This window comes from Pararobbsia alpina (assembly GCF_965118125.1).
GTDB classification, from domain to species: domain Bacteria; phylum Pseudomonadota; class Gammaproteobacteria; order Burkholderiales; family Burkholderiaceae; genus Pararobbsia; species Pararobbsia alpina_A.
Genome location: NZ_OZ221289.1, coordinates 343855 through 400102 on the forward strand (window position 1 = coordinate 343855; position 56248 = coordinate 400102).

Annotated in this window: 54 protein-coding genes and 6 pseudogenes (2 of these 60 running past the window's edge); 25 read left to right on the forward strand and 35 right to left on the reverse strand. The window is 58.9% G+C overall.

Annotated elements, in window-relative coordinates:
- Nucleotides 1–374, forward strand: the 3' portion of a protein-coding gene (locus tag ACMFWR_RS32375) for a winged helix-turn-helix transcriptional regulator (protein ID WP_413197775.1). 61 nt of this gene lie to the left of the window's left edge; only the last 374 of its 435 coding nucleotides appear in the window; its start codon lies off the left edge, out of view; the stop codon is at nt 372–374.
- A gap of 426 nt (nt 375–800) precedes the next feature.
- Here the strand turns inward: ACMFWR_RS32375 and ACMFWR_RS32380 are convergent, their stop codons facing one another.
- On the reverse strand, nt 801–1172 hold the full coding sequence (locus ACMFWR_RS32380) for a VOC family protein (RefSeq protein WP_413197486.1): 372 nt from the start codon (nt 1170–1172) through the stop codon (nt 801–803).
- Between the two features lie 901 nt (nt 1173–2073).
- Here ACMFWR_RS32380 and ACMFWR_RS32385 point away from each other — a divergent pair.
- Both ACMFWR_RS32385 and ACMFWR_RS32390 read left to right on the forward strand, forming a co-directional pair.
- Nucleotides 2074–3429: an ABC transporter ATP-binding protein gene (locus ACMFWR_RS32385; protein ID WP_413197487.1), complete on the forward strand. Its 1356-nt coding sequence runs from the start codon at nt 2074–2076 to the stop codon at nt 3427–3429.
- A gap of 26 nt (nt 3430–3455) precedes the next feature.
- Entirely contained in the window at nt 3456–4577 is a 1122-nt protein-coding gene (locus ACMFWR_RS32390; protein ID WP_413197488.1) for an AAA family ATPase, read from the forward strand.
- Nucleotides 4578–4658: 81 nt separating this feature from the next.
- Here ACMFWR_RS32390 and ACMFWR_RS32395 read toward each other — a convergent pair whose 3' ends face one another.
- The 5 genes from ACMFWR_RS32395 to ACMFWR_RS32415 form a co-directional block, all read right to left on the reverse strand.
- A complete protein-coding gene (locus tag ACMFWR_RS32395; protein WP_413197489.1) occupies nt 4659–5435 on the reverse strand; it encodes an SDR family NAD(P)-dependent oxidoreductase in 777 nt (258 codons plus the stop codon).
- A 59-nt stretch (nt 5436–5494) separates the two neighbouring features.
- A complete protein-coding gene (locus ACMFWR_RS32400; RefSeq protein ID WP_413197490.1) occupies nt 5495–6079 on the reverse strand; it encodes a TetR/AcrR family transcriptional regulator in 585 nt (194 codons plus the stop codon).
- Nucleotides 6076–6756, reverse strand: coding sequence for a cupin domain-containing protein (locus ACMFWR_RS32405; RefSeq protein WP_413197491.1), 681 nt, complete (start codon nt 6754–6756; stop codon nt 6076–6078). Before ACMFWR_RS32405 ends, ACMFWR_RS32400 begins: the two co-directional genes overlap by 4 nt.
- Before the next feature lie 317 nt (nt 6757–7073).
- Nucleotides 7074–7934, reverse strand: a complete 861-nt coding sequence (locus ACMFWR_RS32410) for an NAD(P)-dependent oxidoreductase (protein WP_413197492.1) — start codon at nt 7932–7934, stop codon at nt 7074–7076.
- Between the two features lie 118 nt (nt 7935–8052).
- Nucleotides 8053–8490 (reverse strand): nuclear transport factor 2 family protein, encoded by a 438-nt coding sequence (locus ACMFWR_RS32415; protein WP_413197493.1) that lies wholly within the window; start codon nt 8488–8490, stop codon nt 8053–8055.
- 221 nt (nt 8491–8711) lie between these two features.
- On the opposite strand from ACMFWR_RS32415, the gene ACMFWR_RS32420 reads away from it, so the two are divergent.
- Nucleotides 8712–9227, forward strand: a complete 516-nt coding sequence (locus ACMFWR_RS32420; RefSeq protein ID WP_413197494.1) for a MarR family winged helix-turn-helix transcriptional regulator — start codon at nt 8712–8714, stop codon at nt 9225–9227.
- Between the two features lie 13 nt (nt 9228–9240).
- Here ACMFWR_RS32420 and ACMFWR_RS32425 read toward each other — a convergent pair whose 3' ends face one another.
- Nucleotides 9241–9540: a tautomerase family protein gene (locus tag ACMFWR_RS32425; protein WP_413197495.1), complete on the reverse strand. Its 300-nt coding sequence runs from the start codon at nt 9538–9540 to the stop codon at nt 9241–9243.
- Nucleotides 9541–9817: 277 nt separating this feature from the next.
- On the opposite strand from ACMFWR_RS32425, the gene ACMFWR_RS32430 reads away from it, so the two are divergent.
- Complete coding sequence (locus tag ACMFWR_RS32430; protein WP_413197496.1) at nt 9818–10081, forward strand: hypothetical protein; 264 nt, start codon at nt 9818–9820, stop codon at nt 10079–10081.
- On the opposite strand, the gene ACMFWR_RS32435 is transcribed toward ACMFWR_RS32430, so the two are convergent.
- From ACMFWR_RS32435 to ACMFWR_RS32455, 5 genes are all read right to left on the reverse strand, one after another.
- Nucleotides 10078–12411 carry a molybdopterin cofactor-binding domain-containing protein gene (locus ACMFWR_RS32435; RefSeq protein WP_413197497.1) on the reverse strand — a complete coding sequence of 778 codons (2334 nt, stop codon included), beginning with the start codon at nt 12409–12411 and terminating at the stop codon, nt 10078–10080. The two genes, ACMFWR_RS32430 and ACMFWR_RS32435, sit on opposite strands and share 4 nt — an antisense overlap.
- Nucleotides 12408–12887, reverse strand: a complete 480-nt coding sequence (locus ACMFWR_RS32440; protein WP_413197498.1) for a (2Fe-2S)-binding protein — start codon at nt 12885–12887, stop codon at nt 12408–12410. Before ACMFWR_RS32440 ends, ACMFWR_RS32435 begins: the two co-directional genes overlap by 4 nt.
- Nucleotides 12884–14257 carry a c-type cytochrome gene (locus tag ACMFWR_RS32445; protein ID WP_413197499.1) on the reverse strand — a complete coding sequence of 458 codons (1374 nt, stop codon included), beginning with the start codon at nt 14255–14257 and terminating at the stop codon, nt 12884–12886. Before ACMFWR_RS32445 ends, ACMFWR_RS32440 begins: the two co-directional genes overlap by 4 nt.
- Before the next feature lie 341 nt (nt 14258–14598).
- Nucleotides 14599–15465, reverse strand: coding sequence for a type 1 glutamine amidotransferase domain-containing protein (locus ACMFWR_RS32450; RefSeq protein WP_413197500.1), 867 nt, complete (start codon nt 15463–15465; stop codon nt 14599–14601).
- A 30-nt stretch (nt 15466–15495) separates the two neighbouring features.
- A complete protein-coding gene (locus ACMFWR_RS32455; protein WP_413197501.1) occupies nt 15496–16302 on the reverse strand; it encodes an SDR family NAD(P)-dependent oxidoreductase in 807 nt (268 codons plus the stop codon).
- 280 nt (nt 16303–16582) lie between these two features.
- Between ACMFWR_RS32455 and ACMFWR_RS32460 the strand changes: the two genes are divergently transcribed.
- A complete protein-coding gene (locus ACMFWR_RS32460; protein ID WP_413197502.1) occupies nt 16583–17530 on the forward strand; it encodes a GlxA family transcriptional regulator in 948 nt (315 codons plus the stop codon).
- 87 nt (nt 17531–17617) lie between these two features.
- On the opposite strand, the gene dctA is transcribed toward ACMFWR_RS32460, so the two are convergent.
- From dctA to ACMFWR_RS32475, 3 genes are all read right to left on the reverse strand, one after another.
- Nucleotides 17618–18946 (reverse strand): C4-dicarboxylate transporter DctA, encoded by a 1329-nt coding sequence (dctA, locus tag ACMFWR_RS32465; protein ID WP_413197503.1) that lies wholly within the window; start codon nt 18944–18946, stop codon nt 17618–17620.
- 201 nt (nt 18947–19147) lie between these two features.
- Nucleotides 19148–19543 carry a tautomerase family protein gene (locus tag ACMFWR_RS32470; RefSeq protein WP_413197504.1) on the reverse strand — a complete coding sequence of 132 codons (396 nt, stop codon included), beginning with the start codon at nt 19541–19543 and terminating at the stop codon, nt 19148–19150.
- 102 nt (nt 19544–19645) lie between these two features.
- A complete protein-coding gene (locus ACMFWR_RS32475; RefSeq protein WP_413197505.1) occupies nt 19646–20470 on the reverse strand; it encodes an SDR family NAD(P)-dependent oxidoreductase in 825 nt (274 codons plus the stop codon).
- Between the two features lie 263 nt (nt 20471–20733).
- On the opposite strand from ACMFWR_RS32475, the gene ACMFWR_RS32480 reads away from it, so the two are divergent.
- Nucleotides 20734–21483 (forward strand): SDR family NAD(P)-dependent oxidoreductase, encoded by a 750-nt coding sequence (locus tag ACMFWR_RS32480; RefSeq protein ID WP_413197506.1) that lies wholly within the window; start codon nt 20734–20736, stop codon nt 21481–21483.
- A gap of 15 nt (nt 21484–21498) precedes the next feature.
- Here ACMFWR_RS32480 and ACMFWR_RS32485 read toward each other — a convergent pair whose 3' ends face one another.
- The 5 genes from ACMFWR_RS32485 to ACMFWR_RS32505 all read right to left on the reverse strand — a co-directional run bounded on the left by ACMFWR_RS32485 (nt 21499) and on the right by ACMFWR_RS32505 (nt 26820).
- Nucleotides 21499–21930: a MarR family winged helix-turn-helix transcriptional regulator gene (locus ACMFWR_RS32485; RefSeq protein ID WP_413197507.1), complete on the reverse strand. Its 432-nt coding sequence runs from the start codon at nt 21928–21930 to the stop codon at nt 21499–21501.
- 237 nt (nt 21931–22167) lie between these two features.
- A complete protein-coding gene (locus ACMFWR_RS32490) occupies nt 22168–22965 on the reverse strand; it encodes an oxidoreductase (RefSeq protein ID WP_413197508.1) in 798 nt (265 codons plus the stop codon).
- A gap of 146 nt (nt 22966–23111) precedes the next feature.
- A complete protein-coding gene (locus ACMFWR_RS32495) occupies nt 23112–23432 on the reverse strand; it encodes a hypothetical protein (protein WP_413197509.1) in 321 nt (106 codons plus the stop codon).
- A gap of 1380 nt (nt 23433–24812) precedes the next feature.
- Nucleotides 24813–26006, reverse strand: a complete 1194-nt coding sequence (locus ACMFWR_RS32500; RefSeq protein WP_413197510.1) for a GGDEF domain-containing protein — start codon at nt 26004–26006, stop codon at nt 24813–24815.
- Between the two features lie 463 nt (nt 26007–26469).
- Nucleotides 26470–26820: a VOC family protein gene (locus tag ACMFWR_RS32505; protein ID WP_413197511.1), complete on the reverse strand. Its 351-nt coding sequence runs from the start codon at nt 26818–26820 to the stop codon at nt 26470–26472.
- Between the two features lie 377 nt (nt 26821–27197).
- Between ACMFWR_RS32505 and ACMFWR_RS32510 the strand changes: the two genes are divergently transcribed.
- Nucleotides 27198–27599 carry a response regulator gene (locus ACMFWR_RS32510; protein ID WP_413197512.1) on the forward strand — a complete coding sequence of 134 codons (402 nt, stop codon included), beginning with the start codon at nt 27198–27200 and terminating at the stop codon, nt 27597–27599.
- A gap of 87 nt (nt 27600–27686) precedes the next feature.
- On the opposite strand, the gene ACMFWR_RS32515 is transcribed toward ACMFWR_RS32510, so the two are convergent.
- The 5 genes and pseudogenes from ACMFWR_RS32515 to ACMFWR_RS32535 form a co-directional block, all read right to left on the reverse strand.
- Nucleotides 27687–28358 (reverse strand): HAD family hydrolase, encoded by a 672-nt coding sequence (locus tag ACMFWR_RS32515; RefSeq protein WP_413197513.1) that lies wholly within the window; start codon nt 28356–28358, stop codon nt 27687–27689.
- An 80-nt stretch (nt 28359–28438) separates the two neighbouring features.
- Nucleotides 28439–28756 carry a DUF4326 domain-containing protein gene (locus tag ACMFWR_RS32520; protein WP_413197514.1) on the reverse strand — a complete coding sequence of 106 codons (318 nt, stop codon included), beginning with the start codon at nt 28754–28756 and terminating at the stop codon, nt 28439–28441.
- Nucleotides 28757–29101: 345 nt separating this feature from the next.
- Nucleotides 29102–29313, reverse strand: a pseudogene (locus tag ACMFWR_RS32525) (glutathione-dependent formaldehyde dehydrogenase); the annotation flags it as partial.
- Between the two features lie 33 nt (nt 29314–29346).
- Nucleotides 29347–30168 (reverse strand): annotated as a pseudogene (locus ACMFWR_RS32530) (formate/nitrite transporter family protein); the annotation flags it as partial.
- A gap of 125 nt (nt 30169–30293) precedes the next feature.
- On the reverse strand, nt 30294–31172 hold the full coding sequence (locus ACMFWR_RS32535; RefSeq protein ID WP_413197515.1) for a manganese catalase family protein: 879 nt from the start codon (nt 31170–31172) through the stop codon (nt 30294–30296).
- A 398-nt stretch (nt 31173–31570) separates the two neighbouring features.
- Between ACMFWR_RS32535 and ACMFWR_RS32540 the strand changes: the two genes are divergently transcribed.
- The 3 genes from ACMFWR_RS32540 to ACMFWR_RS32550 all read left to right on the forward strand — a co-directional run bounded on the left by ACMFWR_RS32540 (nt 31571) and on the right by ACMFWR_RS32550 (nt 35664).
- Complete coding sequence (locus tag ACMFWR_RS32540; protein WP_413197516.1) at nt 31571–32080, forward strand: ferritin-like domain-containing protein; 510 nt, start codon at nt 31571–31573, stop codon at nt 32078–32080.
- Nucleotides 32081–32271: 191 nt separating this feature from the next.
- Complete coding sequence (locus tag ACMFWR_RS32545; protein WP_413197517.1) at nt 32272–33063, forward strand: EAL domain-containing protein; 792 nt, start codon at nt 32272–32274, stop codon at nt 33061–33063.
- Between the two features lie 189 nt (nt 33064–33252).
- A complete protein-coding gene (locus ACMFWR_RS32550) occupies nt 33253–35664 on the forward strand; it encodes a membrane-bound PQQ-dependent dehydrogenase, glucose/quinate/shikimate family (protein WP_413197518.1) in 2412 nt (803 codons plus the stop codon).
- 6 nt (nt 35665–35670) lie between these two features.
- Here ACMFWR_RS32550 and ACMFWR_RS32555 read toward each other — a convergent pair.
- The 3 genes and pseudogenes from ACMFWR_RS32555 to ACMFWR_RS32565 all read right to left on the reverse strand — a co-directional run bounded on the left by ACMFWR_RS32555 (nt 35671) and on the right by ACMFWR_RS32565 (nt 38145).
- A pseudogene (locus ACMFWR_RS32555) lies at nt 35671–36699 on the reverse strand (porin).
- Between the two features lie 362 nt (nt 36700–37061).
- A pseudogene (locus tag ACMFWR_RS32560) lies at nt 37062–37385 on the reverse strand (glycogen debranching enzyme GlgX); the annotation flags it as partial.
- A gap of 529 nt (nt 37386–37914) precedes the next feature.
- Complete coding sequence (locus ACMFWR_RS32565) at nt 37915–38145, reverse strand: hypothetical protein (protein WP_413197519.1); 231 nt, start codon at nt 38143–38145, stop codon at nt 37915–37917.
- A 17-nt stretch (nt 38146–38162) separates the two neighbouring features.
- Between ACMFWR_RS32565 and ACMFWR_RS32570 the strand changes: the two genes are divergently transcribed.
- Both ACMFWR_RS32570 and ACMFWR_RS32575 read left to right on the forward strand, forming a co-directional pair.
- Complete coding sequence (locus ACMFWR_RS32570) at nt 38163–39035, forward strand: sensor histidine kinase (protein WP_413197520.1); 873 nt, start codon at nt 38163–38165, stop codon at nt 39033–39035.
- On the forward strand, nt 38965–39231 hold the full coding sequence (locus ACMFWR_RS32575; protein WP_413197521.1) for a sensor histidine kinase: 267 nt from the start codon (nt 38965–38967) through the stop codon (nt 39229–39231). Before ACMFWR_RS32570 ends, ACMFWR_RS32575 begins: the two co-directional genes overlap by 71 nt.
- A 616-nt stretch (nt 39232–39847) precedes the next feature.
- Here the strand turns inward: ACMFWR_RS32575 and ACMFWR_RS32580 are convergent.
- Nucleotides 39848–40420, reverse strand: coding sequence for a hypothetical protein (locus tag ACMFWR_RS32580; RefSeq protein ID WP_413197522.1), 573 nt, complete (start codon nt 40418–40420; stop codon nt 39848–39850).
- 193 nt (nt 40421–40613) lie between these two features.
- Between ACMFWR_RS32580 and ACMFWR_RS32585 the strand changes: the two genes are divergently transcribed.
- From ACMFWR_RS32585 to ACMFWR_RS32600, 4 genes are all read left to right on the forward strand, one after another.
- Nucleotides 40614–41060 (forward strand): response regulator transcription factor, encoded by a 447-nt coding sequence (locus ACMFWR_RS32585; protein WP_413197523.1) that lies wholly within the window; start codon nt 40614–40616, stop codon nt 41058–41060.
- A gap of 147 nt (nt 41061–41207) precedes the next feature.
- Complete coding sequence (locus ACMFWR_RS32590) at nt 41208–41465, forward strand: hypothetical protein (protein ID WP_413197524.1); 258 nt, start codon at nt 41208–41210, stop codon at nt 41463–41465.
- 399 nt (nt 41466–41864) lie between these two features.
- A complete protein-coding gene (locus tag ACMFWR_RS32595; RefSeq protein ID WP_413197525.1) occupies nt 41865–42143 on the forward strand; it encodes a hypothetical protein in 279 nt (92 codons plus the stop codon).
- Nucleotides 42144–42234: 91 nt separating this feature from the next.
- On the forward strand, nt 42235–44916 hold the full coding sequence (locus tag ACMFWR_RS32600) for an excinuclease ABC subunit A (protein ID WP_413197526.1): 2682 nt from the start codon (nt 42235–42237) through the stop codon (nt 44914–44916).
- A gap of 162 nt (nt 44917–45078) precedes the next feature.
- On the opposite strand, the pseudogene ACMFWR_RS32605 reads toward ACMFWR_RS32600, so the two are convergent.
- The 4 genes and pseudogenes from ACMFWR_RS32605 to ACMFWR_RS32620 form a co-directional block, all read right to left on the reverse strand.
- Nucleotides 45079–45572, reverse strand: a pseudogene (locus ACMFWR_RS32605) (transposase); the annotation flags it as partial.
- Nucleotides 45573–45592: 20 nt separating this feature from the next.
- A complete protein-coding gene (locus ACMFWR_RS32610) occupies nt 45593–46024 on the reverse strand; it encodes a type II toxin-antitoxin system VapC family toxin (protein ID WP_413197527.1) in 432 nt (143 codons plus the stop codon).
- Nucleotides 46011–46244 (reverse strand): FitA-like ribbon-helix-helix domain-containing protein, encoded by a 234-nt coding sequence (locus tag ACMFWR_RS32615; RefSeq protein ID WP_413197528.1) that lies wholly within the window; start codon nt 46242–46244, stop codon nt 46011–46013. The genes ACMFWR_RS32610 and ACMFWR_RS32615 overlap by 14 nt, the downstream gene beginning before the upstream one ends.
- Before the next feature lie 125 nt (nt 46245–46369).
- Entirely contained in the window at nt 46370–46627 is a 258-nt protein-coding gene (locus tag ACMFWR_RS32620) for a hypothetical protein (RefSeq protein WP_413197529.1), read from the reverse strand.
- Nucleotides 46628–47319: 692 nt separating this feature from the next.
- Between ACMFWR_RS32620 and ACMFWR_RS32625 the strand changes: the two are divergent.
- Nucleotides 47320–47511: pseudogene (locus ACMFWR_RS32625) on the forward strand (transposase); the annotation flags it as partial.
- Between the two features lie 47 nt (nt 47512–47558).
- Nucleotides 47559–48569, forward strand: a complete 1011-nt coding sequence (gene cynR / locus ACMFWR_RS32630) for a transcriptional regulator CynR (protein WP_413197530.1) — start codon at nt 47559–47561, stop codon at nt 48567–48569.
- On the opposite strand, the gene ACMFWR_RS32635 is transcribed toward cynR, so the two are convergent.
- Nucleotides 48570–48830 (reverse strand): hypothetical protein, encoded by a 261-nt coding sequence (locus ACMFWR_RS32635; RefSeq protein WP_413197531.1) that lies wholly within the window; start codon nt 48828–48830, stop codon nt 48570–48572.
- A gap of 197 nt (nt 48831–49027) precedes the next feature.
- Between ACMFWR_RS32635 and istA the strand changes: the two genes are divergently transcribed.
- The 6 genes from istA (at nt 49028) to ACMFWR_RS32665 (ending at nt 55907) form a co-directional block, all read left to right on the forward strand.
- Nucleotides 49028–50053, forward strand: a complete 1026-nt coding sequence (gene istA, locus ACMFWR_RS32640) for an IS21 family transposase (RefSeq protein ID WP_413193415.1) — start codon at nt 49028–49030, stop codon at nt 50051–50053.
- Nucleotides 50050–50847: an IS21-like element helper ATPase IstB gene (gene istB / locus ACMFWR_RS32645; RefSeq protein ID WP_413193416.1), complete on the forward strand. Its 798-nt coding sequence runs from the start codon at nt 50050–50052 to the stop codon at nt 50845–50847. The genes istA and istB overlap by 4 nt, the downstream gene beginning before the upstream one ends.
- 408 nt (nt 50848–51255) lie before the next feature.
- Complete coding sequence (locus ACMFWR_RS32650; protein WP_413197532.1) at nt 51256–53367, forward strand: FUSC family protein; 2112 nt, start codon at nt 51256–51258, stop codon at nt 53365–53367.
- Complete coding sequence (locus ACMFWR_RS32655; protein WP_413197533.1) at nt 53364–53588, forward strand: DUF1656 domain-containing protein; 225 nt, start codon at nt 53364–53366, stop codon at nt 53586–53588. The genes ACMFWR_RS32650 and ACMFWR_RS32655 overlap by 4 nt, the downstream gene beginning before the upstream one ends.
- A gap of 1 nt (nt 53589) precedes the next feature.
- Nucleotides 53590–54489: an efflux RND transporter periplasmic adaptor subunit gene (locus tag ACMFWR_RS32660; protein WP_413197534.1), complete on the forward strand. Its 900-nt coding sequence runs from the start codon at nt 53590–53592 to the stop codon at nt 54487–54489.
- Nucleotides 54483–55907 carry an efflux transporter outer membrane subunit gene (locus ACMFWR_RS32665; protein ID WP_413197535.1) on the forward strand — a complete coding sequence of 475 codons (1425 nt, stop codon included), beginning with the start codon at nt 54483–54485 and terminating at the stop codon, nt 55905–55907. The genes ACMFWR_RS32660 and ACMFWR_RS32665 overlap by 7 nt, the downstream gene beginning before the upstream one ends.
- 148 nt (nt 55908–56055) lie before the next feature.
- Here the strand turns inward: ACMFWR_RS32665 and ACMFWR_RS32670 are convergent, their stop codons facing one another.
- Nucleotides 56056–56248: the 3' portion of a hypothetical protein gene (locus ACMFWR_RS32670; RefSeq protein ID WP_413197536.1), read on the reverse strand. 146 nt of this gene lie beyond the right edge of the window; the window shows 193 of its 339 coding nt (coding positions 147–339); the start codon falls outside the window, past its right edge; it ends in the stop codon at nt 56056–56058.

The following is a 56248-nucleotide window of genomic DNA, read 5'->3' on the forward strand; positions in this document are numbered from 1 at the left end:
TGGCAACCCGCGAAATATTGGATCGCATAGGCGACAAGTGGAGCCTCTACATTGTCGCCATGCTGTCTAACGGTCCGTGGCGCTTCAACGAACTGAAGCGCGGCATCGACGGCATTTCCCAGCGCATGCTGACACTGACCTTGCGCGGCCTGGAACGCGACGGACTGGTAACGCGAACGATGTATCCAACGATTCCTCCGCGTGTCGATTACGAACTCACCAACATGGGAAGAACGCTGTTGAAACCGGTCATGGCATTGGTCAATTGGGCGAACGAAAATCAAATCGCCATTGCCCAGGCGCATAAACGTTTCGACGAGGAGCCGGAGGCAGATCAGGTCCTGGTTCAGGGCGTTGTCTACCAACGTCGTTAGACGAGTCCAGGCCGTAGACTTGTGCAAACACAGTGGCGGAATCCAACTGCCGGCTCTAGCTGTGACCTGTCCCAATGCCGATCTTTCCTTGGGTGCGAAGGCGCAGCATTTTCCGAACTGTCTAACCAAGAGTCGGCCACGGCCGATCGGAAAAGTCGCATCGCCTGACTTGGGTGTCCGCTCCTTGAGCCAAACGGGACGCCTCAACGTCGCACCGTCGACGTGAACTAATGACGCTTCATGGCCGAACACGGAAGTCCGCGCCAGTTCGACAAAACGCGGATCCTCGGGAAGCCGAACTTCGCTTGTCGATCCACATGGGACAGTCGAGTTACTCGATACCGGACATTCAGAGAGGTGAGGTGACCATTGACCGGGGGCGAAGCAGCGACGTCTCGGGTGTCCAGCGAGGCGAAATTCCGTCAGCTAATCAGCCTGGGAAAGCTGAAAGACGTTTCCCTCGGGGTCCTCTCCGTCGCACATCAACTGAGCGAAGCCGTCATAGCGTTTCAACTCACGCATTCGAACACCCGCGTGCAATAGTTTATCGCGCAACGCCGAGAGCCCTGACTCGACCGAGAAGACCATTTTTGCATTCGACGTGTTCGTGCGCTTCGGCAGCTCGCGATACCGCGCCCCCACTCTGTGGAGAGCAATCTCAATTTCACCGGCTTTCATCACCGCCCATTCGTTTTCGATTTCTTCAGTGACTAAAAATTCGAAATGGGTCTGGTAGAAGGACTTCAACAACCCAACATCACGGACGTAAAGAATCAACCTGAACATAAGCACTGGCATTGGGCTCTCCGAAGATGTTGGATTTGGCGATGCTCTCGGATTGTCGTCGATTTTGGGGGGATGGTCGACGGGCCGTTGCGGGCGGTGCGAAGACTGTCGCGGCCGACGCATGTCGACCCATTTCGGACCGCCAACAGACCAGGTCGAATGTCTCTTCGCGCTTCAACTACGGTCCGTCCTGGTCGGCAAACAGCAGACTGAAAGTGGGTTCGGCGATTCCAAATTCACTCTAAGAGACGTAACCGGGTCGCGCAGAATTGGACGAAGCATCTCTTTTCGAATCATCGAAGAGGTATTCGAGCCAGCATCCAGTGAGAGCGAACGGCTCGTGGGATTCGACGACGCGTATCCGATCCATGTGCGATCAGCGCCGTGGGCGCGGATAAACAAAGAGTAAGGAAATTGCCACATTGGAGCACGTATTGCACATTGGGTGCCGCGATCGCTGCGCATGATCAAGCCAGGCAGCGGGTTTCGTTTCCAGTATCGACTCCAGAAATATTGACAGCAACCTCGACGCAAGGCTTTGCCTTTTTGACTGGCCTCCATCGCAATCGAGCTCGGAAATACATCAATAGCAAGACATTAAATTGAGATAACTAGCTTCAGACTAGTCTGAATCTCATCGCATAAATTTAAGTAAGAAAGCCTGGCAGCGCGCCACTAGATTTTCGAAGAGATCGATTGCATACAAAACGCCACTGGCATACAAAATACCACAATCAAGCGAATCATTGACGATTATTTATACAAATGGCATTTTTTATTTTGATTGCAAAGGTTGAGATCATTTATGCACCCGCGCAATTCATTTCATTTTCCTTTAATTTTCTAACGAAATGATTACGATGACGCACGCAAATTCGCAGCTGCAACACGGTGAGCACAATGAAGCAACCTCTTGCGCGGCAGGGCTAATGACGCCCGAAAGAGTGCAAAAAGACTACTTTTATCATATGTTCAATCCGTCGTCCAAACTATTATTCCCGTTACGGCGCACCTAGTCGGCGCGTTTTTCGTTCTCGGATACTCCAAAGACTGGCTCATCATTTCTTTAATTTCTATTTACGCAATCGGCTACCTAATGTACAGCGCAAATGCGACAAAGATAGTTGCGGCATTGTACAAGAAAATCGTGGTCGCGCTCATGGGAAATTCTCGATTTTTCGGAGATGTCGCATCAAATGCAATTGTTTTGCGAGTTTTCAACAATTGGAAATTAATTGAAGATAAGTACACTCATCAGCACGCGGCGCTTCGGAGCCAATGGCTCATATTTTCCTTGCGGTCTGCAAAAATTGATCTTGTTCGAATAACTTCATTCATCGTAATACTTGCTGTGTGCCTGGGAAAAACTATATTCGACGTAAAAAATGGACGGTCGAGCGTGGGACATTTCGTAATGATTAACGCGTATGTGATGCAAATATGTGCGCCGTTCGATGGTCTAGCCCGTTCGCTTGGGTCGATGGCCGAAGCGATGGGAGGATTGGCCCCTTTCTTTACAATTTTTAATCGACCCTCCACATCGCGTGGTCTAGATTCATTCCAGCCGGGGACTTTGAAGACAGACCGTATCGATATCTCGCTTAAAGGAATTTCTTTTGACTACGGTGAGGCAAGGGGCCGCGCTCCGATAACTGCAGATTTAAAAGGTGGCACCATGACGGCGATTGTCGGCTCCACCGGTGCTGGAAAATCAACGATCGCGCGTATGATTCTGGGTCTAGCGCAACCATCAACCGGATCGATTCTGATCAATGACCGAGATATTAGCACCTACTCCGAGGATGAGCTTTATTCGCTCGTTGCATTTGTTCCTCAAGAAACATATTTATTCAACGACACCATTGAATTTAACATTCGAATTGCAAAGCCGGACGCAACAAATGATCAAATTCTTGCAGCACTTGGGCGCGCTGAGTTGATTGAACTGATCGAAAGGTTGCCTGATGGCTTACAAACGAAAGTCGGAGATCGAGGCCTTATGCTTTCAGGCGGTGAGCGCCAACGAATCGCAATAGCCCGCGCTCTGTTACGAGACAGTGCTATTCTTTTATTAGACGAAGCCACTTCAGCCCTAGACGAGGCAACAGAGGAACGAGTTTTAAGAGCAATCAAGCCTACATCGTCGGGTCGAATGGTCTTGGCGATCGCCCATCGTGCGACGGCAATTTCAAAGGCCGACGCGATCTTACGCGTTGTCGCGTCTGAAGGCTCGAACGCTAAAGATGGCATGTCAGCAATTCCTGCGTAATTTCCTATTTAGTATGGCCACGCTCAATGCTTGAAGTGAAATCAATCAAGGTAGAAAACTATAGGTCATTGCGCGACGTCGAAATTTCTGCGCAGACAATTAATATTTTTACAGGCCCCAACGGCGCCGGTAAATCCACCTTGTACAATTGTTTGTCGCTAGTACAGGCTGCTGCTGCTGGCGACTTGTCGACGGTGCTCGCGAGAGAAGGCGGAATGCAGTCAGCAATATCCTCGACGGGGCGCGCTCACCCCAGGGGGCCGCTTAGAATCACGCTAACGGTGAGAATTGGGGTGCAACGCACAGACGATGTTCTCTATGAGTACGTCGTCTCCCTCGGGTTGGTGGAACAGCGATTCGAGGGGGGAGAGAAAATCGTATCTGGGCCGGCATTTGAATTTGAGCCGCAAATAAAAGAGGAATCACTGTCAGTATTTGACAAAGGTCGGCGATGGTCAGTCCTACACCGGCGAAATTCGCACGTCAAAGCTATGGACGAATCGACCACTCAAGTTGATTTAAGCCGTGCGTTGAATTTGCAGGCGTCAGAAACCGCATTGAGCCGAATCGATGAGCCAAGCCGCTATCCGGATATTTACGTCGTGCGACGTTTTATGCTGGATTGGCGTTTCTATCATGAAATTAGAACGGATTTTAAATCGCCGTTAAGGTCGCCTTGCTTAGCTGTAACGAGCCTTACTCTTAACTCCGATGGTTCGAACCTGCCTGCTGTGTTGGCGAGCGCAAAGCACATAGTTGGCGATACCTCAGATATAGATGAAGTGATCGCGACGGCGTTCGCCGGAGCTGAACTTGTCGTGCCTCGTCCGGCTCGAGAAGCATCTTTCGGATTGAATTATCCGGACATCTCGAATCGCATATTCAATCAATGGGAGCTTTCGGACGGTACTTTGAAGTTTTTAGGCCTCGTTGGCGCGCTTCTCGCTCCAAGATTACCCGCATTCATTGCGTTGAACGAACCGGAAAATAGTCTTCATCCCAGCTTGTACGAGCCGTTGGCCAAGTTAATTGAACGAGCTTCGCGACGAACGCAAATTTGGCTGGTCACGCATGCCGACGAGTTTGCTTATAGTGTGTGCGAGCGATCGAACGACACAATTCCTGCGGTGGGCTCTGCTGCGACCTGAGCAGTGAACTCACGCAATGCGCCCACGTCGATCCCGTTATCGGGCGTTCTCTTAATCATTGTGTTCATGTTTCGTGCCCTATTAGGTGTTGCGCCCCGCCATCACGCCGCCGTCGACATCCCAGGTTGCGCCCGTCACCCATGCCGCCTTGTCCGACAATAGGAAGATGACGACCTCGGCGATGTCTTGGGGCGTTCCAACCCTGCCGATTGGGTGAAAGCTGTTGAATCCCTGTAGGGCACCGTGAACCTCAGCCTTGGGGATAAAGCCCTCGTAAATAGGTGTTTCGACAACCGCTGGGGAAACGGCATTGACGCGGATCTGTTTGACTGCCAGTTCCATCGCCAGGTGCTGAGTCAGTGAGTGCAAACCTGCTTTTGCCATCGAATACGCGGACGACGGCGTAGCCGCGATTGCCTGCTTGCCCCACATCGAGCCGATGTTCACGATAGCGCCGGGACGCTCGCTGGCGACAAGGTTGGCTGCGACCTTTTGTGTGACGAAGAAGAACGCTTTATTCAACGACAAATATTGTTCATAGTCACTCTCCGTGTGCTCAAGAAAGGCCTTCGGAAAGAACACCCCAGCAGCGTTGACTAGCAGGTTGATGTCCTTGTGGCTATCGTCGATGGTCTGCAGGAGCCGCTTCACATCTTCGGCGCGCGAAAGATCGGCAGTCAGGGCGGTCACAGCTCCCAACGACGACAGCTCCTTGCGGGCCTGTTCGGCTTTGTCTTCGCGGTGACCGACGATGACGACGCTGCCGCCTTGCTCGAGCACCATGCGAGCGGTTTGCAGCCCTATTCCGCTAGTGCCGCCGATGACCAACAGTTTCTTGCCATGAAATTCAAGGTTCATAGTCGCCTCATAATATACCAACTAGATGGTAGGTTTTTGTTGCAAAAAAATTGCCAACCTCAGGTCAGCAGCGTGGAAAGAAAACTGCCCCCGACAGCGGCCGGCCCCCGTGACGATCGCATGCCGCGGCCCACCACCATCGAGCCTTCCAGCGCGCACAACAACGCCTCTGCAAGGGCCTCTGCAGTGGAATTTGAGGTGATCAGCGCAGCACGTTGACCGTCAGCAAAGACAAGGGTCAACCAGTCGAGATTGACTTTAAAAAACCGATCAACCTCGCTCGCAACAGCACCAGGCAGCGAGTCAAATTCCGCGCTCAACATGCCGCAGACGCAAAGGCGGCGATCGCTCGTAAAGGTGCGCTCAAAAAGCGTTGCGTAGGCAGCGAGTCTGTCAGGCGCTTTCGCATGTTGTCCTTCTATGCTCAGCAACTCCTCACGAAACCGATGCGTGTAGCGCTGCGCGACTACAGCAACGAGGTCCTCTTTTTTGGGAAAGTGGTGGTGGATACTCGGCTTTTTTATGCCGACTAGCTGAGCCACGTCGTCGTACGAGAAGCCATTGTAGCCATGCTGCTGTATCAAGCCCTCAGCGGCGTCAACCACGCGCTCAGCGGCCGGCGAAATTTCTGAAAAATGCCTCATATCAGCGCCCTATCCAATTCACCAACCGGTAAGTGACCCGTCTTAACGAAGATAGTGCAGCCTTCATTGCTGAAGGGGCGATGAGCACTTAGATGCGGGCTGCGTATCCATGTGCCAGCAGGGTAGCGTTCAAACTCATCTTCAAAGACGCCTTCGAGCACATAGATTTCCTCTCCGGCGTAGTGTCGATGCGAATTGAATCGTGTCCCCGGCGCCCAGCGCACCATTGCCGTACGTTGGGTACTGAACTCGGAAAGTGGCATCACTGACAGGCCCGGAACAAGGCCTGTAAGCCATTGGCCGTTTTGGGTGTCGACCGCCGTACGTTGGCTGTCATCTGGATCAAGATGCCGCAGCTTGACGAATAGCATGCAACCCGTCGCGGAGTTTGGTGCGTGCGACGAACGTGGTGGATTCTTGATATACGTTCCTTTTCCGAAGCTCCCGGTTTCATCGCTGAATACGCCATCCAGGACCAGAATTTCCTCACCCAATTCATGTTGATGAATCGCAAAAGCGGAGCCTGGCGCGTAACGCACGATGGAGGTGGTCCTTGCCACTTCGCTTCCATCACGCTCAAGTAACTGGCGTTGAACCCCAGCCGAAGGTGAGTCGACCCACTCCAAGCTCGAACGCTCGACAACAACACGTTGCGAAAGATCTGAATTGATATGCACAGGTTCGCCTTAATCTACCGACTAGTTGGTTTGTAGATTAAAAAACTCGCAATCCGTTTGTCAAGCCATTCTTGTCACTTTCTTCCATGCACTCCGCTGGGATGGCCATCTTCAGAAGCGTCCACCGCTGACGCCAAATATGACGCTAGTGTGGCGTGCCACTCTTCGCGAACGAGGGTCAAAAACACGGCGTATAGGCCATGAGCCCACGTGCCACAGTTGCCCCGCAAGCACTGCCGCACGCTCGTGCAACCATAGCGATTGAAGAGTCGGGCAATCTCGTGGAGCGTAGCCTTGCCCAATTCGCGCGGAACTGCCTACTTGAAAAGCTTCACGACGCTCGTCATGTTTTCGTCGCCGAGCCCCTGTTCCATTGCCGTCCGAAATACCCCTCGCGACGCTGCGATCGTGGGGGCCGTCGCGTCCGAACCCACCTCCTGCAGCGTATAGCCGAAGTCTTTTTCGATCAGCTCTACGGGGAACTGCGGTGTGAAATCTCCCGCCAGCATGAGTCCCGACACACGTGCCGCTACAGGGCTCCAGACGGGCGTCGTGGCGATGACTTCAAGCACACGTGCAGCGTCCGCCCCTGATCGTCGCAGCATTCCAATGAGTTCCGCCAGAACCGTGACCTGGGTGCCGAGCAAGGTGTTGGTCGCAAGCTTGGCCAAGGCTGCCGCGCCCAATGCGCCGACATGATGCACGCTGGAGCCCATCGTCTTCAACACGGGTTCCGCACGCACGAGCGTGTCGGCGTCGCCCCCGACCAGATAGGTCAATTGAGCCGCTGAAGCCTGCGGTGTGCTGCCAACGACCGGTGCTTCGAGGAACGACAGCGCGCGCGTCGCCAGATGCGAGCCAAGTTCGCGAACCCACTCTGGTGTCAGCGTCGAGCTTTCGATCGCAACCGCGTCTGCCGACATACCGTTCACGGCACCGGTGTCCGCATCGAGCCAGACGTCGCGTGACGCGCGATCGTCGCGCACCATCGCGATCACGAAGTCCGCATTGCGTGCAGCTTCTTTCGGGGTGGGGGCGACTATCGCACCGGCATCAATAAGTGGCTGCGCCGCCTGGGCAGTGCGATTCCACACTGTCACGTGATGGCCGGCCTTGACGAGATTGGCGGCCATGCGCGAACCCATCGCACCGAGACCGAGCATTGAAATCCTGAACATATCGACATTCCTGATGACTATTGCGCTTTTGCGCGGATTGCACACACAGGTGCGAAACAGCTCGCGACCTATCCCCGGCCGCGCACGTTCACGTGCAACCCGCGCGACGACCTCTACTTTATTTTTCTGCCGGCACGCTTTCAAGCCCGCCAGGAAGAATCGCGCGTGCACTGGAGATCGCGTTGAAGTACTCGCGCAGCACCTTGATCTTGCCGTTCTCGGCCACGAGATAGCTCGCATAGTCCTGCGAATAGCGAGCGCCTGTTTGTGCGACCCGCGCGTCAGAACGGTATTCCACGAACAGCTCGGCCTCGCTCTTCATATCGTGCAGTACCACGTGACTGACGAGGTATGGAGGAATCGCAGTCCGGATCATCTCGAGCAGCGCTCCGATCTGTTCCTTGCCTTCGTATCGCGCAGGTAGTCCGAGGGTCGGAGCATAAGGGAATTCGAACACCGCATCGTCGGCGAAGAGGGCGAGGCACCACTCCGTCGCGACATAGGGATTCTGCAGGCTTTCGGTGAACTGCTGGAAAAGCTCTCGTGCCGTAGTCATGTCTGATAGTCCTTGAAGAGGTTCTGTCTCGCTGAGCCAATGCTTCGACACTGACCGAGGCACCTGCCAAAGCGGCGATATTTCAATTGCCCTACAATTAGGTTGAGCCGTCAACAAACTAGTTGATGGCTCAAGTATAATGCGACGCCGATAACGCTTGTCAATAGTGTCGTACTCAACCATCCTTGCAAGGTGGCGAACATTCCAGCGAAACACTACCCATGGCCAAATCCAAAAACGTGAGCGTCGCGGACATCGACTTCCTCGACGAACTGGCATGCACGAACACGGCCCTCAGGCTGGCAGCTCGCCGGCTTGGCATGCTGTACGACGATGCATTCGCCGAAGTCGGACTCAAGTCGACGCAGGTCTCCCTGCTGGCCGAGATCGATCGACTGGCGTCGGGCAACGATGGCGTGCCGCCGACCGTGCAGGACCTGTCGGCGAAACTCGCCATACAAATTTCCGCGGTGACGCATGCACTGAGGCCGCTCGTGCGTGATCGATTGGTCGAGTTGCGGCCGCACGAGCAAGACGGCCGTGCAAAACGTGTCGCTTTGACGTCTACTGGCATGACACGGCTTCGCGAGGCGCATGGACGATGGACCGAAGCGAACAACCGCGTAGAAAAGGTGCTGGGCCCGAAGTCGGCGTCGCAGCTGCGAGCGCTTGCTGACCGAGTCTCGTCCGACGAGTTTCTCGTTGCGTATGACAAGGCGCGCGCGCAAGAGCGCTAGCGCCAACAGCGCATCAGTGCCCGAGGCTCAGCAGATATTTCCGATCCGCTTCGGGAAGACCGTCCAGCCACGCATCCTCCTGGCCGGGCTGTGGAAGTTCGTGTCCATATTCGATCATCTGGTTAGGCGGAATCTCGGACACGTAGACCCAGACATAGCGGCGCTCGACCTGAGCGACCGCCATCACGCAATCGCGAATCTTGACGAGCAGAAGCTGCTTACGCTCATCGCTACGTCCGGCACGAATGTGTCCGTGCACGAATATCTGCTCTTCGCGAAGCGGGCCACCACCGATAAAGTGATTGCCCGGCACAACCTCATTGACGATGACTTGCGCGAAAAAGCCCTACGCCCCTGTCGCTTCATTGTGGGCGCTCGTGATTCCTTGTGCCAACCTGAGTTTCTGATCGGCGGACAAGCGTCCTTGCGCAACATTGACAACGTAAGTCGGCATTTCACGCGTCCCGAGTGTTAGGTTTCGCCCGACCCTGGCCGAACCATCGCAGCTTTACAACGCAGATCCGGGAGAGCCCTATACAATCAGTTGTATCTACATCGGTATGAATCAATATATCCACGGAATCACCGGCATGCAAGAACCTGTACGCGACATGTACCGCGGCTTCGAAATTCTGCTGATCCTCAGGCATATTGAGGACGGGCGGATCGAAACCACGCTCTTCTTCACCCCGCCTCCCTCTGCACCGCCTGGTCTGGCACAAGCCGCAAAGGATGCGGGAGGCTCGACATTGCACCCGCTCGATTCCGTCACGCCGATCACCGATCAAATCGAAGTCGCGCATCGCATTGTCGACGACATGATGGAACGCCATCGGCGGGCGACACCCGGCTAGGCACCCGCTGACTTTGCAGAGGCTTGATTCAACGCCTCCTTCACGGCTCCGGCGCATATTGGAAGATGACGCATGCGAATGCCCGTGGCCGCGAAGATCGCGTTCCCGACCGCCGGTGCAACGACAGTGGTCGGAGGTTCACCGAGGCCAACGGGCACCTCATTGCTTTCGACAAACCGGATCTCCATGTCGGGTACGTCGAGCATTCTTAGCGGCGTGTACGCATTCAAGTTGAGGTCCTTGACGTTCCCGTTGGCGAATTCGGTGCCCTCATGGAGCGCCATGCTTAACCCCCATAGCGTTCCGCCCTGAACCTGCGCGAGTGCACCGTCCGGATCGACGATCGTTCCCGCATCGATTTCGACCCACAGCTTCTGCACGGTAATGCTGCCGGTGACCCGGTCGACTTTGACTTGCGCAATGCATGCGCACCAGGTGGGCATCTCGCGTTCCTGTCCGAACGAGCTGGCAATGCCGAGCCCGGTGTCAGGCGGTAGTTCGCGCCCCCACCCGGCACGCTGCGCCACGCGCCGCACGACGTTGGCCTGGCGCTTCGCGCCGCCCACCGAATTGGGAGCCGTTCCGGCATTCGCTCCTGTGCCGTTCAGCATCGTCAAGCGAAGCTCGACCGGGTCGACCCCGCGTACATGGGCGATCTCGTCGATAAATGATTCGAGCGCCCAGTTCGTCCAGCCCGCCGATACGGCCCGAATCCATCCGGGGCGAAAGCTCTTCTGGGCAAGGTCGTTATTGACTGCGCGGACCCTGAGCGCGCCCACGTCATACCAATGGTCGGCGCCGGATATGGAAAACGGATCGTACGTCGCGCCGTTCGTGCCCTTCTTCATGTTCGGCAGGAACATCGCAAGGCTCGGCCATCCCGCAGCGGCAACGTGCTCCATCGCGCTCACCCGGCCTGCGCCGTCGAAGCCCACGCGCAGACGTTGCAGCGTGGGCGAGCGCAGAGAGTCGAGTAGCGTGTCGTCCTCTCGAGTCAACACCATCTTCACCGGCCGGCTTATCGCTTTCGCGGCGAGCGCGGCAGGTACGGCGTAGTCGCCGTTGAGTCGACGCCCGAAGCCGCCCCCAATCAGATAGGTCCGCATGACGACACGCTCGACCGGTACCTGTAGCGCCTTCGCAATGATCGGCAAGATAAAGTTCTGGGCCTGATTACCCGTATGGACTTCGTAGATGCCGTCCTTTTGAAACGCAACGGCGTTGACCGGCTCGAGCTGAAAGTGCAGAACGCCCGTGGTCGTGTACGTCGCTTCAAGGGTCGATTTCGCTGCCACGTAGCGCGAATCAAAGGCTTCTCCGCCCGTATCAAGAAGCGCACCCTGATGAGGATCGGCCACCAGCGACGCCGCGTGGGCAAAGAGATCCTGTTCCGATACGGACGCTGTTTCACCGTGGCGCCAGGTGACTTTGACAAACTCCGTTGCGCGCACAGCTGCCCAATAGGTGTCCGCAAACACCATGACCCACCCGGGCACGGTGCCCGACGGGTCCTCGAGCGCAAGGCTCTGCCGGTATCCCTTCACGCTTCGCGCAGCCGAATCGTCCACCGAAACGACGATCGAGCCGTAGCGGGTCGGCGGAAGCTTGGGGCGTGCGTAGACCATTCCCGGAATCTCAACATCGATCCCGTACACGGCCGTGCCGTTCGTCTTGGCCGGAACATCGAGCGCCCGCGTTGCCTTCCCTATCAACGATCGCTGCGCAACGAGCTTGATCGGCAATGCCTTCAATTGGTCGCTGGTAAAACGCCGGCTCAGATCGCCGCGCCGGACAATCTCGCCGTATGACACGAAGCGCCCGCCGCCATGCACCGCTCCACTGCGAGCCACGCACGCTGAAACCGGCAAGCCCAGCAACTTGGCCCCTTCCTCCACGAGGGTGATGCGGCCTGCGGCGCCGGCGCGGCTGAATACGGGGAATAGCGCCCACACTGAAGTGCTTGCGCCCGTCACCATGAAGCCCCACTTGGGGTCCGTGTCGACACCGATTACCTGCACTTTGTCCCAATCGGCTTCGAGCTCATCGGCAAGAATCCGGGCAACGGCCGTGCCGATGTGCTGACCCATTTCCGCTTTCGGAACATTGACCGACACCACGCCGTCGCGGTCCACACCAAACCAGACCGTCGGCGCAAAAAGGGGCTCGGCCGGATCGAGCGAAGCGGAGGGCCGCGACGGTCCAAGAACACTCAACGCGCTCGCAGCAGGTGCAAAGCCGAAGAGCGCACCGGCCGCTGCGGTAGCGATCAAAAACGACCGGCGCGACAGATTGACGGCGTCCCCTTCGGCAGACTGAAGCAATCGGCTCATGCGTGGCTCCTCTCCGCTTGGTGCGCTACGTCTTTCGCGGCTTGCTTGATCGCTTCGCGAATCCGCGAATACGTCATGCAACGGCACAGATTCCCGCTCATCGCCGAGTCGATATCTGCGTCGGTCGGATTCGGAAAGTCCTTGAGGAAGGCGACGGCCTGCATGATCTGTCCTGACTGGCAATAACCGCACTGAGGAACCTGCAGGTCTTGCCATACAGTCTGAACGGGATGCTGCCCGTGAGGATCCAACCCTTCGATCGTCGTCACGTCAGCACCGTCAACGGCCGAAACAGGGGTAATGCAAGACCGCGTGGGGCGGCCGCCAACATGAACCGTACATGCGCCGCACATGCCGATGCCGCAGCCGAATTTGGTGCCCTTGAGTCCGATCTCGTCGCGAATGACCCAGAGCAACGGCGATTGGCCATCTTGCTGGACGATCACCGGTTCGCCATTGATACGTATGTGAGTCATCGCGATTCTCCTGCTCCCGCCGCGCGAATCTGAGCGACCTGCCTGGCCAGATCGGGCCAGGGAGCTTTGTGGGTACGTGTTGCGCGGAGATAGGACGCGATGCGTACTACATCCTCGTCCGAGAACCCGCGTGCAAATCCCGGCATCACAACACCGGGCGCGCCGTCTTTCGCCGAGATGCCGAACAGCATGACGTGAATGAGATTGGACGGATTGTCGAGAAAGACTGCCGTATTCAAGCCGAGCTCCGGGCGCATCGGATTGACGTCGGGCGCGCGGTTGTAGTGGCACGACGCACACGCGGCGATGAACATGCGGCCGCCCACATCGCTCACCGCCATCCGATCGTGTGCATCCGCCGCGAGGGCGACGGCGACTGCAGGCGTTACTGCCGACGTGCCCTGTGCTGCGCGATGGTCCCCATCGCCCAGCGACTCGACGTAGGTCACAAGCGCGTGCTGATCGGCGGGCTCCAGATTCGCAAGCTCCTGCGAGACGGAAGCCATCGGCCCCGCTGCAGTCCCGTGATATCGACTCAGCCCGGTCGTCAGGTACCCGAACAGCTCATCGGACGTCCAGGGCATCGGAGACGGGTTCGCCGCCGTCAATGCCGGCGCAAACCAGCCATCGACCGACGCGCCCTGATAGAGCTTGTTATGCAGCTCTTCGCCCAAGGGCCCGCGAGGCGTATGACAGGCTGCACAGTGACTCAGACTCTCGGCGATGTAAGCCCCTCGGTTCCACTCCACCGATTTCTCATTTGTCGGGACAAAGCGGCCCTCGCGAAAAAAGAGTACCTTCCACCCAGCCTGCAGCGGCCTGAAACCAAAGGGGAATGGCATATCGTTCGGGTGCGCCGGGACGTTGACCGCGTCGCGGGTCATGATGAACGCGTAGAGCGCGTGAACGTCGGCATCCGATAACTTCGTAAAGTGATCGTACGGAAAGGCGGGGAACAGGTGCGAGCCGTCGCGAGCGACACCTTCTCGCATGGCACGCCGGAATGCGTCCTCGGACCAGCTTCCGATACCCGTTTCGCGGTCAGGCGAAATGTTCGTCGAATAGATCGTCCCGAAGCCCGTCTTCATCGCGTACCCGCCGCCAAAAGGCTTGCCTCCGGCGATCGTGTGGCAGCTTGCACAAAACCCGGCTGACGCCAGACGCGCCCCGCGAGCGATCACGTCCGGTGAAAACGATGCACGCGAAGGCGTGGCCACTTCGGGTAGCGCCGGTCGCCACGCAATGACGGCAAACACACCGGCACCGATCACGACGAGCGCAAGGAACGCGGCGAGTACACGCCCCCATCGCCGAGGTCGCCGCGGCGTCGCTCCACTTTCTGGCAAGGCCTCTCTGTTGTCGCTGGACATTTCGATCAGATTCCTGGGCAGGCGCGCGACCCCGGACTACACCGCCGGAAAGCGAGCAAGTGATTTGAGAATGCAGCCGTGGCCTGTCGCAGCCTCGTTGCTACAGTAAAGGGTAACAAGCAGCCCTTCCATGTCGAATCCGTAGGTGTTTTCGGTCATCCTCCGCGCTCGGCATCGCGGCGTTCGCTTGAATCGTCGAAGCGGGTCGTACATTTCGCGAGCACGTATGAGCCGGCCGTTGCCGGTGCTGCAGCGGATCGAAGAAGAGAAAGGGGTCACGCGGACGTGACCCCTTTCGGCAGACCACCCGGGTACTTCGATAGCCGTCAACCCGATACGGCTTAGCGCTTCGCGGCGTTAAGCTTCGAGACGAGCACGTCGCCGAACTCCGGTGCCGACATCGGCTGCTGGCCCGTGATCAGTTCGCGATCGACCACCACGTTGCTGTGCCAGTTGGCGACGCTTTCGACATGGGCGCCAGCCTCGGCCAGTGCATTGACCGGATAGAACTGAACGTTTCCGCCGAGGCCGTTCGGACCTTCAAGCTGCTCTTCCTCGCCCGTCGAAAAAACGGTCAGGTGGTAGCCGGCATACGGCCAGCCCTTGGCAAACGAGTTGGGCTTGCCGTCGTTGGCGATCATCGATCCGACGAATGCGTCGGGATCGTTCAGCGTCGACAACAGCACGATGGGACCGTGGCAGATGATGCCGGTCGGACGGCCGTTGTCGTGAAAGCTCACGAGAATCTTGCCCAGATTCTTGTCCTTCAACAGGTCCACCATCGGCGCGTGGCCGCCAGGGATGAACACGCCGACGTATTGATTCGTGCCTTCTGCGACGACTGACGCAAGTGTCTTCGGATGCTTGAGCTGCTGAATACCCTGTGCATAGTTCAATGCATTTGCACGCGCAGCGTCATCTCCGTTGAAGAACATCTTGTTGTTCGAGTTTGCGTCCATCACAGGCATATCGCCGTTCGGATTCGCGATGACGGGCTCATAGCCTGCTTCGACAAGCTTGCGATACGGCACCACGAACTCGTTCAGGTAGTAACCCGTGGAATATTTTTTCCCATCCTTGAGATCGAGTTCGTGCGCACTGGACATGACGACCAGAACCTTGCCGCGCGACTGCGCCGAAGCGGCGCCGGGGAGTGCAAATGTCGTTGCCAGCGCGATGACGGCGGCGCCCAACTTAAAGAACTTCATGTTTCTGCTCCGTATTCGTTCGTGTGGAAGTCAAACAGCGTCGTGTTCAATCCCGTACCGCGGTGCGGGGATCCCATTGGCAAACTTGGGCGCGAGCGAGCGGCGATCTGCCTCCCAGCGCTTCCAGTCGGCATCGTCTTGCAGCGCCGGAATGGTGACGAGTTCACCCTGGTCCAGCCCCGCAAGCGCTGCATCGACCAGATCAGCCGCACTCATCGTGGTCGGCTTCGTCTTTTGGGGTGCATAGCCCGCGACATCCCAAAACTCCGTTGCCGTGGCAGCCGGCAGGACCGTTTGAATACGAACGCCCTTGTCGGCGAGATCGCGCTGAAGCGCGTGACCAAAGCTCAGGACATAGGACTTTGACGCGCTGTACACGCCGTTGAGCGCTTCGACAGCAATGCCGACAACCGAGCTGATATTGACGATCGTGCCTGCACCACGCGCGGCGAACGCGGGCGCTACGGCGTAAGTGAGCCGCGTCAGCGCCGTGATGTTCAGGCTGATCATCGCTTCCATGTCGTCTGCGCCGCTGTCGAGCACAGAAGCCACCGATCCGATACCGGCGTTGTTCACCAGCAGCGAAATGCTCGTGTCGTTGCGCAGGATGTCCTCGATCGACGACAGATCTGCTTTGTTGTTCAGATCGGCAGCCACGACGCTGACTGCGCGGCCGGTCTGCTGCTTGATCGTGTTGGCCAGCGCGTTGAGGCGATCGCCGTTACGTGCCACCAGGATGAGGTCATAGCCGCGCTTCGCAAGACGATCCGCATAGACGGCGCCGATCCCGGTCGATGCACCCGTGACGAGTGCCTTACCTTTCGTAGAGATGTTCATGGCAGTTCATTCCAGTTTGGAGCCGGCTGGGTGCCGGCGTGTGAATGCATTCTGCCCGCGGCTTTACGTATCCCCAATGCCGTAGATGCGTGGATTTGAGCCATGACCGGGATAGGGACATCTCGAGATCTGACCTGGCTGACCGGTCATTCTTCTCAGGCGGCGTCCCAAGGCGTCGACCTACGGATGCATATACATGTATATGCATCAAACTAGTACGACACTGTTCACCTCATATGCTAGATTTCCGACTTCTGCGTCCGATTTCGCGGTGGCACTCATGCATACCATTGGTCTTGTCGTCTACCCCAATTTCCAGGCATTGGGCCTCGCGGTCGGAACCGTATTTGAGTACGCGAACCTGATGCACACCGAGCGCGCATACGAGTTCACGATCGTTTCAGAGTCAGGCGGACCTGTCGTTTGCTCACAGGGCTTTTCCGTGAACTCCGAGCCGCTTGGGGACCGCTCATTCGACACGTTAATCGTGACGGGTGACAACGAATGCCGGCTTCCTCCGCGCAGTCTTATCGACTATGTTCGACAGGCTCCCGAACACGCGCGCCGCGTCGCATCGGTCTGCACGGGCGCCTATGTGCTGGCAGAGGCCGGGCTGCTGGACGGCCGGCGTGCAACCACGCACTGGGTTCACGCGCTCGACTTCAAAAAGCGATACCCGAAGGTTCAGCTGGAAGAAGATCGTATCTTCGTGGTGGATGGTCAGGTCTGGACGTCTGCAGGCATGAGCGCGGGTGTCGACATGGCGCTGGCGATCGTCGAACGAGACTTCGGCCCCGAGCTTTCTCGCATGATCGCGCGCAAGCTCGTGATCTACCATCGCCGTGGCGGCGGCCAGTCACAATTCTCTGCGCTCCTCGAACTCGATGCGAAGTCAGATCGCGTCCAGATGGCGCTCACCTACGCCAAGGAAAATCTTGCTGCCGACTTGACGGTCGAGTCCCTCGCAGAAGCGGCAAAGCTCAGTCCTCGCCAGTTCAGCAGAGTGTTTCGGGAAGAAACGGGTCATTCACCCGCCAAGGCCATAGAACGACTGCGAGTCGAAGCCGCACGCCTGCTCATGGAAACCAGCAAGCATCCGATCGAAGTGATTGCTCGTGAAACGGGATTTGGGGATCGCGGACGGATGAGGCAGGCGTTTCTTCGAACGCTCGGCCAACCGCCCCAATCGGTCAAACGCGTGTCGGCCGCGGTGGACCTGATGGGGTAGATCGCAAGCCGCGGTCTGCGCCGCTAATGTATCGGCGTCGACCTTACAAGCGTAGCGCGCTGTGAGGCCATTTGGCGGCACGGCACGTCAAATCGCAGTTGACTCGGATGCCGGACTGCCCTTGGGCATCTCCGCTTGCACAAGCGGTGCCTGCGCCAAGTCTTTCCCCGACAGCTCTCTTGCCAATGTTGTGCGGTCGAGTTCGCCTTCCCGTGCAGAGACGACCACAGCGGCAACAGCGTTACCGATGATGTTGATCAGCGATCGACACTCGGCCATGAATCGGTCGATACCCAGAATCAGGACCATCGACGCAACGGGCACGGTCGGCACGACGGAAAGGCTGGCGGCCAGCGCGACAAATCCCGCGCCCACCACGGCACTCGATCCCTTGGAGGTCAACATGGTGACTGCGAACAGCGTCAACTCCTGCGAGAGCGTCAGGTGGATGTTCGTGGCCTGCGCCAGGAAAATGACGGCCAATGTCATGTAGATATTCGCGCCGTCGAGATTGAACGAATAGCCAGTCGGCACGACGAGTCCCACGACCGATCTTGAACACCCGAGGCGTTCGAGCTTTTGCATCAATTGAGGCAGCGCGGCCTCCGAAGTACTTGTGCCAAGCACAATAAGCAATTCTTCTTTCAGATAACCGAGAAACCGAAAGATATTGAAGCCGGCAAGGCGCGCAATTGAGCCGAGGACAACGATAACGAACACCAACGCCGTCAGGTAAAACGCCCCTATCAGCTTCATCAGAGGAAGCAGCGAAACGATTCCGTACTTTCCCACGGTAAAAGCGATGGCACCGAATGCACCGAGTGGTGCGACTTTGGTGATGATTTTCACCAGCGAGAAAAAGACATTCGATAACTCGCCGATCGCCGCCGCTATCTTGAGCGAAGCCTTACCGCTCGCAGAGAGCGCAATCCCGAACAGGATCGAAACAAAAAGAATCGGCAGCGTGTCGCCCTTGGCGAATGCATCGAAAAACGACGCCGGGATCATGCCAAGGATGAAGCCGGCGGCACCGTCGAGATGCTCGGCCTGAGTAACGAATCCGGAAATCGCACGCGGGTCCAGCGACGACAGTGATACGTTGAAACCATCACCCGGATGCAAGAGCTTCCCCCCTACCAATCCGATCGCCAGCGCCATCGCCGAAACGATTTCGAAGTACAACAGCGCTTTGCCGCCCACGCGCCCGACCTTCTTCAGATCGCCCATGCTCGTGATGCCGGTTACGACCGTACAGAAAATCACCGGTCCGATCACCATGCGAATGAGCTTGATAAACCCGTCGCCAAAGGGCTTCATCGCCAGACCGTACTCCGGTCGGAAATGTCCGAGAGCGATGCCAATCGCGATGGCAAAAAGCACTTGAACGTAGAGTGCTCGATAGAACGGTTGCTTCATGGTGTCACCTCGCATGTCCAGTCGCGCGTGCCGGTGTCGACATCGCACCGCCAGGCGGTCGCATTGACTCGCAACGCGTGCTTGGCCATTTTTTTATTGAGTCCGCACGCCCGCTGTCCTGACGGACGAGCGCCTCCGGCGGGCTCTCCTCACGGAGAGTCCGGGATCTCAAATCGCTGTGGGATGAGTTAAGCGGGGGGGCTACTCGGCTCGCTCGTCGGCGATCCAGTCCTTGTTGAATCCGCCGAGGATCGGGTGATACATCTCGTCTCCCGTATGCTGGGTGAACTCGACGTTCAGGCGGTTTTCCTTTAGACCGAGCACCTCGATGCACGCGGCGATCAGTTGTCGTGCCAGTTCCGCGCGTTGTTCGATCGGACGTCCACGCCGGATATCCAGCATCATGATCGCTGCCTCATCGGGTTCGTCGTCCGAGCAGCGCCAGACGCCGCCTTGGCCAACCTCGCGGATCGTCACGGTGATGATGTTCGCGTTGACTTTCATGACATCCGAATAAATCTGACCCATGCGCCTGGCGATGGTCTTCTTTTGTTCGGGTGTGTATTCGTACGGTACATCCAGCTGTAGATATGGCATAAGGCCCTCAACTCATTGCATAGTCCGACGCACGATGCGGTCGGTTTCCTGAAACTCCATGTCCCTGCGGCGAAATACGTCCCTGGCTTCTCGCAAGCCGGGCTACGCGTCGAAACCGGCGCACGCATCCGGCAAAGCGTTGCGATGCCGGGTCGATGCCATCGAGACAAACTCACCCTTATCCAACCCGTTCAACGCAGTCCTGACTAACTGCTTGACGGAACGAGCATGGCTCCGGCGCCCGGGGCTGGCGACCTGTTTCGCGACCTCGCTAAATCTCCGGTACTTCGGTTCCGGCAGCACAACCTGCAGACGCACACCCTGATCGGACAGCTCCTGGTGCAACGATCGCGAATACGCCAGCACATAGGCGGCAATCGCGCCGAATATTCCGCTTTGAAAGTCCCACTTGACCGCGGTGAGCGACGCGACCTGAATGATCGTGCCGCGTCTTCGCGACGCAAACGCCGCAGAAGCCGCTAGGGTGAGTCGCGTCAACGCGGCGAGGTTGACAGCGATTGACTGACTGACCTGATAGCTGTCCGGTTCAAACGATCCAACCGCGGCGCCGATGCCCGCGTTGTTCACAAGCATGGTGATGCTCGAGTCCGTGCTCAATAGCCTCTCGATTCGCTCAAGATCGTCTGTGGATGCCAGATCCGCCTGCATCACCTCGAAACTACGATGTGTTTTGTCCGTCAGGCGGCTCGCAAGCGCGTTCATTCTTGCGCGATTGCGCGCAACTAAAATCACGTCAAATCCGCGCTCGGCAAGTTGCTCCGCATAGCAGGCGCCGACGCCACTCGAGGCCCCGGTCACCACCGCAGTTCCTTTGCTGAAGCCCTCGCCCAAGACATCTCTCCTGTACGCACTCGATCCGCCATACACCCTGAACCCATCATAGTTTTGGGGTATGCCGGGCGCCATGTCGGAGATGCTGCGAATCCGGACATGCGCCCGCCCGTGAGGCGCCCGGCGACTCGATCGATCTGCCGCGACGAAACAATGGGTTCAAAGACTGTTGACAGCCGATACGATTTTACGATTATACTTGAGCCCTCAACTACAAAGTTGAAGGCTCAAACAAGAAGCAAGACGAGCCGACGCATTTTCTGTCAACACGCGGAGTTCGATTCGGAGTGCCCATCGTGGGTCGCCGGGTTGGGCCCCAACCCATCTGAGGCATACCTATGAAGCTCGAAGGAAAGATCGCAGTCGTGACCGGCGCGAATTCGGGAATTGGCTTTGCAACTGCCAAGACGTTTATCAATCAGGGCGCGGCTCGCGTCTACATCACGGGCCGCAGGCAGGCAGAGCTCGAGCAGGCAGCCGCCTCGCTGGGTCCGCGCGCTGTCGCGGTCGCGAGCGACGTCACGCAGCCTTCGGACATGGACCGTCTATATGCACAGATTCAATCCGAGGTGGGTCATCTGGACATCGTGTTTGCCAACGCGGGGTTCGCGGCGTTTGCGCCGCTCGGAAGCCTGACGGAAGAGCATATCGACGGATTGATGAACACCAACGTCAAAGGTGTCATCTGGACGGTCCAGAAGGCCCTGCCGCTGCTGCGATCAGGCGGATCGATCATCCTTAGCGCGTCGATCGTCGGCAGCAAGGGCTTCGAGAACTGGAGCATCTATAGTGCAACGAAGTCCGCCGTGCGCTCCTTTGCAAGGACCTGGGCATCAGACCTCAAAGGACGGAATATCCGGGTTAACGCAGTGAGTCCCGGCGTTGTCGTCACCCCTGGTCACGAAAAGACGGGCGCTTCCGCAGACCAGTTGAGCGGCTTCTTTAATTTCGCTGCGAGCATCGCTCCGCTCGGACGAACGGGTCGCGATGAGGAAATCGCCGAAGTCGTTGCGTTCCTCGCCTCGAACGAAAGCAGCTTCGTCACGGGCAGCGAAATCTTCGCGGATGGCGGCGTCGCGCAGATCTGAGACGCGCCGTGGCATTCAGCTATCGATTCCGACTTGCTGCAGCGCTTCCAGCGCATCGAGTAACACCGTCTTCGCCGGGCGCTTCAGGTACTTTCTCAGTTCTTTTTCGACCTGGTTTTGCGCTACGCGCCAGTACGGCTCCGCATCCTTCAGCATACGAGCGCCCGCGGGGCTCAGGCTTGCAACCTTATAGCGAGCATCGTCACTGGCGGACACGCGAACCCATCCAGCATCGATCAGCAATTTGATGTTGCGCGAAATCGTCGTCTTGTCCAATGACAACTCATCGGCAATCTCGTTGTAAGTGGCAGACTTCAACCGGTCCAGCCCGCGCAACAGGGTCAATTGCGTGACCTTGAGGCCCAAGGGACGTAACGCGTCGTCGTAGATCCGGGTCAGCGCGTTGGCCGAGCGCCTGAATTGGGTGCAATAGCATTCGGTGAACATCGGCAGGCCTCCTGAGGCCTCACTCATTGTGCATATGCATCTATTCTACGCCACGCGTGCCAGGCTCAAGTCAAAGGAGACATGGGTTTGCACGGAACAACGTGCAGTGGGTGCGAAACTTCAGGGCTTTGCGTGAAGCCGTATTGGATTATCGCGAGCCGGCGGTGCGATCAGCGTGGGACACTCCAGCTAAAAACGCACTCGCCCCAGCGAATCAAGGCTTGAGAACCAACGCCATCAATCGATCCAAGACGCGGTCGGATAGCCAACGACGAAGAAAAGTATCTGAGCAGCGAACAGACCACCGTGATACCGGGGCCTGGGGTTTCTCGCTTTGAGTGCCTTCACGACGAGATCGCTAATCACCTTCGCGTGCGGCAAGCGGAGTTGCCTTTGCATCCTTTCAAAGTGATTCACGAGTCCGGAATAGGCACCGTTAGCGGAATATCGCCTGGCCTCCTCCGAAGCGATCCCCGACCATTCGGACTCGACACCACCGGGCTCGATGACGACAACGCGAATACCAAATGGACGCACTTCGTTGCGCAGCGCATCCGATAATCCCTCCAGCGCGAATTTGGATGCGTGATACCAGCTGCCCAGCGGCATGGCGATCTTCCCGCCGATCGACGAAATGTCAATGATCCGACCGCTGGCTTGGGCGCGCATATGCGGCAGGCACAGCTGCGTGAGACGCGCCACGCCCATCAGGTTTGTCTCGATCTGTCTGCGCGCCTCTGCCATGGGCACATCCTCCAATGCACCGTACTGTCCATAGCCCGCATTGTTGATCAGCACGTCTATCCGCCCCTGTTCAGCGATAATCCGGCCCACCGCATCGACCATGGACCGATCGTCGGTGACGTCCAACGCCAAGGTGAGCCCACCCTGCACTTCGATGTCTGCCATCCGTCCGATCCTTCGCGCGGCCCCGTAGACCGTGTAGCCCTCACTGATCAAACGCAAGGCGAAGTCCCTGCCCATTCCGGACGAAGCCCCGGTCACAAGGGCGACAGGCTTTACGTGGGCGTTCATGCAATTGTTCTCCGAGTCGTTGCTGAAATAACTTGATGGGCTCTCGTATCCCCACAAGGCCAGCGGGCCGCCGGATATTCGCCCTCCACTGCGTGTCATAAGGCACAATTAATGACTGCCCAGTCAGTCATTAATGACCTAAAAAATTAAGTCATCACGCGCCACATGGCTTCGAACGCCGTCACGGTGTCATGCTCGGCATTGTCCGGATCCGTCGAGATAAAGTCGATCGTCGCGTCAGCCATTGAATTGATCAGAAGTCCGACAAACATCAGCGGTTCTTCGCGCAGCGGGCCATTCCTGCGACCGCGCTCAATCACATCTGCTGCAAATACCGATCGTTGTGCGTCTCCTCCGTGGTTCAGCGTCCGAAACATCCGTTGATTCGAGTCGATGAGGCGTTGGGCGAGGCGGACTATTTCCTGTTCGGCCGTCAGCAGCACAATGCGTTGCGCGTACTCGTTCATTGGGTTACCTCGCAACGGACTAGAAACATTCGCTGCGCGTAAATTTTTGAGTTCCTACCGATTTATGCCGGAGCTGGCACCGCCCCGCGCCAACAGGTCGCTCAGTGAATTGCCATGTTGACGTTCGGGAATCACGCGAAGTCGGATGCTCCGAGCACGAGCCGATGTCCGTCGGTCGGCGCTGTCTTATTGTTCAGCGCGCGAACAATACGAGGCTGGTTCAGTCTAAACGCGAGGAGCATCTGCTCACTGCTCTGATGCGAGGCACCTAGCTGCTCGCATGCGGCTTCGAACGACAGGGTGCACGCGACGTAACCTCTATCGACGCCGTATGCTGAGAAGAGCACCCCTTCAGTCTGAGAGTAGATGGGGTTCGTCAGTGTGAGGTCTGCCATATCTTCCCCGAGTGTCTGCTGCGCCCCCTAAACCGAGAAAGTCGGTCGGCGGCGCAACGTTGAACCAAGGCGTCAGGCCTTGGGCAGTATGCGTGTTCACGAGTCGCAAAATTCTCGAGCCGTCTTCGAACACTAGGCATTCAAACTCGAGAGCGTGGTCGAGGGTCGCGTCCGGCCTTTCAAACACTCCGTGCTCCATCGTGAAGTTTAGCCGTCCCTCTTTTAGGAGCTGAAGTGCGCCTTCCCCAGCGTCGCCATTGGGGTCCCATCGATTCATCAAGGTCGCTGCAATCTCGGCGTCGTGCACCATATCTCGCCTCCTGAAACGCGTGCTGCCCACCTGTTGGCTGCGCGTGATCTAGGGTATCAGAATTGGTGCAATGCAATATCGCCGGTTACCCCAGTATCGGGAAACCACCGTCGCCTCGCGGGGCGGGTCGCTTCACCGTTCGCCGCGGAGCCTGGCTTTCGGCCTTCTTGCGGTGAATTGCTCTGCGCGGGGCCGTCCGCTGCGGGCCACTGTATAGGCCCGTACATTCGCGTTACTCTGCGGGCCGGTATCGCCGATGCAGAGACCCCAACAGCGCGGCTTATCGCTAATGGATCGCTGCGCGCCCACGGCGCGTAACGTAGTCGTCGAGGGCTCGCCGAAAGATGTGAACACCCATCTGACGCATCAATTTTGGGCGACGCGATAACGCAGCCCCGAAACCCCGTCGTCGTGTTGGCGGGGAGGAGATTGGTCAGAACCAGGGGCGATGCTCTCGCGCAGTACGCTGACGCGTGCGACGATTGGGTCCGTTCACAATCTAGCATCCACAAATGCCCCAGATCGACATCCGGACGCGATTCAGAGGCGTCACTTTAGGTCAGGTCCTCGCAAAGGATTTTCGTCACGCGCGGTGGGTCCGATAGCAGTCATTGCTCGTTCGAACTCGACTGACCGCAAACGGCCAATTGTGTTGGAAAACGTGACCTTAGGCGATCACACGATCTCGAGTTCGGGGAAATCCCTCGTCTGACCTGACGCTTCCGTGACCACCCGGTTCCTTCCCGCGCGCTTTGCCGCATAGAGCAGGTGATCGGCCCGTGCCAGCCACTGCTCGACCTCCTCGCCAGCTCGATACCGGGCAATCCCGGCACTCGTCGTCACGCACAGCGTAGAGGCGATTTGATCGAAGCGTGAAGACTCCAGCACGGTGCGCAAGCGCTCGGCAATCTGATACGCGATTCTGTCGTCAACGCCTTGCAGCAGAAACACAAATTCCTCGCCGCCGATGCGGGCCACCACGTCGCTCTCGCGCACTGCGGCGAGCAGGATTGCGGCGAACCGGCGCAGCACTGCGTCGCCGGCCGCATGCCCGTAACGGTCGTTGATGGATTTGAAGTTGTCGATGTCGAAGGCGATCAGCGCGAGCGGATAGCTTTTCTTGTCCGCGACGCGTCGGCGTGCCAGACGTTCGAATGCGCGCCGGTTGAACGTTTCGGTGAGGGGGTCGAGATCGTGTTCGAGCGTCAGCCTGTCAATCACGTCCGACATCGCGGCGGCCAGCAGGACGAGCCCTAACACAGCGCCCATCAGGGCGAGCGACAACTGCAGCATGACCCAGAAGATGGTCTGCCCGAACGGCGCGGTGCCATGAGGCAGCGGTTGCAACGTAGTGAGCGGCGTTCTGACGAAGAAACTGGCGCCGAAGACCAACAGCACCCAGAGAAGAACGCGGTTAACGGCGCGCCCATTGCAGTGTTTCCTGAAACGGAGTCCGGTCAGCATCATCAACGCCCCGGCGCCGAAATTCAAGATGTAGACGCGCACGAGCAAGTTCGACGTCTCGAAGGAGAAGTAATATATGCCGCCCAGCGCCAGCGCGAACATCAACGCATGCGTCGCGGGCCGCAAGTGAAGCCCTGCCCTGCGTAGAACGCCTTCAGCCAACAGCTGAATACTTGACATATAAAATGTTGCTGATATAAGCGCGTTCAATCGCCATTCATCCGGCAGGTGACAGATCTGCACTGCTGAGCCGAGCGCAAAAGCAACAAATGAAGCGGCGAGAAAACGCAGATAGCGCAGCCGCCTATCGTAGATCCATGCACAGGTAAAACCGAGCGAAAAGACTGACGTGATACCTGGGATGATCAGTTGAACGAGTTGATTGGGTGTTATCTGGGTAGGCATGTGGCTCGTCGTCCGCTGCCGGCTACGAAATCACCGGGCTTGTGGAGTGGCGGTTTCTCGGGCGCGTACCGTCAACTATCGTCTGCGACTGGCTCAAAAATGGAGGAGCGCCGATATGGTCGGAGGATTGTACGCCCGGTGAGCGAGCCCTCGAGCAATGCCCGGGTGCCAAACCCAGCCCTGAGTTCCAAGCTTGTTGCGAGCAGGCCTGCTAGCGATTCTTTTGTCGTCGGCGAATGTACTTTATTGCTCGACTACCCCGGCGGTTGGCCGTCGCACCCTAATTCCACCGGCTTTTGTCGACCCTAAGCGGACTCCCAGTGCCGCCCAAAGGTGCCATTCGACCTCGGCTTGAATATGCAAAACAACGCATCAGACCGACGTCAGCGGGTAAGCGTGTCGCGAACACCGTTTCGTCGGGCGAATTCAAGAACACGACGATGTGCTCGTCTCGAAGCAGTTTTCAACCGTGGAGGCCGAAGCAGTTTCCCCAAGGGTCGCGCAGCATGCACATTTGTTTGTGGTCTTCGACCTGCATCGGTCCACGATAGAGACTTGCCCCCGCGCGCATGAAGCGCTCTTTTCCTTCGTCGAAGTCGTCCACGCTCCAATAGACCACGGACCCAGCCGCTCCGGATGTCACCTTTGCATACGCCGGAACAATCTCCAACCTGACACCGCTGACGTCGAGATACTCGAACGAGAGTTCCTCGATCTGCCGTCTTTCGGCCGGCTTGAACGCGAGCGCGTACCAATCCAGCGCCGCTTTCACATCGGGTACGTATATAAGAACGGAACAGATTGATGAGGTCATAGTTTGTTAGGGTTAGTCACGCTGGGGAGCGCCATTTGCTAAAGCCCGTGTCTCATCTCAGCACGCCGAGGTTCATTCGAAGCCGTTCGGCCACGACCCACGGCATCAGTTCGTCGACGCGGTAGCCCATGCAGCCGCCAACGGCGCGCCGTTCAGGATGACCGTGATGCGACCGTAAATTGACGAGAATTGCCCTATGCACTTCTTGCGATCTCCGTTCTGCGCCTCTACCGTCGCATCATCACGGTGGCTTCGAATCGCGCGGGCATGCGCCTCGCTACTTTAAGCCGGAAGAGCCGGATATACCCTTAAAAAACGCTATTCAGCGAGATCTTCAACTATGTGAGCAATGGAACTCAGGGTTTCACTCGCTTCACGTGCCGCCGCGCATTCTGGCTGTCGACCACCACCACGAGACGCTCGATGTCGTAGCCACTGTGCTTACGCTTCGAGGGTATTGGGTTGCAGTCGCGTCGGACGGCGCTTCGGCAATTTCTGCTTCGAAGCATTGCGAGCCGGACCTCTTGCTCTTAGACATCACGCTGCGGGACATGAGTGGCGTGACCGTGCTCCAGACAGTTCGAGGCTTGGGACTGACATCGGCAGCAGTTGCTCTAACAGCACTTGCGTTCGAGACCGATAAACGTACCGATCGAGATGCAGGATTCGATGCAGTGTGTGCGAAACCCGCCGACGTCGAGCACTTGCTACGGATCCTGCGAAATCTTGTAGCTCCGAGATTGGGCCTGGCGGCTTTCCACGGGCCTCACGTGTCCTGATTTCGCTCAGCGACTTTCCTGCTGACGGTCTCTCGACTGGGAGAAGCGTGTTTCGGCGATGGGTCAGGAGCATGAGCCTTACTCAGCTCAGCGTGCCATCAACGCAATCGGAGACGTTGAAAAGCACGCATAGGGAGCCGCAGGACCGGGATAAACCGCCAGGCAGCCTGCAGAACGTAAATCGGCTTCAGTAAACCCGCCGCACAGGACTCCGATACAGTTCAGACCGGCTTTGATCGCGGCTTGCGCGTCGTACGGCGTATCGCCTACAGCAAGCGTGTCCGCGCCACGAAGCTGCAGTTTCGCAAGCACCGCCTGGAAAATGTCGGGCGCGGGTTTGGACTTCTCCGCGTCGGACGATGAACTGATCACATCCACCAGATTCGCCACGCCGGCAATCTCGAGATACGTTCTGACTTCGTCTTCCTTCGCTGACGACGCGACCGCAACCGTCAGCCCGATATCCCTGACGCACTCGAGCAACTGCGCCACGGCCGAAAATGGCCGCACGCAACTCAGATAGGTCGACTTGAACAATTGAGCGCGCCATTGCTCGAGCGTCTCTCCGTGATCCGACATCTGCTGTTGAGACAAAAACGCTGGCAGCAACTGGTCACCGCCCTTGCCTATCTGGCTGCGCGCTTGCTCGAACGTGACCGCGTGTCCGAAATGCCTGAACGCCTCGTGCCAGGCCAGTGCATGAAGGTCCACTGAGTCGACCAGCGTACCGTCGATGTCGAAAATCACCGCGTGAATCATATTTCGGCACTCCAAGGATAGACTGCCGAGCGATGCAAGTGATGTTCCCGGCCCTTTTTCAAGTTCTATCGCCGCGACGCTCAATCGTTGCCAATACGTAGCAGCTCACTCGCATGGCAGTGGTCGTCTTCGCCCTCGGTTGGTAAAGGGCACCAACACGCAAGGTTTTTACCGCGCAATTCCGAGCGTGCGGTCGCAATCAGATCTTCATTCGCATGCGCGAATTCCCTATACAACGCCCAGGCTTCCCGCCGACTCTCGATCGTGCGGTTCGGGATGGTGGGATGTGTTTTTCCGACTACGAATGGATTTCCCCATTTCGTCGAGCGATCTACTTTGACAGTACTCGCAGGCATCCGCCATCCCTTCGCCCGCATCAGTTGAACACGTTCAACCATTAACGTCCTTTGGTTCCCCGTCGTTCTCGGTCCAGCTACCTGGCTCTACATCCGGATTTAGGTGATCGTGCGCCGGCTCGTAAGGTCCAAGTTCGGGGTGGGCCTTGCCCTCAGGAATCAACGACGCATCCATGCTTCCGGGCTCACGTTGAGACACCTTCCCATCACCTGCAACGCGGACATCACCGTGCCCTAACGCTTGTCGGCGCTTATCCGCCCTCTCAACAGGGTCGCCAGGTTCACTGTCCTTGGTGGAATTGCCACGCTGCTGATCGTGCATGGGCTTCGAGGGCTCGGTCATCGGTCTCCCTTTCGTTCAGTTGGTGGGCGCTGCCGGGTGGTCCACTAGGGTGAGAGCGCTACTTTCATCCATCCCGGCTCGCGCAAGTCAAACGTCTTGTACGCCGAAATCACGTCGGTCAGCGGCTCTCGCTTGCTTAGCACGGCCAGAGGGTCGACTGAGCCATTGCGAACCTTTTCAGCAAGAAGCGGCAATATTGCTTGATGGTTGCAGTTCCCATATTGACTGACAGGTTCTTGTTCATCGCTTCGCCGACGATCGCCGCGACGAAGCTTGCGAACGTGCGCGCCTAAGAGTTGCGCTGCGCGTCGGTAATCTCCGGTGCGATCGACGCGTGGTTGACGATCGCCACCATGGCAACTCCGCCGATCGTGTTGCCCAGGAGCGTTGGCAAGAGAAAGGCAACCAGGTATCCGAAGACATCAGCCCCTCCTGTCAAGATCGCGTAGACCGCCTCGGCAGATCCGGCAACGACGTGCGCCAGATGAGCGGCACCCACGGTGTAGGTGACCAGCAGGATCGTGAGAAGGCGAGCCGATCGGGCACTTGGCAAAAGCCAGACCATCAACGCGATCAACCAGCCCGCGAACACACCTCGAAGCAGCGTGACTCCAAATGTGCCGGAGTACGGCGCTCGAGAAAGCGACGAGGGCGCTTCGCTGATTTCAGGCGAGAACACCCCCTTGAATTGCAGCAGCCCTGCAAAGATGGCCGTACCCACCAGATTGCTGAGGAGCACGATGATCTATAGACGCACTGCCTTGGCGAGTGTCGCTATATCCCTGCGAACAAGGACCGGCAATACCGCTGTCAGTGTGCTTTCAGTGAACAGTTGTTGCCGGCCCAAGATCACGAACGCAAAGCCAACGGTATAGCCGAAACTGGATATCAGATGCCGCCAGCTCGAAGAGGCCAGTGCTGCCTCGATGACGGCCTGCATCAGAAACGAAAAGCCCATCGATATCCCCGCCGCCAGGCCCGACCACATCAGCGCGGCGGCGGTGCGCGCCATGGCCACTTCGCCTTCTTCCCGGACGACTTCATGGACAACGAGCGGATGCGGCGTCGAGTGGTCCGCCGCTTGTTCTCGCTGGCTGTCATCAAGATGCGGCTATCCGGCTCCCGCTCCTGCTTGTGAGTCAGGCATGACGTCAATCTCCCACGATCCCGCAAGGTCCCAGTCCGGCGCGAAGAGAGCGTTGACGCCCTCTTCGCTCATGCCGTTCCGGATTTCAGTTATTTGACGCTGGTCGCCTGCCCCGATCCGAGGTCGGCACCCGTGGTCGGATCAACGCTTGTATCCGACGCAGTGCGCCCGGCCATCGCCTTGAGCACCTCGAGATCGTTCTCCGGAACATTCACACTGGCGGTTCCGTCACCACCGTCTACAGCAGGTTCAGGCTTCGCAACAAACTCCCAATCGCCACCTTCGTTCCAGGGGCCACGCGCATCGTCGCCCTTTGACAAATCGTAATAGACGTTTGTAAATTTTGGATCGCCTGGCAGCTTTCCCTGAGGGAAGTTAGGTTGAATCGAATGCAGGGCTTTCTCAAAGGATTTCTGATGCGCAATTTCGCGCGTCATGAGGAAGCCCAGCGCCTCGCGTATGCCGGGGTCGTCGGTGACGTTGATCAGCCGTTCATAAACGATTTTCGCGCGCGCCTCAGCCGCGATGTTTGAACGAAGATCCGCTGTGGGCTCGCCGATCGTGTCGATGTAGGCAGCGCTCCACGGCACGCCCGCTGAGTTGGTCAATGCGGGACCACCTCCATACAGCAACGCGGTGATGTGGGAATCGTTGCCCCCTCCCGTCAGGGATCGGTACAGCTCGGCTTCTTGCTCGACCGCTTCCGCCAATTGTCCTTTCGCACCCTTATTCAGCATGGCAACGATGGATCCGATCACTTCGAGATGACTGAGTTCTTCGGTAGCGATGTCAAAGAGCATGTCTTTTCGCCCCGGGTCATCTTCCGAGACCGCTTGGGTGAAATACCGGCACGCGGCTGCGAGCTCGCCTTGCGGGCCGCCGAACTGTTCAAGAAGTAAGTTTGCAAGGCCTGGGTTCGGTGCGGCTACGCGCACGGTGTATTGAAGGCGCTTGTTGTGAGCGAACATGGACGTTCTCCTTTTGTGAGGACGAGCATTACCCGCCGCGTGGCGCAGCAATGACTCAGAGGTGGATACATGTCACCACGCGCTCCCAATGGAGGAGCCAACGACTGGCGTGGGATCTCGGGCTCGAAAGAACCCGGCGTAGACGCGGCGCGACGAGCCGCAAGAACGTGTGTCGCCATCAAGCATTCGCACGCCACGTGCCAAGCAAACGCAGCCTTCCATTCCAATGATCAAGCCGAGGGCTGTACCCAGCATTGCATCCTGCCAACCTCGCCTTCGGCACTTCGCCTGAGGCACCAAAGAAGGAACGTCGTCATTTTCTTCGCGTGACTTGTCGCATTGGTTGGGCATGGCCGTTGCAATACGCAGGGCTCCATTCACACAATTAGGAGATCACCATGGCACAGCGCAAAACCATCGACGACCTGTTCGTTCACATGCTTTCCGATATCTACAGCGCCGAGAAGCAACTGACGCGAGCACTGGCGAAGCTCTCACGCGCTGCATCGGACCCCGAACTAATCGACGCGTTCAAGACGCACCTCGAGGAGACGCAAGGTCAAATTGAGCGAATCGACCAGATCGTGGAAAAAACCGGACTTCGACTCAAACGCATGAAGTGCGTCGCAATGGAAGGCCTGATTGAAGAAGGCCAGGAGCTGATCGACGAAATCAAGAAAGGCGCTGTTCTGGACGCTGGCCTCGTGGCTGCGGCGCAAAAGGTGGAGCACTACGAAATCGCTTCGTACGGGAGCCTTTGTGCGATCGGCAAACAACTCGGACACGACGATGCGGTGAAATTGCTAACGCAGACGCTGGAAGAGGAAAAGGCGACCGACCTGAAACTCTCGAAGTTTGCCCAGCGCGCCGGCAATGGGAAGGCAACAAAGGAAAAGGCGACAGCTTGACTGCGGATATCCAAGGTGCCCGAAGCGCGAAGCCGCGCACACGGTGCTTTGGCAAACGCGGCTACGCTGAGATGCCGGGCCAAGGATCAAAATCTTTGGCCCGATTTCCCGAGCGGGGATAAAGCTTATGGGGATTGGAGCCGATAAGACGGACATCGACGCAAGCGTGCGTACGCCATTCAAAGACCTCCATGAACGATAAGACCCCCAGCGTCCGGTTCGCGATAAGCGATGTAGCAGGCGAGTGCACAGGTTGCCGCGTTGCCGCCCACGAAGCAATCGACCTGGCATTTGCGTTCCAACCGATCGTCGACACGACCACCGGTACTGCATACGCACATGAGGCGTTGGTGCGTGGGCCCAATGGCGAGTCCGCCGGGTCGGTGCTTGCCCGGATCAACGAGGCCAATCGCTACCATTTCGATCAACGCTGTCGCACGATCGCCATCGAACAGGCTGCCCTTCTGAATATCGAAGGGCATCTGTCGATTAATTTCATGCCGAACGCTGTCTATAGGCCAGAAGCATGTATCCGCAGTACGTTTGAAGCAGCCGAAAAACATCATTTCCCAAGCGACCGAATCATCTTCGAGACAGTCGAAGGTGAAAACATCGTCAGCCGCTCGCACCTTGTCGAGATTTTTCGTGCCTATCGACGCTTTGGCTTTCAGACGGCCATTGATGATTTCGGCGCTGGCTACTCCGGGCTGACCTTGCTTACCGAGTTTCAGCCGGACCTGCTCAAACTCGATATGGAACTCGTACGCGGCATCGACACAGATTCAGTGCGGCAAAGCATTGTGCGGGGCGTACTGTCGATGTGCCGCGATTTGGGCGTCCGCGTCATTGCCGAAGGCATAGAAACCCGAGGCGAGCGAGACTTCTTCGCGGCCAACGGCGTCACGCTGATGCAGGGTTACTTTTTTGCCAAACCGGCGTTTCGATCGACGCCCGCTCCCACAACGACCTGGCTGGCACGTTAAGGGGTGGCGCCGCGCGCCGCCATGCTCCGCACGTCCGATGCAGCTTCCGGTCGGCGCCTTTCGTTGCCGGTAGGCGACTCTGAAGGCTAGCGAGATCGCATGACTGTCTCGGCCCCCGCGGAATAAAAAATGCTCCTCTTCGAGGCGCCGCCAACCTTGAGCGGTAAGCGTTACGTAAGGAATGACGTCATGGCTCGTTTCGCAACGCCTTCGCACGCTCGCTTTACCCATTGGGGCCACTGGATAAGCGTGGTGTTTGCGATGCTGACGGGTGCCTACCTTTTCGGGGGTGGGATCTGGCTTTCCACGATCGGCGGTTCGCCCTATTACGTCGTTGCGGGTATCGTGTGGCTCGCTTTTGCATGGCTCATGCTGCGTCGCTATGCCTATTCGCTGGTCGTCTACGCTGCGCTGCTTATCGCAACCCTCGCATGGTCCGTTGCCGAATCCGGCACAGACTTGTGGGCGCTTGCACCCCGGCTGGATGTCCTTGTCGTGTTCGGAATCTGGCTCGTCGTGCCGCCCGTCTCGGCCGCATTCGACACCGACCGGCGCCGCGGCGCGCTCACGTTGGGCGCGAGCCTCGTCATATGCGTTGCCGTGTTGATCTACGCAGCGTTCAACGATCCGCAGCAAGTCAACGGAGCGCTTGCTGCCGGTGCGACGACGCCGACATTGCAAGGCGATGCCCATGCGGGCGACTGGACGGCATACGGCCACACGCAAGCGGGCACACGCTATTCGCGACTCTCGCAGATCAACGAACATAACGTGTCGGATCTCAAGGTGGCGTGGACGTTCGAAACGGGCGACAAGAAAGGACCGCAGGATCCGGTCGAGATCACCAATGAAGTGACCCCGCTCAAGGTCGGCGACACGCTCTATCTCTGTTCTCCCCATCAGATCCTATTCGCACTCGATGCCGCAACGGGCAAGGAGAAGTGGCGCTTCGACCCGAAGTTAAAACCTGACCCGAGCTTCCAGCACGTCACCTGTCGCGGCGTGTCCTATTACGATGAACAGGCGAGCGCGACGGCGCCGTCCCAACAAACGTCGATCGCGCAGGGCGCCACTCGGGCAATGTGTACAAGACGGGTGATCCTGCCCGTCAACGACGGCCATCTGTACGAGCTCGATGCAGACACCGGCCGACCTTGCCCGGCGTTCGGCAATACAGGCGACCTCGACCTTCAGCATCTTCAGCCGGTCCAGACTGCCGGGCAATACGAGCCGACCTCGCCGCCGGTCATCGCCGGAAAAGTCATCGTCGTCGCCGGAGCGGTCACCGACAACTTCTCCACCCGGGAGCCTTCGGGCGTCATCCGAGGGTTCGATGTGGACACCGGGCGGCTGGTGTGGGCATTTGATACCGGTTCGGATACACCCAACGCCATCCCCGACGACCAGCACACCTTTACGAAGAACTCTCCAAATTCCTGGGCTCCCGCGGCCTACGACCCGAAACTCGATCTTGTGTATTTGCCCATGGGTGTCAAGACACCCGACATCTGGGGCGGCGATCGTACGCCCGCGCTCGAACGATATGCAAGCGGGCTGCTCGCGCTTCACGCATCGACGGGCAAGCTCGCGTGGTTCTACCAGACCGTCCATCACGACCTCTGGGATATGGATGTGCCTTCGCAGCCGACGCTTGCCGACATTACGGATCGCAACGGCAACACGGTGCCCGCGATTTATGTACCGGCGAAGACCGGGAACATCTTCGTGCTTGACCGTCGAAACGGACATCTTCTCGTGCCTGCGCCTGAACGGCCCGTGCCGCAGGGAGCGGCTCGAGGCGACCATGTATCGCCGACGCAGCCCTTCTCCGCGCTGACGTTCAGGCCTTCAAAGAACCTGACCGGCGCAGACATGTGGGGCGCGACGATGTACGACCAGCTCGTGTGCCGCGTGATGTTTCACCGCTTGCGCTATGAAGGGCCTTTCACGCCACCGTCCGAACAAGGCACGCTCGTTTTTCCGGGCAATCTCGGCATGTTCGAATGGGGCGGTATTGCGGTCGATACTGACCGCCAGATCGCAATCGCCAATCCGATCGCGTTGCCCTTCGTTTCGAAGTTGATTCCGCGCGGACCGCGCAACCCCATCGAACCCCCTCAGGCGGGACAGAACGGCACAGGCGCCGAAGCTGGCGTTCAGCCTCAGTACGGCGTGCCGTTCGGGGTGACCTTGAATCCCTTCATGTCGCCGATCGGGTTGCCCTGCAAGCAGCCGGCGTGGGGCTACGTTGCCGCGCTCGACCTGCGCACGAATCAGGTGGTCTGGAAAAAGCGCATCGGCACCGTCCGCGATAGCGCGCCGTTACCTATCCCGCTTCGCATGGGCATGCCGATGCTCGGTGGCCCGGTCACAACGGCAGGCCACGTCTTCTTTATCGGGGCGACCGCCGACAACTATCTTCGCGCGTTCAGCACGGATACCGGCAAGGAACTCTGGAGCGCGCGTCTTCCCGCGGGTGGTCAGGCGACCCCAATGACGTACGAGGTCAACGGCAAGCAATATGTCGTGATCGCCGCGGGCGGTCACGGTTCGTTCGGCACGAAGCTGGGCGACTATGTCATTGCCTATGCGCTTCCTTAAGCCGGCTCAGAATTGCTCGATCACGCCGACCTGCATGCCGCGCACGGGCGCACCTGCGTAGGCTGCAGGCAAACCGGTGACATTGACGCCCCGCAGGGTGAACCGCGATTCACCCTCGTTCTTCAGGTCGGCGTAACTCGCATAGAACAACAGCGTTCTGGAAACCGCGTACTGGAATTCAAGGCTGAACTGCTGCGCGCCGCCGTTGGAAACGCTCCCGTCATTGGCTATTACATACCCCGCGCTGACGCTCATTGCAGGGGTCACGCTATAGCGCGCCGACAGAGAGAGGCCGGCGGCGTGGTAGTAAGGGGCACCGCCTTCGCCGTTGAACCCGGCGAGCCACGCGCGCCACGCGCCCACGCCATACGACGCGCCGGCGAAGTCAGATCGCAATGCACCTGCACCATGCGTCTGCTGTCGTGCATAGTGAAGCGACAGCTGGCCAAGGTCATAGTCCGAGGTCAGGTAGTAGCCTGACAACCCGTTGCCGTCGCCGCCGGACACATCGCGCTTAGACACCATCCACGTTGTCTGGAACCCGTTGAAGTTGGGCGAGATCCAGGTCAATGCGTCGCTGACCTAGGGGGTGATCTTCGACAAGTTGTCGAGTCCTGACGCGATGGTACCGGCACCAAATGCGTCGAGCTTTCCCTTGAAAGGGATGTAGAGCGGCGAGTACTGGCGCCCTAAACGCAGTTCCCCCCAACCGTCGCGCAAGCCGATCCATGCCTGCCGACTCAACAACGTGCCTGCCTGCGACAGCGTACCGTCGGCGCTGCTGAATCCGCTCTCGAGCCGTACCAGTGCGTGCAGTCCGCCGCCTAGCGCCTCGTCTGCCGAAAGCCCAAAGCGCGAACCGCGATAGGCGCCCGAATCTATGCGCGTCGTCCAGCCGTTTCCGGGGTTCGTTCTCTCGATGCTTGTATCCAGCAGACCGTAAAGCACGACCGAACTTTGAGCGGACGCCGGGCGTTGCGTCAGGCCCGTCGATGCCGCCACGCAGATCCACACGCACAGACGTCTACGACTCACGGGACCCTTATTTGGTAGTTGTCAATGGACTGGGCTCGGATGGAGAAGCCGCCCTCATTTCATGCGCGGCGTATCGAGCTCCGCGTCGGGTTTCTGTAGTCGCCCCGCACAAATCGCGGAGACGGCGTTCGCGACCCCGCATGCGACATTTGCCACTTCTGCCTGCATTTCCTCGTCGTCGGGTGTCTGATGACTCGTCGCGTAAGGCCCGACAAAGGCTCGTTGACCGCGTCGTCGGTGGAAGAGCTTAGCTAGCCATGGACGACGCACGCTCTCCCGTGCTTGAACAATACGGCACGAGATCATTGCGCGACCGCGCGAGATGACATCCGTCGGCGCTCGCGACCACAGATCGTCGCAGATCAGCTTTCCGTGAGATCGGACTCGAGTCTGTCGAACACCTGCTGCGTCTCGCGACTCGGGGCTTCGAGCGCAAAAACAAGGAGCGAGCGGCCCGTGACCTGATAGGTGTCCCTCGATTTGAACGCAGGCAGTTCGCTGCGGATAGGTGCGTTCGTGTCGAGCAAGCACGTCCAGTGATCTACGCCAGCAATCTCCGGGAGCGTGAAATCAACGACGTCGTGGTGCGCGTTGAAGATCAAAAGCAGCGTAGCGGCGGACGCTGGCCCGCGGATGCCGCTCGCTTGAGCGTGGCCATCGACCACCAGCCCAAAGCATCGCATCGAAGCGGGGTGCCGTCTATGGCTATCGTGTCCACGGACCCTATGACCCCGCGATGGCCATCGCTTCAACCCGAACAAGCTGCTGCTGGACCCCTACGCCAAAGCGCACATCGGCGAACTCAAGTGGGTTCGCCAACCTCATTACCCGGTAAGGAAGACTATGCCCGGCGCGAACTGTACGTCCCGATGTGACTTTTTTTGCATTTCGCCGCTCGCGGCGCCCGCACGGTCCGCGCGCCGCTTGATGGAATCCAGAACCGTAACAGGAACGCAAAGGGCCGACGCGACCACATTCGATGCGTTTCTGTTCGAACGGCTTCCAGACCCTTATATTGTCGTCAACATCCATTTGCAAGTCGAAGGGGCGAATGCGGCGTGCCGTGCGCTACTTGGCATCAGCCATGTCGCGTTCGGATCACAACAGGTCGACCAGATCGACGCGCTTGCTGAACAGGGCGACATGATTGCAGCCCTTGTCGAAGAGACGCACGCGGGTCGCGTGCGGCGCGTACCCGTCTTCCGTCTGAAGCGATCAGTGCATGCCGAACCAGACCGGAGCGGCGCTTCGCGATACCGGCAAATCCGCAGGTCGCTCTTGCCTGTCACCGACACGAGTCCGCCACTGGTTGCCCTTCGATTCGACGACGTCACGCTGCGCATCCTCGATGTCAAACGCGAGCGCCGCGAACGCGCCCAGATGCGCTCCCATGCTCGCCTGAAGACGCTGCTTGCCCAAGAAGCACACGAACGTATCGACGAGCACCTGTCGCAGTCGAGGACGTGCTGGAATTCGCCGGGGTCGGCGCGTGGCAACTTGATGTGGCGACAGGCGCGATTGCGTGCAGCGAGCGATGCCGCACCGATCTCGCCATCGCCGACCCGGCGTCCTGTTCCTTCGAAAGACTGCTTGGGAACGACGCCGAGCGAATTGCCGCGAGCTGGAGAGCCGTGTCGGCTGACGTGCCGTTCGAGTTTGAGCTCGGGGTAAGCGGCGCAAACGGTCGTCGCTGGGTTCTGATTCGCGGCACGGGGCGGCTTCACGAAAACGGCACCCTGCGTTCCGTCATCGGCTTCACGCTCGACATCACCGCGCGCAAGGAACACGAACTTGAGGCCGACGCGCGAGCCGGCGCCGAGCGCACGGGCCGTGAACGCAGCGAGGCGCTTGCGCGGACCATGGGTCAATTCGTCGCCGCGGTATCGCATGAGACACGCTCGCCGCTCAATGCCATCGTTTCGTGGGGGGAACTGCTTCATCTCGTCGCCGATCCGTCCGTCGTTGCGAGCGCCGGCGAAGCGATCCGGCGCAACGGCCGACAACTGACGCACATGGTTGATGACTTGATCCACAGCGGTGCCGTGGCGAGCGGCAAAATGTCCGTCAACCTCCAGCCCGTCGATCTGGGCGCGCTCGCTGCCATCGTGGTGGAGCACATGCGAAAGGCGGCCGAGCACAAGGGCCTCGAGTTGCGGGCAACCGGCATCGCGCCGTGCACGACCCTGGCGGATGACAGCCGGATGCGCCAAGTCGTCTCCAACCTGCTGACCAACGCGATCAAATTTACCGACGCCGGCACCATATATGTCGGTCGTTGCCACCGATCTCGACATCATCCTTACCGTGCGCGACACAGGACGCGGCATCGAGCCTGACGCGTTGCCGCATGTGTTCGACCGCTTTCAGCAATTCGCCGATCGCCCGAGCGGACGCTCAGGCGGACTCGGGGTGGGTCTCTGGCTGGTCAAGCAGATCATTTCGCTTCACAACGGAACGATCGACGCAGCCAGCGACGGCCACGGCGCGACGTTCACGGTGCGCATTCCGTCCCAGGCATCGTTGACACAATAGATGCAGACATACTCGCGTTCTTCTCTCGCGCAAATCGTCCGCCCTTAGCTTCCATTTCCGCGGCCGGGCCCGATCACATTGGCGTGGCAGCTTGCGCCATGGCTACTTCGCCTTCGTCCCGGAGCGCTTCACGGTTTACAAGCGGATGCGGCGTCGAGTGATGCGCGCTTGTTGTCGCTGGCTATCATCCAAATGCGGCGATCCGGCTCCCGCTCCTACATGTGGGCCAGGCATAACGTCAGTCTCTCAAGATCACGGTCCGACGCGGAGAACGTTGACGCCCTCTTCGCTCGCATCCGACGCAGTGCGTCCGGGCATCGTCTTGATTACCTCAAGATCCTTCTCCGGAACATTCTCATTGGCGGTTCGGCCACCCCCGTCCGCGGCGGGCTCAGCTTCGCACCAGACTCCCGATCACCACCTCCGTTCCAGAAGCCACGCGCATCGTCGCGCTTTGACAAAATCGTAATGGACGTTTGCAAATCTTGGATCGCCTAGCGGCTTTGCTCGAGGGAAGCTGGGCAGAGCCATTTCAAAAGACTTTTATGAGCGAATTTGCCGGCGGAACCAGGCCTACACAGTGGAACCGCAGCAAAACTGCAACCTGCCGGCGTGGTCAATGAACTGACAGCTCTTTCCAGCCGGACAGCTGCTTCACGCTATGCCCGGTGAGGTCCGCAATGATTTTTCGCGCGGCTGTGCCGCCCGCATCCATTGCTGCATCCGCCGACCCAAACGGACTTCCAGCGACGTTGCCAACGCGAATCCGTGAGGATTGTTCAGTAAGTCGGTCGCGCTCAGCAATCTGAATCACTGGTACATACCCCACTTCGCGAGACCCGTGCCGGGTTCGCCATTCAAATCGTTCAAGATACACGAAGATGTAAAACCCTCGATATTCAAAAGCCTTACCCATGCCGATGCCTATTGCTTGTAAAACGTTGTTCCTGTGTCGACGCGCAGCGCCAAATATGATCACCTCGCGAATCAACATTCGCAGAATTTGTTTTGTCTGATCGAAGCCATTGCCATCGCCTTGCACATATCGACTAGTGAATTGCGGCTCGAGTTGAACGAATACTTGGTGCCGACGTAGCGTAGCGACCAAAAAACCGGGCCGAGCAAAATGGACCTGCGCACGCGAATAGCTTAGCCGAATGCGCGACTGAAATTTAGGCGAGACTACCATGGCCGAGAACTCATACGAGCCAAGCGGATTTTTCGGAGCCTCTGCAAGCGTTGCTGTGATCCAACGGGCGAGGCTTACGAATGAGGCGACATGCCTTGTGGCTCGACAGTCAAAGTCGCCGGCGTTGCGATGCACGCCCGTCAACGCCGGTCACGACGCACCGAAAGACCAAAGCAACAACACGTAAACTCCTATGCCACACCGATTTCTACCGGGCGAGCAATGGAATCGTGGACGAAAAGCCGTCCATGTACCCGCCCGTGTTCTCGCGGTCGACGACAATAATGACACACTGGAGGTTATCTCCATTGTGCTCACGCTTCATGGATACGCTGTCACCACAGCGCCAAATGGTGCTACAGCGATTCGATCAGCGCCGCTTGCGCAGCCTGATGTTGTCCTCCTCGACTTTACGTTGCCGGACATGAACGGCATCGATGTGTTGAAGGCACTGCGAAGCCAAGGCGTTACCTGCCCTGCCGTAGCGTGGACGGCAATGGACTTTGGCTCGGGCAAGCAGGCCTACCGCGAAGCCGGCTTCGACGCTTTTTGTGGCAAGCCTGGTGACATGGACCTGCTAGTTCGCATATTGCTCGCGTTGACGCAGCCGGATGGCGCACCATCCGTGGCCGATCGATGACAGGGTTCATGGACACGCTAAGAGACGAGGTTCTATCTCTCCGTCGTCCCGTTCTCGTCCGCGTTGGCACGCTGGTTGCGAAGCATGGGTGAGGCTTCACAGCCCCGTCATTCCTCATTGTTCAAGCGAATACGCCCGGAGCAGATCATGAACAGCAACCAAGTTGAAGGCGCAGTCCAAATGGCCGCTGGTACCGTTGAAGGCGTCGTTGCCGACGCGATCGGAGACGCGCCCAAGCGAGTCACTGCCACGATGCGCGAGATGGGTGGACGGGCACAAAAGACATTCGGAGACTACGTCGAGGCCCTCTCTTCGATGACGCAAACACATCCCCTTGGAATACTGGCTATCGGTGTTGCTGCGGGATTTTTCGTCGGTGCGCTCCTTGCCAGAAGCCACGAATAGCCACGAAGAGGAGCCCGACGCGGGGGGCGACCATGAGAATCTCGACTAGGCTGGCGCGCTTTCGCTCCCTCGCGACGTTTTGCACGCTGCGCTTCCCGCACTAAGTAGAGTTGGCCGGCTTGGAATTGGCGCTGCTTCGACATCAGTTGGTTCGAGAAACGATAGCATGGCGACGTTGGCAATCGGGGGCCTTTTCACACTTGACTTCGGTTGTATCGCGATCATCGTCACTGCCTTCACTACCCGCTACTTCGTCTTGACAGCTTAGGGCATCGCCGCTGCGTGGTTCGATGTTGTCCTTGTGGCCTTTGCGGCGCTCAAAGCTCGACGGCCACCAGCGGCTCTGTCGGTTTTCCGCAGCGAGCTTGAGAGCGACATTGCAGCAGTCAAGGAGGCCATGTGAAAACGGCGAGATTGAGAACGCAGATCGCGGTGCTACGTGCGAAGGTGTCAGCGCACCGCCTCGAGCTTGCAACCCTCAAGCAGCACGCGGCGCAGCCTCACGATGACCCGGTGTCACTAAAAAGGATCCGGGTGCGCGAGTTCTTTATTGCCGCAACGCTCGTTGGAATCGGTCTTATCGGGCCTCGAGAACTGATCTCCGTGTCAGCGCTCGCCGCCATCGACCCTGGGACGCGGCTCTTCACCTGCCGGGTTGTCACGGGCTGGCTCAAATAGTCCGAGCGAGCACGCTGCCCATCGAATCGATTGTCTGCATTCTGATTCATGCGAGCATAAGGCCCGATCGATGTTCTCAGGTCGAAACGATATGGATGCCATCCGCCACACACGTCGTTCACACTCTGCACCCGATGAAGGTTTTACGGGGTTTGTCAGCGTGCGTGGCGCGCGCGAGCACAACCTCAAAAACGTCGATGTGCGGATTCCCCGCGATTCACTGGTCGTTTTCACAGGGGTGTCTGGCTCGGGTAAATCGTCGCTCGCATTCGGTACGCTCTACGCCGAAGCCCAGCGGCGTTATTTCGAATCGGTCGCACCCTACGCGCGACGTCTGATCGAGCAAGTCGGGGTGCCCGAGGTCGATGCGATCGAAGGCCTGCCCCCCGCGGTGGCCTTGCAGCAACAACGCGGTACACCGAGTGCGCGCTCTTCTGTCGGAAGTATCACGACGCTATCGAGCCTTGTGCGTATGCTCTTTTCGCGCACCGGTACTTATCCGGCAAAGCAGCCGATGCTGTTTGCCGAAGACTTTTCACCGAACACGGTCCAGGGTGCATGTCCGACCTGTCACGGTCTCGGACGTGTGTACGAAGTCACCGAGAAGTCGATGGTGCCAGACGACTCGCTGACCATCCGTGAGCGGGCAATCGCTGCATGGCCGCCCGCGTGGCACGGACAGAACCTGCGCGATATTCTCGTAACGCTCGGCTATGACGTCGATACACCCTGGCGCGACCTGCCCAGGAAGGATCGCGACTGGATTCTGTTCACCGACGATCAGCCGACTGTACCGGTCTACGCAGGACTGACACCTAAAGAGGCTCGCGCGGCTCTCAAGCGCAAGGAAGAGCCGAGTTATCAGGGGACCTTCACGGGCGCGCGGCGTTACGTGCTGCATACCTTCGCCAACACGCAAAGCGCCTTGATGAAAAAGCGTGTGTCGCAATACATGGTCGGTAGCGACTGCCCCGACTGTCACGGCAAGCGGCTCAAACGGGAAGCGCTATCCGTCAAATTCGCCGGCCTTGATATTGCCGAGTTTTCGGAATTGTCGTTGTCGGGTCTCGCCCGATTGCTCGAACCCGTCGCGCGCGGACAGTGGGCCGAAACGGATGCTTCGGCAAAAGGCAATGGCGATGTGCTCAGTAAAGGCGCCATGCGCGATGCCGTCGATAAGCGAGTCGCAGCCGGCGGCTCGGCGCACAAAGCGTCACCCGATATCCGCCGCACCCCGAACCTCTCCAATGAAAAGCGACTGGCAGCACAGCGCATTGCAGCTGAACTTCTGGAACGGCTGAAGACGCTCATCGAACTGGGGCTGGGCTATCTCGCACTCGATCGCAGCACCCCCACACTGTCGTCGGGCGAGTTGCAGCGATTGAGGCTGGCCACGCAACTTGCGTCGCAACTATTCGGCGTCGTCTACGTGCTCGACGAGCCGTCAGCCGGATTGCACCCTGCTGATGGCGAAGCGCTGTTCAGCGCTTTGCAGGCACTCAAGGCTGCCGGCAATTCGCTTTTCATCGTCGAGCACGATCTGCAGATGATGCGTCGAGCTGACTGGCTTGTGGACGTCGGGCCGGCGGCGGGTGAATCGGGTGGCCATGTCGTGTACAGCGGGCCGCCGGCGGGCCTTGCGAACGTCGAGGCGTCGCAGACGCGTCGACATCTGTTCGCGCCGCCGGCGCAGATCGACCGCGTGCCTCGCGATCCCGCGGCCTGGCTGCGCCTCGCTGGCGTCACGCGCAACAACTTGCATGAAGTCGATGTCGCGTTTCCGCTCGGCTGTCTGACAACCGTGACCGGCATATCGGGTTCAGGCAAGTCGAGCCTCGTCAGCCAGGCCCTGCCGGAGTTGGTCGCAGCGAGCCTCGGTAAAGTCATCGAGAGTCCGGACCAGGACGAAGAGAATCCTCTGCTTGCGCCCGCGGTGGTGCCGACCGGCGGCCGTATTGTAGAAGGCATGGAGCGGATCAGGCGGCTCGTGCGCGTCGACCAGAAGCCGATCGGGAGAACGCCGCGTTCCAATCTGGCGACCTACACCGGCTTGTTCGACCACGTGCGCAAGCTTTTCGCAGATACGCCCGCGGCGCGCAAGCGTCGCTATGGCGCAGGACGGTTTTCGTTCAACGTAGCGCAGGGCCGCTGTCCAACATGTGAGGGCGAAGGGTTCGTGAGTGTCGAGCTACTGTTTTTGCCCAGCGCCTACGCGCCCTGTACGACCTGTCACGGCACACGCTATAACGCCCAGACACTCGAGATCACGTGGCGTGACAAGAACATCGCCGAGGTGCTGAATCTGACGGTCGATGCCGCATGCGAATTCTTCGCCGACACAGCGAGCGTCATGCGTGCGCTCACCACGTTGCGCGACATCGGCCTGGGTTATCTCAGGCTCGGTCAGCCTGCGACGGAACTGTCGGGTGGCGAAGCGCAGCGCATCAAACTTGCGACAGAGCTACAGCGCGCGCAACGGGGCGACACCCTGTATGTTCTTGATGAGCCCACTACCGGTCTTCATCCCGCCGACGTCGACCGACTGTTGATCCAGCTGCAAGGACTCGCCGACGCAGGCAATACGGTGGTCGTGGTTGAACACGATATGCGCGTGGCCGCGCAGAGCGACTGGGTCATCGACGTAGGCCCTGGTGCGGGCGACGCCGGAGGAACGATTGTCGCGAGCGGCTTGCCATCGCAGGTCGCACGAGAGCCAAGGAGTCGTACGGCGGCGTATCTGCAATCGCAGTTTGCAGGCATAAAACGCTCGTGACTCTGACCGGCCCTGCTTCTTAAGACCACGCGACTGCAGAAACAGCGGCTGTTGATCGTTGGTGTCCCTGTGTCCGGCGAAACGCGGTAGGCGTTTGATAACGACGCAGGGTCGCGCCCTAACGCGACGGCCCCGTCTAGTCTCCCTCCTGTTGATGCGCGCTCAATCCTGACCCACGGGGGATGCGGCTATTTTCTTGGACTGATTTACGTCGTTAGTTCCCAGGCTTTCACGGTACTCGATGGGGCTGAGGTAACCAGGAGTGCTCTTGATCCGCTTCTTGTTGTACTAACGAATGTAGGCCCTCAGCACCTCAACGAACTCCGCGATGGACGTCGAACGCCAGTCTCCTGGATAGACATTTCGGTCTTCAGACTGCCGAAGAATCCCTCACAGGCCGCGTTGTCTGGGGAATAGGCCTTACGCGACATGGATCGAATCAAGTTAGCCTTTGCAATCCGCGATAGCCAACCATGCCAACGGTTGTGGCCACCCCGATCAGAATGCACGATCGGTATCTCATCGTCTTCGGTCACGGTCTCGATAGCCGCATCTAACATGGTATTCAAGAGCTCCGCGTCAGGGCTCGTGACAATCGACCAACTGACTACCATGCCATCGAAGCAGTCGATCATGTGCGACAAATATACCTTACCCTTCCAGGTTTTCCTCGTTGTTAGTCTCGGCAATACCCTTTGAACGGGTTGACCACGCGAGCCCCCGTTCCGGCGAAATCATCGACGTTCCGCGTCACCACGATCAGGTCGTGAATCAACGCGGTCGCCGCGATCAACTTGTCGAGCGAGTGTTCGGAATGAGGGACGCGCAAGCGTCCCCATATCTGCCCTATCTCCTCGTCCACCGCCAGGATGCTCGAAGCAAACTCCTGAAGCACACCATTGAGCCAGTTTTCAAGGCGGGTTGCCTGGGGCTTGTCGCCACGGTGACGAATGATTTCCACGCCCCGCCGCAGTTCGCCAACCGTTACCACCGAAAGGTACAGGTCGGCATCCTCCTGCGCTGCCTTTCGGAAGAACGCCATTACACCCTTGTCCGCTCGCTCCCTCTTCCGTACTTCGCTGATGACATTTGTATCAACCAAATACATTCGCTGCCTCACCGTCATCCACGCGCGCAAAATCGGCGTCGGATCCGACGTTCGGAATGGTCATCAACACTTCCGCGAACGTCTTGCGCTGCGGAGCGCGTAGCGCCTTTGCCAAAATCTCGCGATGTTCGGCTTCGGCGCTGCGCCCATGGGCTGCGGCCCGCTCGCGCAGGCTTTGGACAAGTCCCTCATCCACATTTCTAACCAGAAGATTTGCCATGATTCACTCCCACACTCGAATTGCTATCAATGATAGCATGTCGCACGGGAAGTGCAAGCATTGATAGCAAACGAAGGCGCCATGGCATCACGCGCCGCGCGGGCGCCGATCCCACAGATAACGGCTCAAAACGGCTGCGATTTTAAAACACCGCAGGCGCAGATCACGCCGCTCACAATCGCCGCCAGCCGCACCGGATCGGCCTTAACGAGGGTTTTAACTGCAGACAAACTAGACACCCCGATCAGTGCCTGGATAAGCTTGAGCGACCGGCCCTGCGGTGAAGATTTACCGCAAAGGTCCGCCGCGCTGCCGAAGCGTTTCTGCCCTCGATCCCCGCCTGTTGAAGCAATCGGCGGACAATCTCGGCCAAGGTTTCGCATGAATAGCTGATCGCGCCGCTTCCAGTCACGCGCCGCGTGAACGTGAATGGATCACCTTCGCCCGCTCTCCAAAGCGCGCCGTACGGGCCCAGCCCGCGGTACGAGATAGGTTTGGTAGTAACGCCGTGCCGTGCAACGATCTGGTACGCGAGCTTGGGGGCAAACTTCTCTGACGGACTTGTAAAGTCTCACTTCCTCGAAGAAAGCAGCCCCCGGTCCGGAGGCCAATAACTAGCCCTCATTGGCTTGGTTTCCTTGATTTCTGTTCGTAGTGCGACGCGATCGTAGATCGCAATAAAGTTGTCAATTCGCCGAGGCGCACGGGGCCTAAGGGGTCGAGTGCCGCGAATCCTTGCTGGGCAACGGTTTCCGGGATGCGAATTAAACGTGTCAATTGCCCGGAGTCCGGACATTGATGAGAATCCCGAAACGCGCACTGTCCGCACGCGTGCGCAACTGCCGGGCAAAACCGAGAACCGGCCGGCGGGTCCAAACCGGCCAGTTTCGGTCACTAGACGGCGGTCCCTAGATCATCGAAAATCGCCTGACACGTGTACGAAACACAGTACGCATGAACTGCCCCACTTGCGACTTTGAAAATGACAGTCGAAGGACTTCGGCGGAATTTTCTCCAGTTGGTCGAAACCTACGTAACCGATTCTGGGGCTCGTGACGGGCTGCAATCCTTGTAGATCGGAAAGACACGCTGGCCCATCGAGATATCCATTGCATGGTTGCACTCGTTTCGGCGCTTGAAGATCCGATATGAACGCCTCGCTCATGTTCACGAGGCATTCCTCTCCCTGCCTTGCTCGTTAATCTGCTGGTCGCATCTCGAGGCTTGGCCCCTTCAATTTCGCAACAGCTTCTCAGCGCGCTTTTGACGCCCTCTTGCCAAGACAGCACGCGCAGTCTGGCTCAGAATGTGCACATGAAAGCTTCAAAGCGCGCCTCGATTCTCCGGGATATCCGCTATCTGCTCGCCATCGACGAGCATCGAAGCTTTACGCGCGCCGCGGATGCGCTTTATGTCTCACAGCCCGCGCTTTCGCAAAAGATCCGACAACTGGAAGAAGACCTCGGCGCGCCGTTGTTCGATCGAAGTGGACGGGGCATCACGCTCACCGACTATGGCGAGACCTATCTGGGCTTCGCGCGACGCGCTTTCCGCGATTTGGAAGCCGCGCAGCGCGCGATGCAGGACGTCGAAGACCTGTCGCGAGGTGAATTGCGCCTAGCGTTCACGCCGACCTTTACCGAGTATCTGGTTGCGCCGCTCGTCGAAGCGTTCTATGCGAGCTATCCGAAGGTCTTTGTCGAGCTAAGGGAAATGTCACTCGACGACGTCGAGGCAGCGCTCACCGAGGACAGCGTAGACCTCGGCTTGGGCTTTCTCGATGTTAGATCCGATGACGTCGAGGCCGAGCCGCTCTATCCGGAACGGCTCATGCTCGTGGTGGGCGCGACGCATCCGCTTGCGAAATCGCGCAGCCCCGTTACACCCAAGCAGCTTGCGCAAACACCGCTTGCTTTGCTCGCAACGGGTTTCGTGTCCCGCTACTACGTCGACAGTTATTTCAACGCCTGCGGCATTACGCCGACGGTCTCGCTGCATGCCAATTCGATCAGCGCGATTCTCAAGACCGTGAGACGCGGCCGAATCGCGACGATCCTGCCCAGCACGATCGAGTTCGAGCATCGCGATTTCCGCTATGTCGCACTCGATCCACCGTTCCCACTGCGTACCGTCGCGCTTCTTCGACGCAAGCGCGCGTACCGAAGCGTAGCGTCGGCAGCGTTCGAGTCGATGCTGAGATCGATGTTGAACGGAGGGAGTCTGTCGTCGCTACGCACCTTGACGACCCTCTCGCCCGACGGCAATGACGGTCTCGATACGCTTCCCAAGGTCGATGCGATGCCCGAAAAACGGCACGGGCGCTAATCAACCGAAGTAGATATCACAGAAGCTTGCAGGGCCGACGCATTGGCTGCCCTTGTTTTCATGGGCACGGAGCCACTTCAGGAGACGCGGTGCCTTGTGCTGTGTCGTCGATGCTGCCGTATTGCCCGCGTCACTGCTTTGCACAACGCCCTGCGAGACGGGCGCCGCATGTGCCGTTTGCGCTTGTGCGAACGTCGACGACAATGCGCCGGCTGCGACGAGAAGACCGATGGACAAGGTCGTGACAAGTTGCTTCTTCATTTGATTCACCTTTGAAAGTTCAATATCGGGTTAGACATCCGGCCGCAAACAACGTAAGTGGCGCTCGGCTTCTACCGGGACACGTACCGTGTCAGCGGCACTGGTAAATTGATACACAGTCGGCACTGAGGAATTGATACACCTCGACGAAGAGATAATGGCCGCTTTGAGCGGCGATGGTCTCGTACGAGGGATACATGCAGATCAAGATATTGCACAAACAGGGCAAGAGCCTTCGCGCCATAGCTTGTGAGGTTGGCTGCTCAGTCAACACGGTGAGGAAGTACTTGGCGGCGCAGGACGCGCCGACGTTTCGGCCTGCAACGACGCCACGTGAGTCGATACTGGTTCCGTACGAAGCCTATCTACGAGAACGCGTAGCGGCAGCGGCACCCGAGTGGATTCCGGCGACAGTCCTGTGGCGCGAGATTCAGGCGATGGGGTTTGGCGGCGGCGAGCGGGTCGTGCGCAAATTCGTGGCTACGCTGCGCCCCGCGCAACCACCCGATCCGCTCGTGCGATTCGAAACTGCTGCAGGCGATCAAATGCAGGTGGATTGGGTCGAGTTCCGCAGGCGCAAAGGTGCGAACCTGTTCGCGTTCGTCGCCACTCTCGGCTACAGCCGCGCGGCGTACGTCGAGTTCGTTTCCGACATGCGACTCGATACTTTGCTGACGTGCCATGCCAATTGTTTCGATTGGTTCGGCGGCGTGCCTCGGCGAGGGCTCTACGACAATATGAAGACTGTCGTAGTTGAGCGAGACGCATATGGTCCGAAGCAGCATCGCTTCCAACCTGGGTTTCTCGACTTTGCTCGGCACTATGGGTTCCAACCCGAGCTGTGTCAGCCGTACCGCGCCAAGACCAAGGGCAAAGTCGAACGGATGAACGGCTATTTGCGCCGCAGTTTCTACGTACCGTTGGCCGCTCAGTTCAAGGCGGCGAGTGTTGAGCTAGACGTGACGACAGCCAACACTCAAGTGTGGCGCTGGCTGCGCGAGGTCGCACACATGCGGGTACATGGGACAACCAAGCTCAAGCCGGGCGAACAGTTGCTTGTGGAGCAGAAGGCATTGCAGAGTCTGCCGCCGCCGTATCCGGCCTTGTTGCCAGCAACGACGCCGGCGAGCGGGCAAGAGTTGCGTGAGCGATTCCACGACTGGCTCTCTCCGCTGCAGCACCCGCTGTCGGTGTATGACCAGTTGATTCGGGTTGCCGCATGAACGTCGCACATGAACGTGTGGCGCAGCTATGTGCCCAACTCAAGCTCTCGACGGTCGCTGACGTGCTGCCGCATTTGGCTCAGAAGGCCATCGCCGACGAGATCAACCTGACCGAGTTCCTGGAGTCGGTGTTGAAGGCCGAGCACACGGCGCGGCTCGTGCGGCAGCGAGCGACGTTCGCACGCCTGGCAGGCTTCCCGGCGATCAAGACTCTGGATGGCTTCGACTTCGCCATCGCTAGCGGCGTGCCGAGATCGCAGGTTCAAGAGCTGTCGAGCCTTGCCTTCCTGGAGCGCAACGAGAACGTCGTATTGCTCGGACCGAGCGGCACGGGCAAAACGCACATCGCGATGGCACTGGGCTATGCCGCGACGCAGGCGGGCATCAAGGTGCGCTTCATCACGGCGGCGGATCTGCTGATGATATTGACAACGGCGCATCGACAAAATCAGCTCGGCGACGCGCTCAAACGATTCGTGAATCCGTACCGACTGTTGATCATCGATGAGATCGGATACCTGCCCATGAGTCGCGAGCAAGCCAACCTGTTCTTCCAGGTGATTGCCAAACGATACGAGCGCGGCAGTCTGATCGTGACCAGCAACCTTCCGTTCGGGCAATGGGATCAGACGTTCGCCGACGACGCAACGCTGACTGCCGCGATGCTTGATCGGCTCTTGCATCACGCTCACGTCGTGGCCATCCAAGGGGAGAGCTACCGGCTACGCGAGAAACGACGGGCCGGGTTGGTCTCGAAGAGATCGGCTGTGCCAAAGGAGGACGACGCCCACTGAGCGCGGCCGGCACCGCAATAACACCACAAATCGGTGTATCAAATCTAAAGTGCCGATGCCGGAAGTCGCTGTATCAATTCCGGAGTGCCGTTGACATACCGCATTGCGCTGTCGTTGATGTGTAGGTTGGACTTCGGCGAATCGCACGTCCAAGGCTTATTTCGGATAGCCGCCATAAGCAGACCGAATAGGTGACGGTAGCGCCCCTTGCCACGGAGCAAGCCCCTGCAGGTCGGATCAAGGCCGCCCGGGCCCCGTCTGCCAAAGCACCGTAAACCTGCTATAAGAAAACCGAATCGCGGTCGTAGGAAATCCGTCTTGGACGTATCTGTGGGCCTTGAGCACAATTCGCCCGTCACTGAATAACGTGACATTCTGGATTTGTCTGACCGTTCGAAGGTGGTGCCTGTGTCGCAATCGCACATTCGTCTTCTGCGTCCAGGCGAGTTGCTCGCGATCGACCTTGGGCGGTTATTGTTTTCGCTTACCACCTTCGTCGCGGCGGCGCTCGTCCTGTTCGTCTCGTTCGCGGTGAGCCTGCCGCGTCCGTGGTGGGCACTGCTGACGGTCTACGTCACCGCGCAGCCGATGGCCGGTGCGTTTCGGCCGAAGGTCCTCTATCGGCTCGCGGGCATCGCGGTCGGAGCCGTCGTCACGATTCTCGTCGTGCCCAACATGCAGAACGCCCCTGCGTTGCTGGTCGTATGCCTCTCGATCTGGATGGGGATCTGCATCTATCTTGCGGTGCTCGATCGCACGCCGCGCGCATTCCTTTTTCAAATGGCCGCGTTCAGTACGGCAGTCATCAGCTTTCCCTACCTCTACGATCCCGTCGACATCTTCACGACGACCATATCGCGCGTCGAAGAGATGACCGTTGCCATTCTTTGCGTGACGGTCACGCATATGCTTTTCTATCCGACGAGCGTGCGGACGCTGATTCACGAGCGCGCGGAGTCGTTTCTCGCGCATGCTTCGCAATGGACGACCCAGGCACTCGGCGGGGTGCATACGAGACTGGAATATGAGAACCGCCGCAAGCTCGCTGCGGACGTCACCGAACTTGGCATGATCGCGGTCAACCTGCCGTTCGATTACCGCTATTCCAACGCCACGCGCGAAACCATCACCGAGCTTCAACATCGGCTTGCCGCACTGATTCCGCTGGCCTCGGCCGCAACGGACAGGCTTGACCGGTTACGCAACGGCAACGCGCTCGACCAGGAGACCGAGGCGCTGGTGAAAGCGATCGTAAACGATCTCAATTCGGCACCCGACACGGCCGACGCGCTCGATCTCGACCTGATACATCGAAGCCGCATGCTTTCCGCCAGACATCTGACTGAATCGTCGTGGCAAGCGATGCTCTCGGCCAATCTCTGCGACCGCCTCGCGGCATTCGTCGAGACGTTGCACTCCGCGCGCGTGCTTGTCCGGGCGATCGCGTCGCAAGAAGCGAGCGACAAAGACGCTGTATGGAGGCGCACCCGGTCCGATCGAACCGTTCCGCGGCGTCGTAGCGGATTCGGTGTCACCACGCGTAAATTCCACCTGGCACGCGACCATGGACTGGCACTGATCGCGGGCCTGGCAACGACGACGGCCATCGGCATCTATTGCGCCGTGTGGGTCATGCTTGCGTGGCCCAGCGGTTCAACCACCGCGGCGTTTGCGGCGCTCATCACGTGCTCGTTTGCGGCGCAGGACGATCCTGCCCCGGCCATCGGCGCCTACCTTCTTGCAACGCTGGCGACGTTTCCTCTGGCCGCGCTTTATCTGTTCGTCGTTCTGCCGCGCGTCGACGGCGCGTACATGCTGATCGTCACGCTCGCGCCCGCGCTCATCTGGATGGGCTATCTGCAAGCGGACCCCGCACGCGCATCGAAGGCGTTGCCCATGCTCTCGTGCTTCATTGTCGCGATGCAGTTTCTTGATCGCTTTCAGATTGACTTCGCGGGCTTCGTTAACACCGGGCTCGCGCAAGTCGCCGGCATTGTGACGACGCTGGCGGTCACCAAGCTCTTCCGCTCGACCAGCGCACGCTGGACTGCTTATCGGATGGTGCATAAGAACTGGGACGACCTTGCCCTGCTCGCGGACGTCAGCAAGCCGCTCGACGCGCACGAATGGACCGCGCGGGCGACGGACCGTCTCGGGCAGATTGCCGCGCGCATGGCTTACGCCGGTCCCGAAGATGCACTGCACGCCGTCGACGGGCTCTACGATCTCCGCATCGGACGCAACGTGATCCAGGCCCGCGAGGGACTGGATGACCTGCAGGCCGACACACGGACCGCAATCGAAAATGCCCTCCGCGAACTCTCGCGTCTCTATCGGCTGCGCCAGGACGAACGCAAGGCGGTCAAGCCCACGCCATCGCTCGTTGATTCGCTCGATCGCGCGATCGACCAGTTGCAGCAGCCTCGCCCCGCTTCGGGCGACAGGCTGCTGCTCGCACTCGTCGGCATGCGCTGCAACCTTCTTCCCGGCGTGGCGTGGGCGCGCGCTCGACCATCATGATTGAAGAGATTCATATCTTCGGGATCTATTTCCCCGCTGGGCTTGCGTGGGCCGTCTTGTCCCTCGTCATTACGTCGCTGCTGCGGGGTCCGCTGCTGCGTCTGCCTTTACGTGTCGTGCTATGGCAACCCGCGCTCGTCGAGCTCGCGATGTTTTTGCTGATCTGGTGGGGCATCGCGCGTATCGCCGATCTCTACTTGCCCCGTGGAATGGTGTCCTGACATGTTTCGGCTTTCGAACCTCATCCGCACGCTGGTCACTGCGGCCGTCATTGTCGGTGTGCTGGTCCTCATCTATTCGCTGTGGGTCCGGTATCAGATCGAGCCGCTGACGCGCGATGGCCGCGTGCGCGCCGACATCGTGCCGATTGCCCCGGACGTCAGCGGTCTGGTGACGGACGTACGCGTGCACGACAACGAGACCGTCAAGCAAGGTCAGGTGCTGCTCGTCATCGATCGGTCTCGTTATCAGATCGCGCTCGAGCAAGCCGAAGCCGACGTACAGCGCGTGAAAGCCGATGCCGATGAAGCCACACGCGAGGACAAACGCAATCGAGCGATGCCTGATGTCGTCTCGACCGAGTCCACCGAACAGGGCACGGCAAAGGCGGCACAGCTCCGCGCGACACTCAAGCAGGCCGAGGCCGCGCGCGATCTCGCCGCGCTGAATCTCGAACGTACGCTCGTGCGTGCGCCTGTTGATGGGAGCGTAACCAACGTCGATCTACAACCCGGTGTCTACCTCAGTGCGGGTAAGGCGGCGATGGCGCTCGTAAGCGCGAAGTCATTGCGTGTCGAAGGCTATTTCGAAGAGACCAAGCTACCCGCGGTCAATGTCGGCGATCCGGCAAGCATCTATCTCATGGGGGTCGCCAACGAAATACGCGGTCACGTCGAGAGCATCGCGGGTGGCGTGGAGGACCGCGAGCGCACCGGCACCGATTCGCAGCTCGCCAACGTCAATCCGTCGTTCACATGGGTGCGGCTGGCCCAACGTATTCCGGTGCGAATTCAGATCGATTCGGTCCCCGAGGGCGTGCGTCTCGTACCAGGACAGACGGCGTCGGTCGAAATTCATTCGACGGAAAACGAAGTTCGGGTGCGTCGGAGCCTGCCATGGTAAGCACACGTCGATACGTAGCGGTCATTGCAGCCTTCACCTTGACGGTGCTCGCTGGCTGCGCCGAGGTCGGCCCCGACTACAAGATCCCCGAGAACGCGGTGGTCAATGCCCCGGAAGCGCAAGGCGAATTTGTCTCCGGCAATGCCAAGGTGAGCATCGATGCGCCGTTGCCCGATCACTGGTGGCGGCTGTTCGACGATCCCGTGCTCGACAAGCTCGTGCAAGGCGCATTGGCTTCCAACACCGAGCTTCGTATCGCGCAGGCGAACCTTGAACGCAGCCATGCGCTACTGTCGGAGGCACAGGACGCGAAGGACATCATCGTCGCCGCCGATGCGTCGACGAGCTATACGCAGCAGTCGGCCGAGGCTTCGCTGTCTCACATCGAACCGCCACGGCACGAGATCTACAACACCGGCATCACGATGAGCTATGACCTCGACCTGTGGGGCGGAATCCGACGCGGTATCGAAGCCGCTTCGGCGCAGACCGAGGCGGCGCAAGCCGCGCGCGATCTCGTGCGAGTCAATGTTGCGGCTGAGACTGCGCGCGCGTATTCGGATCTGTGCAACGCCGGCTATCAAATCGACGTGCTTGAGCAAGTGATCGCGGTTCAGGAGCAGACCATCGCACTCTCGCGTCAACTCGTTGCAAACGGGCGCGCGCCTTCATTCGATACCGTGCGCCAGCAATCGCCCGTCGACAGCAATCGTGCTTTGCTTGCGCCGCTGCATGCGCGCCAGCGCAATGCCGCGTTTCGTTTAGCGACCCTTCAGGGACAGCCGCCTGAAGACTACGACAAGACCCTCCTGGATTGCCACAAGCCGCTCACGCTATCGACCTTGATTCCCACCGGTGACGGTCGTGCGCTGCTCGCGCGTCGTCCCGACGTTCGTGCGGCCGAACGTCAGTTGGCGGCAGCGACGGCCGAAATCGGCGTTGCGACTGCGGACCTTTATCCCGACGTCAAGCTAGGGGCGTCGGTCGGATCGACCGGTGCCGCGGCGAGCGCTTTTGGACCGTTGACCAATCGTTTCGCGGTCGGTCCACTCGTCAGTTGGGACCTGCATCGGACAGCCATACGCGACCGGATTTCCGCCGCGCAAGCGCAGGCTCGGGCTAGCCTTGCGCGCTTCGATGGCACGGTCCTTACCGCGCTGCGCGAAACGGAGTCGTCGCTCAACGACTATGCGGCCGCGCTAGATCGATTGCAGAGCCTCGAGACGGCCCGCGACGAGGCAAAGGTGGTCAACGACCGCACCCACGTGCTGCGCGAAGGCGGCAAGGTGGGCGGCTTGGTGGCGCTCGACGCGCAGCGTACGTGGGTGACCAGCGAGCTTGCGGTGGCGACGGCCGAGCAGGGCGTCAACAACGATCAGATCGCGACGTTCCTTGCTTTGGGAGGGGGATGGGAGTGAGTCACGCAGCGCTGAACGTGCGCACTGCGACGCAGCTATTTTGTCCGTGCCACCGGCGCATGGATCGGCCTGGCCCATACGACGTTAGCGTCCACGGCGTAAAGTTCGCACCCCTCGTGCCCTTGCCCGCAACGAACGAGTGCGCTTGTCATCGCGTCGTAGCCGGATGTATACCCCATGCCCCATCCGGTGCAATTGCGAATGCTCGAGACCGTTGCAGCCGGAGAAAGGTCAGGTATCCCACCCGGCCTAGCAGACTCAGATACGGAACGGCTGTCGCGTCTTCAAGCTTTGAGAACTTCGTCGGAGCGGGCGCACCGGTCTGTCCCGACCAGACGACC

What these genes read in the sequence shown, in the direction of transcription:
- ACMFWR_RS32380 (WP_413197486.1), bottom strand. Translation starts at nt 1,172, where the DNA reads ATGCCAGTGCTTATGTTCAGGTTGATTCTTTACGTCCGTGATGTTGGG.
- ACMFWR_RS32390 (WP_413197488.1), top strand. Translation starts at nt 3,456, where the DNA reads ATGCTTGAAGTGAAATCAATCAAGGTAGAAAACTATAGGTCATTGCGC.
- ACMFWR_RS32395 (WP_413197489.1), bottom strand. Translation starts at nt 5,435, where the DNA reads ATGAACCTTGAATTTCATGGCAAGAAACTGTTGGTCATCGGCGGCACT.
- ACMFWR_RS32400 (WP_413197490.1), bottom strand. Translation starts at nt 6,079, where the DNA reads ATGAGGCATTTTTCAGAAATTTCGCCGGCCGCTGAGCGCGTGGTTGAC.
- ACMFWR_RS32410 (WP_413197492.1), bottom strand. Translation starts at nt 7,934, where the DNA reads ATGTTCAGGATTTCAATGCTCGGTCTCGGTGCGATGGGTTCGCGCATG.
- ACMFWR_RS32415 (WP_413197493.1), bottom strand. Translation starts at nt 8,490, where the DNA reads ATGACTACGGCACGAGAGCTTTTCCAGCAGTTCACCGAAAGCCTGCAG.
- ACMFWR_RS32420 (WP_413197494.1), top strand. Translation starts at nt 8,712, where the DNA reads ATGGCCAAATCCAAAAACGTGAGCGTCGCGGACATCGACTTCCTCGAC.
- ACMFWR_RS32430 (WP_413197496.1), top strand. Translation starts at nt 9,818, where the DNA reads ATGCAAGAACCTGTACGCGACATGTACCGCGGCTTCGAAATTCTGCTG.
- ACMFWR_RS32435 (WP_413197497.1), bottom strand. Translation starts at nt 12,411, where the DNA reads ATGAGCCGATTGCTTCAGTCTGCCGAAGGGGACGCCGTCAATCTGTCG.
- ACMFWR_RS32440 (WP_413197498.1), bottom strand. Translation starts at nt 12,887, where the DNA reads ATGACTCACATACGTATCAATGGCGAACCGGTGATCGTCCAGCAAGAT.
- ACMFWR_RS32445 (WP_413197499.1), bottom strand. Translation starts at nt 14,257, where the DNA reads ATGTCCAGCGACAACAGAGAGGCCTTGCCAGAAAGTGGAGCGACGCCG.
- ACMFWR_RS32450 (WP_413197500.1), bottom strand. Translation starts at nt 15,465, where the DNA reads ATGAAGTTCTTTAAGTTGGGCGCCGCCGTCATCGCGCTGGCAACGACA.
- ACMFWR_RS32455 (WP_413197501.1), bottom strand. Translation starts at nt 16,302, where the DNA reads ATGAACATCTCTACGAAAGGTAAGGCACTCGTCACGGGTGCATCGACC.
- ACMFWR_RS32460 (WP_413197502.1), top strand. Translation starts at nt 16,583, where the DNA reads ATGCATACCATTGGTCTTGTCGTCTACCCCAATTTCCAGGCATTGGGC.
- dctA (WP_413197503.1), bottom strand. Translation starts at nt 18,946, where the DNA reads ATGAAGCAACCGTTCTATCGAGCACTCTACGTTCAAGTGCTTTTTGCC.
- ACMFWR_RS32470 (WP_413197504.1), bottom strand. Translation starts at nt 19,543, where the DNA reads ATGCCATATCTACAGCTGGATGTACCGTACGAATACACACCCGAACAA.
- ACMFWR_RS32475 (WP_413197505.1), bottom strand. Translation starts at nt 20,470, where the DNA reads ATGGCGCCCGGCATACCCCAAAACTATGATGGGTTCAGGGTGTATGGC.
- ACMFWR_RS32480 (WP_413197506.1), top strand. Translation starts at nt 20,734, where the DNA reads ATGAAGCTCGAAGGAAAGATCGCAGTCGTGACCGGCGCGAATTCGGGA.
- ACMFWR_RS32485 (WP_413197507.1), bottom strand. Translation starts at nt 21,930, where the DNA reads ATGTTCACCGAATGCTATTGCACCCAATTCAGGCGCTCGGCCAACGCG.
- ACMFWR_RS32490 (WP_413197508.1), bottom strand. Translation starts at nt 22,965, where the DNA reads ATGAACGCCCACGTAAAGCCTGTCGCCCTTGTGACCGGGGCTTCGTCC.
- ACMFWR_RS32495 (WP_413197509.1), bottom strand. Translation starts at nt 23,432, where the DNA reads ATGAACGAGTACGCGCAACGCATTGTGCTGCTGACGGCCGAACAGGAA.
- ACMFWR_RS32500 (WP_413197510.1), bottom strand. Translation starts at nt 26,006, where the DNA reads ATGCCTACCCAGATAACACCCAATCAACTCGTTCAACTGATCATCCCA.
- ACMFWR_RS32505 (WP_413197511.1), bottom strand. Translation starts at nt 26,820, where the DNA reads ATGACCTCATCAATCTGTTCCGTTCTTATATACGTACCCGATGTGAAA.
- ACMFWR_RS32515 (WP_413197513.1), bottom strand. Translation starts at nt 28,358, where the DNA reads ATGATTCACGCGGTGATTTTCGACATCGACGGTACGCTGGTCGACTCA.
- ACMFWR_RS32520 (WP_413197514.1), bottom strand. Translation starts at nt 28,756, where the DNA reads ATGGTTGAACGTGTTCAACTGATGCGGGCGAAGGGATGGCGGATGCCT.
- ACMFWR_RS32535 (WP_413197515.1), bottom strand. Translation starts at nt 31,172, where the DNA reads ATGTTCGCTCACAACAAGCGCCTTCAATACACCGTGCGCGTAGCCGCA.
- ACMFWR_RS32540 (WP_413197516.1), top strand. Translation starts at nt 31,571, where the DNA reads ATGGCACAGCGCAAAACCATCGACGACCTGTTCGTTCACATGCTTTCC.
- ACMFWR_RS32545 (WP_413197517.1), top strand. Translation starts at nt 32,272, where the DNA reads ATGAACGATAAGACCCCCAGCGTCCGGTTCGCGATAAGCGATGTAGCA.
- ACMFWR_RS32550 (WP_413197518.1), top strand. Translation starts at nt 33,253, where the DNA reads ATGGCTCGTTTCGCAACGCCTTCGCACGCTCGCTTTACCCATTGGGGC.
- ACMFWR_RS32575 (WP_413197521.1), top strand. Translation starts at nt 38,965, where the DNA reads ATGTCGGTCGTTGCCACCGATCTCGACATCATCCTTACCGTGCGCGAC.
- ACMFWR_RS32580 (WP_413197522.1), bottom strand. Translation starts at nt 40,420, where the DNA reads ATGGTAGTCTCGCCTAAATTTCAGTCGCGCATTCGGCTAAGCTATTCG.
- ACMFWR_RS32585 (WP_413197523.1), top strand. Translation starts at nt 40,614, where the DNA reads ATGCCACACCGATTTCTACCGGGCGAGCAATGGAATCGTGGACGAAAA.
- ACMFWR_RS32590 (WP_413197524.1), top strand. Translation starts at nt 41,208, where the DNA reads ATGAACAGCAACCAAGTTGAAGGCGCAGTCCAAATGGCCGCTGGTACC.
- ACMFWR_RS32600 (WP_413197526.1), top strand. Translation starts at nt 42,235, where the DNA reads ATGGATGCCATCCGCCACACACGTCGTTCACACTCTGCACCCGATGAA.
- ACMFWR_RS32610 (WP_413197527.1), bottom strand. Translation starts at nt 46,024, where the DNA reads ATGTATTTGGTTGATACAAATGTCATCAGCGAAGTACGGAAGAGGGAG.
- ACMFWR_RS32615 (WP_413197528.1), bottom strand. Translation starts at nt 46,244, where the DNA reads ATGGCAAATCTTCTGGTTAGAAATGTGGATGAGGGACTTGTCCAAAGC.
- ACMFWR_RS32620 (WP_413197529.1), bottom strand. Translation starts at nt 46,627, where the DNA reads ATGCGAAACCTTGGCCGAGATTGTCCGCCGATTGCTTCAACAGGCGGG.
- cynR (WP_413197530.1), top strand. Translation starts at nt 47,559, where the DNA reads ATGAAAGCTTCAAAGCGCGCCTCGATTCTCCGGGATATCCGCTATCTG.
- ACMFWR_RS32635 (WP_413197531.1), bottom strand. Translation starts at nt 48,830, where the DNA reads ATGAAGAAGCAACTTGTCACGACCTTGTCCATCGGTCTTCTCGTCGCA.
- istA (WP_413193415.1), top strand. Translation starts at nt 49,028, where the DNA reads ATGCAGATCAAGATATTGCACAAACAGGGCAAGAGCCTTCGCGCCATA.
- istB (WP_413193416.1), top strand. Translation starts at nt 50,050, where the DNA reads ATGAACGTCGCACATGAACGTGTGGCGCAGCTATGTGCCCAACTCAAG.
- ACMFWR_RS32655 (WP_413197533.1), top strand. Translation starts at nt 53,364, where the DNA reads ATGATTGAAGAGATTCATATCTTCGGGATCTATTTCCCCGCTGGGCTT.
- ACMFWR_RS32660 (WP_413197534.1), top strand. Translation starts at nt 53,590, where the DNA reads ATGTTTCGGCTTTCGAACCTCATCCGCACGCTGGTCACTGCGGCCGTC.
- ACMFWR_RS32665 (WP_413197535.1), top strand. Translation starts at nt 54,483, where the DNA reads ATGGTAAGCACACGTCGATACGTAGCGGTCATTGCAGCCTTCACCTTG.